Genomic DNA, 56,246 nt, shown 5'->3' with positions numbered 1-56,246 from the left:
CTTGCCCACCACGGCCACGGCGAATTCCAGGCCGATGGCCAGGACGAACAGGCTGAGGGCGGTCAGCATCGCCAGGGGCAGCGCGGTGCCGGAATGGATCAGCAGCGGGAAGGCCAGGAAGGGCGCCAGCCAGCGGCCCAGGCGCAGGGTCAGCAGCGGCGGCAGGGCTACCGCCTGGGCCAGGCCACAGCGCCAGCGCCGCCAGCGGCTGGGTGGCGCCCAGGCCTCGGTGGCCGTCGTTGCGCCCGCTTCGGCGGCGTCGGCCTCCAGGGCCTCGGCGATGGCGCCCAGGGTGCGGCCGGCATAGACCGCCTTGACCGTGGCACTGGCATAGCGCGGATCCTGGCGCAGGCGCGAGACCAGCCGGGCGGCGAACAGCGAGTGCCCGCCCAGGTCGTCGAAGAAATCCATCTCGGCGTGCAGCGGCTGACCGGGGAAGAGTTCGGCGGTGGCCGCCAGCAGCGCACCCAGGGCGCCGCTGGCCGGAGCGACCGGCGCCACCGCAGCGATGGCCAGGGGGCGGGCCCGCAGTTGCTTGCGATCGATCTTGCCGGAATTCAGCCGTGGCATCTCGCCGAGCCACTCGAAGCGGCTGGGCACCATGTACAGCGGCAGGCAGCCGGCCAGTTCGGTGCGCAGCAGGTCGCTGCGTGGCAGCGGGCCGCCATCGCCGACCAGGAAGGCCACCAGTTGCTCCACGCCGCCCTCTTCGCGCAGCACCACGGCCACGGTCCCGACCCCGGGTTGGCGGGCCAGGGTGGCTTCGATCTCGCCCAGTTCGACGCGATAGCCGCGGATCTTCACCTGGTCATCGACCCGGCCCAGGCAGTGCACCTGCCCGTGTTCGTCGACCCGCGCCAGGTCACCGGTGCGATAGAGCTTGAGATCGTGACTGCCGGTGCTCCAGGGATTGGGCAGGAATTTCTCGGCGGTCAGCTCCGGGCGGCCCAGGTAGCCATCGGCCACGCCGGGACCGGTGATGCAGAGTTCGCCCACCTGGTCGCGCGGCAGCAGCGCCAGTGGCTGGCTGGCATCGGCAGGCACCACCAGCAGGCTGTAGTTGGGCAGCGGCCGGCCAATGGTCACCGGCTCGCCCGGTTGCAGCTGCGCCAGACTCGCCGAGACGGTGGCCTCGCTGGGGCCATAGGTGTTGAACAGCCGCCGTTGCGGCCGGCTCCAGCGCGCCACCAGGGGCTCGGGGCACATCTCGCCGCCCAGGTTGATCAGGCGCAGGCTGGGGACGTCTTCCGGCAGCAGCGCCAGCAGGGTCGGCACCACGTGCAGCACGCTGATGCGATTGGCGCTCAGGGCGCGGGCCAGGGCCTCGGGATCGGCGGTGATCTCGCGCGGGGCCAGCCAGAGGGTGGCGCCCACCAGGTAGCTGATCCAGATCTCTTCGAAGGACATGTCGAAGGCCACCGAGAAACCCTGGTAGACCCGGTCGCCGGCCTCGATGCCGAGCAGCGAATTCTCGCTGCGCAGGAAGTGGCAGATGCTGTCCTGGCGGATGCCGATGCCCTTGGGCTTGCCGGTGGAGCCGGAGGTGTAGATCAGATAGGCCAGATTGTCCGGAGAGACCAGGCCGCGCCGGCGCAGGGTTTCGCCGCTGCCCAGGGCGACGCTCAGCGCGTCGGGGGTCCAGCAGTGCAACCCGGGGCGCGCCAGCAGATCGGCGAAGGGCGCCCCGGTGATCACGCCTACCGCCTGGGCGTCTTCCAGGCACAGGGCCACGCGGTCGGCCGGGGTTTCGGCATCGCAGGGCAGCCAGGCGGCGCCGGTCTTGGCGATGGCCAGCTGCATCACCAGCAGCTCGATGCCGCGCGGCAGCCAGAGGCCGACCACGCGGCCGGGCCCGGCGCCGGCGGCCAACAGCCGCGAGGCGGCGCGGTCGGCCCAGGCGTTCAGTTCGCCGTAGCTCAGGCTGCGCTCGCCTTCGAGCAGGGCGGGTCGCTCCGGCGCCCGCGCCGCGGTGGCCTCGAACAGATCGGCGAGGACTTCATCGCGGCACAGATCGGGGCGGATGGGGCCTTCGACCAGACTGAGGGAGAGTTCGGCAAGCGCTTCCATGGGGGACAGCCTCTGGGTGTTTAGCGCAGTTTGTATCTCCCGGGTTACGCGCTCCTTAAGGGGCGCTTAGGGTTTGCTTAAGGCTGGCGGACCCTCGCGCCGGGGGCGCCGGAATGGCTCCAGGCTGTGGCCTCCGCGAGACTCGCTACTGATCGGGGATGAACGGCGGGTCGCTGGCGAGGCCAAAAAAAACGCCTCCCGAAGGAGGCGTTTTCCGTCACCGCATGGCGATCAGCGCAGATCGAAACGATCCAGCTCCATCACCTTGGTCCAGACCTTGACGAAGTCCTTGACGAACTTCTCCTGGGCGTCGGCACTGCCGTAGACCTCGCTCAGGGCGCGCAGCTGGGCGTGGGAGCCGAACACCAGATCGACCCGGGTACCGGTCCACTTCACGGCCCCGGTCTTGCGATCGCGACCTTCGAAGGTGGCCTTGTCCGGACCGGTGGCCTTCCATTCGGTGGCCATGTCCAGCAGGTTGACGAAGAAGTCGTTGGTCAGGGTCTGCGGCCGCTGGGTGAAGACGCCGTGCTTGGCGCCGCCCACGTTGATGTCCAGCACGCGCAGGCCACCCAGCAGCACCGTCAGTTCCGGCGCGGTCAGATTCAGCAGATGCGCCTTGTCCACCAGCAGGAATTCCGGCTTGACCTTGAACTCCCCGCCCACGTAGTTGCGGAAGCCGTCGGCCCAGGGCTCCAGGTGCCCGAAGGATTGCACATCGGTCTGTTCCTGGGAGGCATCCACGCGACCCGGGGTGAAGGGCACGCTGATCGAGTGCCCCGCCGCCTGGGCGGCCTTTTCCACCCCGACGCTACCGGCCAGCACGATCAGGTCGGCGATGGACACCTGCTTGCCCTGCCCTTGGAAGTCACGCTGGATACCCTCCAGCACACCCAGCACCTTGGCCAGTTGCGCCGGCTGGTTGACGGCCCAGTCCTTTTGCGGCGCCAGGCGCAGCCGGCCGCCATTGGCCCCGCCGCGCTTGTCGGAACCGCGGAAGGTGGAAGCCGCCGCCCAGGCGGTGCCGACCAGTTCGGACACGCTCAGGCCGGACGCGGCCAGCTTGTCCTTGAGCGCCTTGACCTCGGCCTCGCCCAGGGGCGCACCTTCAGCCTTGGGCAGCGGGTCCTGCCAGAGCAGCTCCTCGGCCGGGGTTTCCGGGCCCAGGTAACGGGCCAGCGGCCCCATGTCCCTGTGGGTCAGCTTGAACCAGGCACGGGCGAAGGCATCGGCCAGCTGGTCCGGATTTTCCAGGAAGCGGCGGGAGATCTTCTCGTAGGCCGGATCGAAGCGCAGCGCCAGGTCCGAGGTCAGCATGGTCGGCTGGTGACGCTTGCTGGGATCGTGGGCATCGGGCACGGCATTGGCACCGGCGCCGTCCTTGGGCCGCCACTGGTGGGCACCGGCCGGGCTCTTGAACAGCTCCCACTCGAACTTGAACATGTTCTCGAAGTATTCGTTGCTCCAGCGGGTCGGCGTGGAGGTCCAGGTCACTTCGAGGCCGCTGGTGATGGTGTCGGCGCCCTTGCCGGTGCCATAGCTGTTCTGCCAGCCGAAGCCCTGCTGTTCCAGGTCGGCCGCTTCCGGCTCGGCACCGACGCTGGTGGCCGGGCCCGCACCGTGGGTCTTGCCGAAGGCGTGGCCGCCGGCGATCAAGGCGACGGTTTCCTCGTCGTTCATGGCCATGCGGCCAAAGGTTTCGCGAATGTCATGGGCCGAGGCCACCGGATCGGGATTGCCGTTGGGACCTTCGGGGTTCACGTAGATCAGGCCCATCTGCACGGCAGCCAGCGGGTTCTCCAGCATGCGGCTGGAACCCAGGTTGCGGCTCTGCTCGACCGGATGCTGCTCGGGCTGTGCGGTCAGCACGCCGTCACCGGGCTGCTCCATCTGCTTGTGCTCGCCGTAGCGGACATCGCCCCCCAGCCAGACGGTCTCCGAGCCCCAGAACACCGCGTCGTCCGGTTCCCAGACGTCCTGGCGACCGCCGGAAAAGCCGAAGGTCTTGAAGCCCATGGATTCCAGGGCGACGTTGCCGGTGAGCACGATGAGATCGGCCCAGGAGATCTTGCGGCCATACTTCTGCTTGACCGGCCAGATCAGCCGGCGCGCCTTGTCCAGGCTGACGTTGTCCGGCCAGCTGTTGAGCGGCGCGAAGCGCTGCTGACCCTGGCCGGCGCCGCCACGGCCGTCACCGACGCGATAGGTGCCGGCGCTGTGCCAGGCCATCCGCACGAACAACGGGCCATAGTGACCGAAGTCGGCCGGCCACCAGTCCTGGGAATCGGTCATCACGGCGCGCAGGTCGGCCTTTACCGCTTCCAGGTCGAGGCTCTTGAATTCGGTGGCGTAGTCGAACTCTTCGCCCATGGGATCGGAGAGCGAGGAATGCTGGTGCAGGAAGTTGAGATTGAGCTGGTTCGGCCACCAATCCTTGTTGGTGGTACCGCCGCCGGCGGCGTGATTGAACGGGCACTTGGATTCGGTCGACATCTTCTTGGCTACCTCAGGGTCTTGTTCATCCGGTTGTCAGCCGCGACAGCAGCACGGCCTGCAGAAGGCGTGGTTCCGGTCGCGTCGGCCTAGGGGCTCGACAGACACCGATGCCGGCGTCGAGCCGGCTCCGGAGAGAGCCCCACCATGGGCGAAGCGGACGTTTCGGTCATTGTTATCCCCTCATCAGATGGGCACACCGACGAAGCGGCGCAATCTCCATACTAGACGGCTTCGCCGCCCGGCGTGATAGAAGGTTTTGTGCCCCTCGATAGACTGGCTCTGCAAGATGACCCGGAGGTGACAGGGCATCCTCGAGCGACTCTTGGCGCGATAAGCAACGTTGGCGACCGCTTCGCCGAGGTTCGCGCGGCTTGGCTTCACGAAGCGCAACCGGGGAGCGTGCGCCTACAGAGGCCCGGGCGGAGCAGCCCGCCATATGCGGAAACAGAAGCGGCGACCGCCCTGCCCCGGGCGGTCACAGTGCCCGGTCTAGCCCGGGGCGAACAGCAGGTTGGGCGCGTGGCGCTCGTAGCCCTCTTCCGCCAGGCGCACGTCCAGCGCCAGGCTGGCGAGGTCGGCGGACAGGGGCTCGCTGCGGGCGTCGTGGTCGCGATAGAGGTGCTTGAGGTAGGTCTTGCAGTGGGCACAGGTCTCGGCGCGCAGCGGGGCCTTCTGGGCGTTGGCGTCGTCAGTGCTCAGGGAGTAGTAGCCCAGCCCCTTGCCCGTCTCGCAGTGGCTGCACTTGACCCGCACGAAGTGCCATTCGCAGGCGCACAGCGAACAGGTGAGGTACCTCAGGCCATTGGCCTTGCCCAGGTGATGGATGACGCCGGCCATGGGCGGCGCGCCGCAGCAGGGGCAGGCCGTCTGGCTGCCCTGTTCGCGCAGGGCGCTGAAGTCGCTGCGTTGCAGCCAGTGGGTCCAGGCCACCTGCAGGGCGGCGCCGAGGAAGGGCACCACGCCGGCCGGCACCAGCTCGTAGCTGCCCGCCAGCAGGGCGATGGCCCAGGCCTTGCGCTGGCCGGTGTCGGCCTGGCGCAGTTCGCCCAGGGCGGCCTGCACCGGTGCCTGAGAGAGCGTGAGGGTCTCCAGCAGGGCATCCAGCGCGGGCAGCCAGTCGCCTTCGCGGACCAGGGTGTCGTAGCCCAGGGGTGGCAGGCCGTGCTGCAGACTCCGGGCGCTGCGCGCCTCGTCCAGCGGCAGGGGCGCGAGGCGGTCGAAGACCCCTTGCTGGGCCTCGCACACCTCGGCCATCAGCAACAGGTAGTCGCCCAGGGCATTGCCGGTGGCCAGCAGGCGCAGGCGGTCGGCGCGATAGCCGAACAGCTCGCCACCGGGCAGCAGGATGAAATCGGGATTGACGGCCGCGGCTTCGATTTCGCCGGGCTCGAGGATCTGGCCCGCCATGGCAGGGCTCCTTAGCAGAACGGTGGAAGAGAGGATTCAGGATAGCGGGCGGGTTGGGGTGCGGGCTCTGCTGCCCTCACCCCAACCCTCTCCCGGAGGGAGAGGGGGCAAAAAATGCCGCGTACCTCATCCGGTAGGTTGGGTTGAGCGCAGCGAAGCCCAACAGCAAAGGGCTCACTTCTTCTCGCGGGTGACCTTCTCGTACCACAGCGAGTGGTGCTTCTTGGCCCAGGCCCGGCTCACCCAGCCGGTCATCATCGCGGTCACCGAACCCTTGATCCAGATCCCGGCATAGATGTGCACGATGATCGACAGCACCAGCACGAAGGCGGCGACGGCATGGGCCAGGGCGCCCAGGCGGATCACCGGGATGGGGAACAGGTGGGCGAAGTACTGCCGCCAGATGACCACGCCGCTGACCAAGAGGACCAGCATGCAGGCCAGCAGCACCCAGAACAGGATCTTCTGCCCGGGGTTGTACTTGTCGATCGGCGGCAGCTTTTCCTCGCGGTTGTTCAGGACGTCGTTGATCTGCTTGAGCCACTGGGCGTCCTCGCGACCGATCTTGTTGTGCCGCCAGAAGCGGATCACCAGAAAGGCGAAGAACACGAACATCGCCACACCCATGAAGGGGTGCAGGATGCGCGTCCAGGTGCCGCCGCCGAACAGGTTCGAAAGCCAGAACAGCGCGGGATGGAACAGCGCCAGTCCCGACAGCCCGGCCATGAAGAACAGGATCGCCACGATCCAGTGGTTGGTCCGCTCGTTGGCGTTGTAACGCTGGATTTCAGGTTTCATCTCGATCTCCCAGGACGCCCCCGGCCAAGCCGGGGGCGTACCCCTGCTAGGGCTGCTTGTCGTGCGGATCGAAGATCTGCACGGACGGACTCAGCTGCTTGACCTCGCCCCTGGGCGCATCGCCCTCGGGACGGGGCGGCGCCTCGACCACCTCGTCGTCGTCATCGGTCCGGTTGGGGCCGACACGCACGTAGTGGAAGAAGCCGGCCAGCACCGCCGCGCCCATGGCGAACAGCGCCAGGGGCTTGGTGAAGCCCTTCCACAGGCCCACCGTGGGGCTGATGGTCGGGTCCTTGGGCAGGTGGTTGTACAGCTGCGGCTGGTCGGCATGGTGCAGCACGTACATGACGTGGGTGCCCCCTACCCCAGCCGGGTCGTACAGACCGGCGTTCTCGTAGCCGCGGCTCTTGAGATCGACGATGCGCTCGGCGGCGTGCTCCTTCATGGCGCCCTTGGTGCCGAAGGTGATGGCGCCGGTCGGGCAGGTCTTCACGCAGGCCGGCTCCAGGCCGACCCCGACCCGGTCCGAACACAGCGAGCACTTGTAGGCCTTGTTGTCCTTCTTCGAGATCCGCGGGATATCGAAGGGACAACCGGCGATGCAGTAGCCGCAACCGATGCAGTGGTCCTGGTTGAAGTCGACGATGCCGTTGGCGTACTTGACGATGGCCCCCGGACTCGGACAGGCCTTGAGGCAACCCGGCTCGGCGCAGTGCATGCAGCCGTCCTTGCGGATCAGCCACTCCAGCTTGCCGGCCTCGTCCTCGTGCTCGGTGAAGCGCATCAGCGTCCAGGAGTCCGCGGTGAGGTCCGCCGGGTTGTCGTAGGTGCCATGGGTATGGCCCACCTCGTCGCGCAACTCGTTCCATTCCGAGCAGGCGACCTGGCAGGCCTTGCAGCCGATGCACTTGGACACGTCGATCAGCTTGGCCACTTCCGCCTGGGTGCGCACCGAGGTGTAGGCCGTGGTGGTCGCGGAGCGGGCATAGATATCCTGACTGGCCATCACGCTTTCTCCACGTTGACGAGGAACGACTTGAACTCGGGCGTCTGGGTATTCCCGTCACCCACGAAGGGGGTCAGGGTGTTGGCCAGATAACCCATCCGCGCCACACCGGAGAAGCCCCAGTGGATGGGGATGCCGACGTGGTGCACCGTCTCGCCGTTGACCTGCAGCGGACGGATCCGCTTGGTCACCACCGCCTTGCAGACGATGTGGCCACGCTTGGAGGTGACGCGCACCAGATCGCCGGCGGCGATGCCCTTCTGCTTGGCCAGCACCTCGCCGATCTCGACGAATTGCTCCGGCTGGATGATGGCGTTGAGGCGGCAGTGCTTGCTCCAGTAGTGGAAGTGCTCGGTCAGGCGGTAGGTGGTGGCCGCATAGGGGAAGTCCTTGCGATCGCCGAAGTCCGCCCAGTCATCCTTGAGCACCCGCGCCGCCGGGCTGTTCAAGGCCTTGCGGTTGTTGGGGTGCAACGGGTTGACGCCGATGGGGGTCTCGAACGGCTCGTAGTGTTCCGGGAAGGGCCCTTCGGCCATCTTGTCCAGGGCGAAGAAGCGCGCCACCCCTTCGGGGTTCATGATGAAGGGACTCATGCCATCGGCCGGCTTGGCGTCGATCTTGTAGTCGGGTACGTCGGTGCCGCCCCACTTCTGCGCCTTGTCGTTCCACCACACCAGCTTCTTGCTCGGGTCCCAGGGCTTGCCCTGGAGATCCGAGGAGGCACGGTTGTAGAGGATGCGTCTGTTGTTCGGCCACGACCAGGCCCAGCCCAGGGTCTGCCCCATATGGAAGGGATCGCTGTTGTCGCGCCGCGCCATCTGGTTGCCCTGCTCGGTCCAGGACCCGCAGAAGATCCAGCAACCCGAGGCCGTGCTGCCATCGTCCATCAACTGGCCGAAACCGGCGAGCTGCTGCCCGGCCTTGGCCGAGACCGCGCCCTTGGCATCCAGCACATCGGTGACGGCGTAGCCGTTGAACTCCTTGGCGAGTTCTTCCGGTGCCGGCTCCTCGGGCTTGGCGTAGGGCCAGGACAGCCCCAGGATGGGATCGGGGAAGGCCCCGCCCTCCCTGGCATAGGCCTCGCGCAGCTTGAGGAACAGCTCGGACATGATGGCGATGTCGCTGCGCCCTTCGCCGGGTGCCTCGGCACCCTTGTAGTGCCACTGCAGCCAGCGGCTGGAGTTGACCAGGGAGCCGTCTTCCTCGGCGAAGCAGGTGGTGGGCAGGCGGAACACCTCGGTCTGGATCTCGGCGGTGTTCACATCGTTGTGATCGCCGTGGTTGCGCCAGAACTCGGAGGTCTCGGTGGCCAGGGGATCCATGATCACCAGCCACTTGAGCTTGGACAGCCCGCGCATCACCTTGGCCTTGTTGGGGAAGGCGGCGATGGGGTTGAAGCCCTGGCAGACATAGCCGTTGACCTGGCCCTTGCCCATCATGTCGAAGTAGCGCAGGACGTCGTAGCCGGCACCGGTGACATCGACCTTGGGCAACCAGTGGTAGCACCAGTCGTTGTCCTTGGTGGCCTTGTCGCCGTACCAGGCCTTCATCAGGCTGACGTGAAACTTGCCGTAGTTCTGCCAGTAGCTCAGCTGCCCCGGGCGCAGCGGCTTGCTGGCGCGCTTGGTGATGAAGGCGTTGTAGTCCTGCTCGCCGTCGCCGCCGATGGTCAGGTAGCCGGGCAGTTGGATCGACAGCAGACCCAGGTCGGTGAGGCCCTGGATGTTGGAGTGACCGCGCAGGGCGTTCATGCCGCCACCGGGCATGCCGATGTTGCCCAGCAGCAGTTGCACCATGGCGCCGCAGCGGATGATCTGCGCGCCGATGGAGTGCTGGGTCCAGCCCAGGGCATAGAGGATGGTCATGACGCGACCGGGCGCCGAGGTCTCGGCGATTTCCGCCCAGACTTTCTGGATCGCCTCGGGCGGCGTGCCGCAGGTCTGGCTGGCCACCTCCAGGGTGTAGCGGCTGTAGTGCTGCTTCATCAGCTGGAAGACGCAGCGCGGATCCTGCAGGGTCGGATCGATCTTGACGAAGCCGTCGTCGCCGATCTGATAGCCCCAGTTCACCTTGTCGGTGTAGGTGCGCTTCTCCGCATCGTAGCCGTTGTACAGGCCGTCCTCGAAGGTGAAGCCTTCCTTCACCAGGAAGCCGGCGTCGGTGTAGTTGCGGACGTACTCCTGCTGGATCTTGTCGTTCGTGATCAGGTAATTGATCAGCCCGCCCAGGAAGGCGATGTCGCTGCCGGTACGGATCGGCGCGTAGTAATCCGCCACCGAGGCGGAACGGGTGAAACGCGGATCGACCACGATCAGCCGGGCGTTGTTGTGCGCCTTGGCTTCGGTGACCCATTTGAAGCCGCACGGATGGGCTTCAGCGGCATTGCCGCCCATGATGAGGACGAGATTGGCGTTCTTGATGTCGCTCCAATGATTCGTCATCGCACCACGGCCAAACGTCGGGGCAAGACCTGCCACCGTCGGGCCGTGTCAGACGCGCGCCTGATTGTCGAAGGCCAGCAGGCCCAGACTCCGTGCGATCTTGTGCGTCAGATAACCGGTTTCATTGGAGGACGCCGAGGCGGCCAGAAAGCCCGTGGTCAGCCAGCGATTGACCGTCTGGCCCTTGTCGTTGGTGGCGATGAAGTTGGCATCGCGGTCTTCCTTCATCAGGGTGGCGATGCGCCCGAGCGCCTCGTCCCAGCTGATGCGGGTCCACTCGTTGCTGCCGGGCTTGCGGACTTCGGGGTACTTGAGGCGATTGGGGCTGTGGATGAAATCCAGCAGGCCAGCGCCCTTCGGGCAGAGGGTGCCGCGATTGACCGGGTGGTCGGCGTCGCCCTCGATGTGAATGATGTTCTGGGCCACGTTCTTGGCCCGGTCGCCCATGCTGTACATGATCAGGCCGCAGCCGACCGAACAGTAGGGACAGGTGTTACGGGTTTCCACGGTGTGCGCCAGTTTGAAATGGCGCACCTGGTCGGCAAAGGCGGCTGTGGGAGCCATGCCTAACGCCGCCAGGCTGGATCCCGCAAGGCCGACTCCAGCGACCTTGAAGAATTGCCGACGGTTCATATCCACGGTTCTTATCCTCGTTCAGGCTGGGTCCGGTGCGTAGCCGGACCCTGCACAGAGAGTAACTCAACCGTTTGGCTTATCGAGCGCTTCGCTGTTGTCGCCGATCAATGGAAGTCGGCCTTCCGTCTCCTGATCCGCCGCGGTCTGACGAACGGGGTGGCGAGTGGGCAGCGGATCGCGACTGCTTATCCAGCGGATGTGCAAGGTCAGGGCCTGGCGAAAGGCGTCCGGTAGAGCGGTCCGCTGATCCTGTCGATTCGGCAGCGCCGGAAAGTCATGCTAAGCTCGCTAACTTTCCTCGCGATGCCTCGGACCCCTTCACCATGTCCAAGCGCCTGCCGACGCCGCCATAGCACCACCCCTCCCCCGGTAACCGCCCCTGCGGCGGCTGCCCGTGTCTTGCTGCCCTGTCGTCTCTCCGCGATCGCGCCCCGCCGCGCCATCGCCCGTTCTGGATACGCCATGAAAAGTGTCTCTCCCCGCGCCGACATCCTGGCCGGTCTCACCACGTCCTTTGCCCTGGTGCCCGAGTGCATCGCCTTCGCCCTGGTCGCCCATCTCAACCCGCTGATGGGGCTCTATGGCGCCTTCTTCATCTGTACCCTCACCGCCCTCTTCGGTGGCCGCCCCGGCATGGTCTCCGGCGCCGCCGGCTCCATGGCGGTGGTCATCATCGCCCTGGTGGTGCAGCACGGCGTGCAGTACCTGCTGGCCACGGTGGTGCTCGGCGGCCTGCTGATGATCGGCTTCGGTCTTCTGCGCCTGGGCAAGCTGATCCGCATGGTGCCGCACCCGGTGATGCTGGGGTTCGTCAACGGCCTGGCCATCGTCATCGCCCTGGCCCAGCTGGAGCACTTCAAGCAGGGCGAGACCTGGCTCAGCGGTACCCCGCTGTATCTGATGATCGGCCTGACCGCAGCGACCATGGCCATCATCTGGCTCCTGCCGCGCCTGACCCGCGCCGTGCCGCCGGCCCTGGCCGCCATCCTCGGCGTCGGCTTGGCGGTGCACTTCCTCGACCTGCCGACCCGTACCCTGGGCGACATGGCCCATATCGCCGGCGGCCTGCCGCGGCTGACGCTGCCCGACATCCCCTGGAGTCTGGAAACCCTGCAGATCATCCTGCCCTATGCGGTGCTGATGGCCCTGGTCGGCCTGCTGGAGACCCTGCTGACGCTGAATCTCACCGACGAAATCACCGAGAGCCGCGGCCGCCCCAATCGCGAGTGCGTGGCGCTCGGCGCGGCCAACCTGGCCTCGGGGCTGTTCGGCGGCATGGGCGGTTGCGCCATGATCGGCCAGACCATGATCAACCTGAGTTCCGGTGGCCGTGGCCGGCTGTCGGGGGTGGTCGCCGGCGTGCTGATGCTGCTCTTCGTGCTGTTTCTCTCGCCGCTGATCGAGCGCATTCCCCTGGCGGCGCTGGTCGGCACCATGTTCGTGGTCGCCCAGCAGACCTTTGCCTGGGCCTCGCTGCGGGTGCTGCACCGGGTTCCGCGCAGCGACATGCTGATGATCGTCGCCGTCACCGTGATCACCGTCTTCGCCGATCTCGCCACCGCGGTGCTCTGCGGCATCGTCCTGGCCGCGCTCAACTTCGCCTGGCAGCACGCCCGCCGGCTCTATGCCGACAGCCACCTGGAGGCGGACGGCAGCAAGAGGTACCAGGTGCACGGCACCCTGTTCTTCGCCTCCACCGCCACCTTTCTCAACCAGTTCGATCCGGCCGGCGATCCCGCGAAGGTCGTGGTGGACTGCCGCCACCTGAGTTTCGTCGACTACTCCGCGGTGGCGGCGCTGCATACCCTGCACGAACGCTATGCCAAGGCCGGCAAGCGGGTGCGGGTGCTGCACCTGTCGCAACGCTGCAAGCAGCTGCTGCGTCGCGGCGGGGTGACGGACGACCTCGCCCTCGGCGATTGAACCCCGGACGGCGCCGCCGGGTCTTTCCCAGCAATGTCCTGCTCCCGGAGATCCGCGGCCATGTCCAAGATCCTTGCCTGCCTCGACGGCTCGGCCGTCAGCGCCGCCGTCTGCGACTTCGCCGCCTGGGCAGGCCTCGCCCTGGATGCCCCGCTCACCCTGCTGCATGTACTGGATCAGCGCCGCTTCCCGCGGCCGGGCCAGGCCACGCCGCCGCTGCTGGTCAACCGCGAACACCTGCTCACCGAGCTGGCCGCCCTGGACGCGCAGCGCGGCAATCTCGCCGAAGACCAGGGTCGGCTGCTGCTCGATGCCGCCCAGTTGCGGGTAGAGGAGCAGCAGGCCCGCTGCGCCGGCGCCGTGCTGCAGCACGGTGACCTGATAGGTTCGCTGGAGAGTCTGCAGGAGGATTTCGACCTCATCGTGCTGGGCCGCCAGGGCGAGGACAGCCCGCCCAAGCGGCTGATCGGTCGCCATCTGGAGAGCGCCATCCGCCTCCTGCATCGCCCGCTGCTGGTGGCCGGCCACCTGTTCGTCAAACCCGACGGCGTGCTGCTGGCCTATGACGACAGCAGCAGCGCCCGCAAGGCGGTGACCTGGGTGGCCAACTGCCGACTGTTCGACGGCCTGGCCTGCCACCTGGTGACGGTTGGCCGCGACCGCGAAGAACGCCGCGTCGCCCTCGCTCGCGCCGCCGACGAACTCAGAGCCCGGGGCCGCACGGTCACCACCGCCATCACCGACGGCGACGTGGAGCTGGGCCTGGAGCGTTATCGCAAGCAGCACGGTCTCGAGCTGGTGGTGATGGGCGCCTTCGGCCACTCCCGCCTGCGCCACTTCTTCATGGGCAGCAACACCCGCAACATGCTGGAAGCCGCCGGCAGCGCGCTGATCGTGGTGCGCTAGCTCAGGCTCGCGCGCACCCTAGAAATCCACCCGTCCGCGACTGGCCTTGAGGCCGCTGCGACGCGACTTGCCTTCCAGGCGGCGCTGCTTGGAGCCGTAGGTGGGCTTGGTGGGTCGCCGTGGCTTTTCCTGGACGTTGGCGGCGGCGATCAGCGCGGCCAGGCGCTCCAGGGCATCGGCGCGATTCTGCTCCTGGGTGCGGTATTGCTGCGCCTTGATCACCACCACGCCGTCGCGGCTGATGCGCTGGTCGCGCAAGGCCAGCAGGCGCGCCTTGAGCGCTTCCGGCAGCGACGAGGCCTGGATGTCGAATCTCAGGTGGACGGCGCTGGAGACCTTGTTGACGTTCTGGCCACCCGCGCCCTGGGCGCGCACCGCGGTGAGCTGGATTTCCTGCTCCGGCAGCGTCAGACGCTCGTCGATGACCAGGGTCACGCCGGCTGCGCGCCGCGGCTGAGCCAGGCGTCCAGCAGCGGCTCCAGTTCGTCCAGCGGCTGGTAGCCGTTGGTGATCAGCGCCAGCTGGCCGTCCCGCTCGGCCAGCAGCGTGGGGAAACCGGCGATGCCCAGATTGAGTGCCCAGTCGAAGTCGGCCTGGGTGGCCTGGTGCGCCGCCTCACCGTCGAACAGCGGGGCGAATTCGATGCGCGGCAGGCCACAGGCCTCGGCCAGTTCCACCAGCAGCGCCGGCTGGGTGACGTCGCGGGCTTCGACATAGAAGGCTCGCTGGATGCGCTTGGCCAGCGGCCAGACGGCCTCTTCGTCGAGTTGGCGCGCGGCGACCAGGGCGCGGCAGGCCGGCTCGGTGTCGTACACCAGGCCTTCCGGCGGGCCCTGGTCGAGGGCGAAGGGCTGGCCAGTGGTCTCCTGTACCGCCTGCCAGTAGGCCAGGGTGCGTACCCGGCTGGCGGTGTCCTGGGCCACCCGCTCGCGGCGCAGGCCGCCGACCACCAGCTGCAGGGGGATGTCCTGGGCAGCCGCCCGCTCGGCCAGGCGCTCGACCACCGGGGCGAAGCCCCAGCACCAGGAGCACATGGGGTCCATCACATAGAGCAGGCGACCGGTCATCCTAGACCTCCTCGAGGCTGGGCGTGGCGTTGAGCCGCGGATCGCGGCCGATGGGGTGGGGTTCGTTGCGCAGACGCGCCAGTTCGATCTGCTTCTGCCGCTCGCGAGCGCCAGCGCGGGTCTTTTCCGACAGCGAATCCCAGCAGTGCGGGCAGCTGATGCCGGGGCTGTAGTGCGGCGACTGCATGTCTTCCGGCGAGACCGGCGTGCGGCAGGCATGGCACTGGTCGTAGACCCCTTCGGCGAGGTCATGGGTCACGGTCACCCGGTTGTCGAAGACGAAGCACTCGCCCTCCCAGCGCGACTCGGCCGCGGGCACCTCTTCGAGGTACTTGAGGATGCCGCCCTTGAGGTGGAAGACCTCGGGAAAGCCCTCCTGAAGCATGAAGCTCGACGCCTTCTCGCAGCGGATGCCGCCGGTGCAGAACATGGCGACCTTCCGGTGCCGGGCCGGATCGAAGTGCTCGCGGATATAGGCCGGGAAATCGCGGAAGCTCTTGGTCTTGGGATCGATGGCGCCCTTGAAGCTGCCGATGCCCACCTCGTAGTCGTTGCGGGTGTCGATCACCAGCACCTCGGGATCGTCGACCAGGGCATTCCAGTTCCGGGGTTCGACATAGGTCCCCACGCGCTGGTTGGGATCGACGCCGGGCACGCCTAGGGTGACGATCTCCTTCTTCAGCTTGACCTTGGTGCGATAGAAGGGCTGCTCGGCGCAGTAGGATTCCTTGTGGTCGATGTCGACCAGGCGCGGATCGGCGCGCAGCCAGGCGAGCACGGCATCGATGCCCGCGCGGCTGCCGGAGACGGTGCCATTGATGCCTTCCTCGGCCAGCAGCAGGGTGCCCTTGACGTCGTTCGCCAGGAGGGTCTGCAGCAGGGGTTCACGCAATTGGACGTAGTCGTCCAGGGTGACGAACTTGTACAAGGCCGCCACGACAATCTTGTCGGTCATCTTCGGGTTCCCAGGGGTCGCCCTCGCAAAGGGCGGACCGGTTAGAACCTGTTCATGACCTGCTGCGCGTCGGCCAAACTGCGTTGAAAAGGTCTTTGGAATGCTCATTTACCACTCGTAAACTCCGCTTCCTCAGCCCTTTTCGCCTTGTTTGTCTCTAGCTCGCGAGGTCATGAAACAGGTTCTTTGACGAAAACGCCGGCAAGGATGCCGGCGCCGATCAAATTTTAACCAATACAGGCTGTCGCTGAACAGGGCTGGCGGGACTCAACCCGCCAGGTCGTGCTTGCTGCCGCCGCGGCAGGTGGGCGAATCCGGTGCCTGCCCCTGGGCCGCCCACTCTTCCGGGGTGTAGGTGTGCAGCGCCAGGGCATGGAACTGGCCCATGAGTTCGCCCAGGGTGCCGTAGACCTTCTGGTGGCGCTTCACCGCGTTGAGACCGGCGAAGTGCGGGCTGACCACCACCGCCTTGTAGTGGGTCTCCTGGCCGCGACTGTGCATGTGGCTTTCGTCCAGCACCTCCAGGTGCTCGGGTTGCAACAGGCCCAGGCTGGACTGGATACGTTCGCGCATGCTCATGGGGATACCTCGACTGTAAGAACCCGCATTCTAACGGGCTGGCGGCCCGCCCGGAATCGCTCCGGTCGGCCCTCAGACGACAAAGCCCGGAACAGGTCCGGGCTTCGTGGCAACGGCGGGAATCAGCGCTTGGCGGGCGGCGGCGCGTTCTCGGCACCGGCCGGCGGCTTCACGCCCAGCTCCTTGTCCATCTCGGCGAGGATGCCGTTGACCTTGGGTACCGCCTGCTCCAGCTTGGCCTGGGTCAGCTGGGCGGACTGCGCCGACAGGCGCGGCAGGGTGGCGATCATCTTCTTGCCCAGATCGGACTGGTAGAACTTGATCAGGCCTTCCAGCTCGTCTTCGGTGAAGTTGTCGGTGTACAGCTTGACCATCTCGGGCTTGATCTTTTCCCAGCCGATGGTGCTGTCCAGCGCCTGGTTGGCGCGGGCGGTGTAGCTTTCCAGCACGGCCTTCTTGGCCGGCGCCTTGGCCTGCTCGAAGTGCTGGGCGAAGAGTTGCTGGACCTGGGCATAGACCGGCGTGGTCAGCTTGTCGGCGTTGGCCAGCTTGAGAAAGCGCTCCGCGTCGGCCGCGTGGCTCTTGGCATCGGCCAGGGCGAAGCTGCTGGCGCTGGCGAGCACAACGACGGCGCCAAGCGTACGGAGGGTCTTCTTCATGGGCATCCTTCAGGAGGCTGAAAATGGACCGCGAGTGTGCCACAGAGCGGCTGAACCTGGCCTGAACTTGGTGAGGATCCGCAGCCATTTGAGAATACTTCCCATTTGGGAACCCTGGCGCTAACCTGCTGCCCAAGTTAGCTGGACCCTACCTCATCAACGGAGACCGCCATGAGCCGCACCGAAACCGATAGCATCGGCCCCATCGAAGTAGCCGACGACGTCTACTGGGGTGCCCAGACCCAGAGGTCGCTGGAAAACTTCGCCATCGGCAACCAGCAGATGCCGCTGGCGGTGGTGCATGCCCTGGCGACGGTGAAGAAGGCGGCCGCGCGGGTCAATCTGCGCCTTGGCGAGTTGCCGGAAGACGTCGCCACCCTGATCGAGAAGGCCAGCAGCGAGATCCTCGACGGTTTCCATGACGACCAGTTTCCCCTGGTGGTCTGGCAGACCGGCAGCGGCACCCAGAGCAACATGAACGTCAACGAGGTCATCGCCGGGCGCAGCAACGAACTGGCCGGCAACGGCATGGGCGGCAAGAAGCCGGTCCATCCCAATGACCACGTCAATCGCGGGCAGAGCTCCAACGACTGCTTCCCCACCGCCATGCACATCGCCACCGCCCTGGCGGTGCAGAACGACCTGCTGCCGGCCATCGCCGAGCTGTCCGGCGGCCTGGCACTGCAATCGGCGCGCTACCAGAACCTGGTCAAGACCGGCCGCACCCACATGATGGACGCCACCCCGGTGACCTTCGGCCAGGAGCTGTCGGCCTTCGTCGCCCAGCTGGATCTGGCCGAGCGGGCCATCCGCAACGCCCTGCCGGCGGTCCTGGAACTGGCCCAGGGCGGCACCGCCGTGGGCACCGGTCTCAACGCGCCCAAGGGCTTCGACGAAGCCATCGCCAAGGAAATCGCCGAACTCACCGGTCTGCCCTTCGTCACCGCACCGAACAAGTTCGCCGCCCTCGCCGGCCATGAGCCGCTGGTGGCCCTGCACGGCGGCCTCAAGACCCTGGCCGTGGCCCTGATGAAGATCGCCAACGACCTGCGCCTGCTGGGCTCCGGTCCGCGCGCCGGCTTCGCCGAGGTGAAACTGCCGGCCAACGAACCGGGCAGCTCCATCATGCCGGGCAAGGTCAATCCCACCCAGTGCGAGGCCCTGTCGATGCTGGCCTGCCAGGTGATCGGCAACGACGTCACCGTGGGTTTCGCCGCGAGCCAGGGCCATCTGCAGCTCAACGTCTACAAGCCGGTGATCGCCCACAACGTGCTGGAATCCATTCGCCTGCTGGCCGATGGCTGCCGCAACTTCAACACCCATTGCGTCACCGGCATGGAGCCGGACGAGCACAAGATGGCCGAGCACCTGGAACAGGGGCTGATGCTGGTGACGGCGCTCAATCCGCACATCGGCTACGACAAGGCCGCCGAGATCGCCAAGAAGGCCTATGCCGAGAACAAGACCCTGCGCGCCGCCGCGCTGGAGCTCGGCTACCTGACCGATGCGCAGTTCGACGAATGGGTACGTCCGGAAACCATGCTGGAAGCCGGTGGCCGTGGCTGAGGCACGCGGCGCCACGCCGCTGGAAGGGGATGGCCGGCGCCTGCTGGTCATCCAGGGCAATCCCAAGCGCACCAGTTTCTGCCAGTCGCTGGCCGATGCCTATGTCCAGGGCGCCCAGGCCAGTGGCCAGGTGGTGCGCCAGCTCAAGCTGGCCGACGCCCAGTTCGATCCGGTGCTGCGCGAGGGCTATGACCTCTCGCAGACGCTGGAGCCGGATCTGCTGGAAGCCCAGCGGCAGATCCACTGGGCCGAGCACCTGGTGTTCATCTACCCGGTGTGGTGGAACGGCCTGCCGGCGGTGCTGGCGGGCTTTCTCGAGCGCGTGCTGCAACCGGGCTTCGCCTTCGCCCAGCGCGACCAGACCTGGGGCGGCGAGCCGCTGCTGACCGGCCGCAGCGCCGAGCTGCTGGTCACCTCCGACACCCCGCCCTCCCCCTGGCAGCGCCTGCGCAACCATGCGCCCCATCGCCAGGGCATCCAGGAAGGCCTCGAAGCCTGCGGCATCCAGGTGCTGCAGGTGCACGAGTATTCGCCGGTGCGGGCGGCGGACGAGGAACAGCGGCTGCGCTGGCTGCAGGAAGTGGAACGGTTGGGGCGGAACGAGTAGTTGGTTTTTTTGATCGCGGCCATGGCGGTCCGCCGACGCGGCCGCTCCTACACGAGACGGATATTTCCGTAGGAGCAGCCATGGCCGCGATCCACAAAACGCCGAAGTTCCGTAGGAGCGGTCGCATCGGCGAACCGCCACGATCGCGATTCCGCCACTGCATACCAAGGCGTAAGGCATAAACAAAGCGCCTTTTATTCTTTCTCCTACGGATCGACCGTCGGCACTATTGATGCTCCCTTTCCCCCGCGGAGCACCGCCATGACCCGCTATCTCATCCTTCCCGGTTGGCAAGGCTCCGGTCCCGAGCATTGGCAGACCCACTGGCAACGCCGCCTGCCGGATGCCCGTCGGGTCGAACAGGACGACTGGCAGCGTCCCGATCCGCAGCGCTGGGTCGCCGCCCTCGACGCGGCCATCGCCCAGGCCAATGCGCCGGTGGTGCTGATCGCCCATAGCCTGGGGTGCGTGACCGTCGCCCGTTGGGCGGCCAGCGCGCCGGTGGCCCGCCGGCAGCGGGTGCTGGCGGCCTTGCTGGTGGCGCCGGCCGATGTCGAACGTCCGGGTTGCCCCGTGGAGCTGGTGGGTTTCGCCCCCTTGCCACGCCAGCCGTTACCCTTCCCCTCGCGGGTGGTGACCTCGGACAACGACCATGCCATCAGCCTGCCGCGGGCCGAAGCCCTGGCGCAGGCCTGGGGCAGCGAACTGGATGTCCTGCCCGGTGCCGGCCATATCAACACCCGCTCCGGGCATCGGCAGTGGGAGGAAGGCCTGCTCCACCTGGCGAAGCTGGGGTCGAGCCAGGGCCTGCGCGTCGCCTGATCCCTGCCCTTCCAGATTCAGAAGCGCCCCATCACCTGGCTCTGCCCGGGCCTGAGCCAGCCGATGTTCTGCAGCACCGACGCCATGTCGCTGCCGGGCTGCGCCGTGCCCTGCACCTGCCCGCGCCAGTTGGCCAGGCTCAGGCGCAGTTCCAGGCGATGTTGGCCGGTGCGCTCGAAGACGCCCTGCAGCCAGGGCGCCGTCTGGCAATCCACCTGCAGCCGGGACTCGCCCAGGGCGAGACGCCGGGGCGCCAGGAGCTGCAGGCCATCGCCCTGCCATCCGCCACCCGCCGCCTGGCAACGTCGCCAGCTGCCTGCCAGGCGTACCTCGCCCACCAGCCGACCGGCGAGCAGCGCGCTGCCCGGCGCCTGCAGCCAGCGCAGGTCACCTCCGGCGAGATCGGCCTGCCACCGCCAGGGCCAGCCGCTGAGGACCATTGCCCAGGGCGCAGCCTCGGGCTCGCCGATCCTGACCTGCAACCGGCCCGGCCAGCGCAGCTGCCATTGCCAGGGTCCGGCACCGCCGCCCGACCAGTCGAGGCGCTGCATGCCGCCGCCTAGCAGGGAACCCTGCAACCCCACCGGGGTGACCTGGGGCGGTAGCAGCCGCGGCAGCCAGTCCGCCGCGGGCCAATAGAGCAGGCAGCCCAGGGCGAAGATCAGCAGGGCGAACAGGGTAACGACCAGGCGCGCGAGCCAGTGCATCATGGCGTCCGCCCCACCAGCACCGCCAGGACGTCCAGTTCGAAGGCCACGCCCCCTGACTGGCTGCGAATCCTGAGGGTCTGCGGCAACCAGCCGCGTGCCCGCGCCCAGGCCTGCAGCCGTTCCACCGCAGCGATATCCGCCGCTTCGCCACGCAGGTGCCAGACCGGCTCGGCCAGGGTCAGGGCGCTGAAGGTCACCCCGCCTACCGCAGCGCGCCAGTCCGTCTCCTGCAGCGGCTGGGCGACCGGCAGTGCCCGGGCCTCTGCGGCGAGGCGGACCCAGTCCACCGAGGCCGGTCGGCCCCCTGGAGTGGGGCGCAGCCAGAGGATGGCGGCCAGCAGCAGAATGACCAGGCCGCCGAGGGCCAGTCGCTGGCGTTCGGCAGGCAGCCGCTGCCAGCGCTGCAAGAGGGTGCTCATGGTCGTTTCTCCGTCGGGACTGCCAGGCGCAGGGTCAGACGTCCGGCCTGCCGTTGCCACTGCAGGGTAGCGAATTCCTCGCCGAGTCGGCTGCGCAAGGTCTTGTCCAGACTGGCGGGCCCTTCCAGCACCAGCTGGATGCCCTGCTCATCGAGCGACCACTCCACCAGACGCAGCCCTGGTGCGCTGGTCAGGGCGGCGCCAAGGGGCTCCCTGAGGCGCTGCCAGAGGCGCCACTGGCCCTCCAGCTGCCGCCGGGTGCGGCTGGCCAACTGGAGTTCGCGTTCGGCGCGGCCGGCCTGGAGGCCGTCGCTGGCCAGACCCAGCCGTTGGGCGACATAGGCCCGGTCGAGCTGGGCCAGTCGCCACTGCTGGACCTGTTGCAGGCCCAGGTGCAGGATCGCCAGCACCGCGGCCGCGGCCATGCCCAGCACCAGCGGACGCGGCAGGCCCAGCGCGGGCCGACTGCGACGCTGGCCCTGGCGCGGCCAGAGATCCTGGGGCGCAAAGCCGGCGACGGGCTGGGGCCAGAGCGGATCGCCGGAGGCCTCGGGCCCGGCTTCGAGCATCGCGGCCAGGGCGGGCGGCAGACTGGCTTCGAGGGCGTGCGGCCAGGTCAGCCAGACCTCGTGGCCCTCGACGCGGGTCTTGAATCTCAGGCCTTCGCCCAGGCGCAGGCCGATCCCGCTCTCGGCGGTGGGCTCGGGCAGCAGCTGGAAGTCGACCCAGCAGGCCGCCACCGTCCAGCCGCAGGCGGCGCAGTGCTCACGCCAGGCCTCCAGCAGCGCCCGATCCAGGGCCAGCAGGCGCAACCGACCCGGGCTGCGCCCCAGGCAGACCAGGTGCTGGTCACTGGCCTCCGCCAGCAGCTGGTCCTCCAGCAGCAGGCCCCATTCGTGCGGACGCAGCCCCTTGGGCGCGGCGACATCGAACAGGCTGCAGTCTTCGCCATGCAGCAGCAGGGTCACCGGCTGGGCGGACGCGGGCAGCGCTGCCGCGGCTTGCAGCTGGCCGTCCTGAAGGCGCGCGGCCACCAGCGGATTGTCCGGGCCCGGCGGACCGGGTCGCCGCGTACGCAGGAGCAGCCGCGTGGAGCTGTGGGCGGGGCTGAGGTCGCGGCGCAGCAGGGGCAGCAGGCGCCCGAGCGGGAGGGAGGCGAGCATGGGGTCAACCTGTCTGAGGCAGGGCGAAGGTACAGACATAGCCGGCACCCTGCAGGGTAAAGGTCAGCCGTACCCCGTTGGCGGGTTCGGCCGGGGGCGGATAGGCGAGCCAACGACCGCCGCCGTGGAATTCCAGTTGCAGGCGCTCGATGCCGGACTGATCGAACACCGGTTGCCAGACCGGGGCCTCCACCGCATCCAGCTCGGCACTGCGCCAGAGTCGCAGCCGTTCCTGGGCGGCATCCCATTCCAGGCGTTGGCGGCGCAGGCGACCGGCGCCCTGCCCCGCACTCAGCGGCAGGCTGTCCAGGGCGACCCAGTCCAGGCGGTTCTCGGCGGGGCGCCAGTCCAGCAGGGCGTTGTGCAGCGGCAACCGGTGCTCCTGCAGCGGGCGCAGGACCAGACCACCCAGGCGCCGCTCCAGCAGGCCGCAGAGGTCCAGCACCCGGGCGTTGGTCGATTCCCGCGCGGCCAGGCGACCGCGGGCGTCGAGCCAGAGATTGACCAGACTGCCGAGCAAGACGGCGAGCAGCGCCGTGAGGGCGATGGCCAGCAGCACCTCGATCAGGGTCATGCCCGCCTGGTTTCTCATGGCTGGACTCCGGCCTGGATCGGCCAGTCGCCCAGGCTTCGACTGAGCGCGGCATCGGCATAGAGCGTCAGCCGCCCGCCGAGGGGGCCGCTTGCGCCCTCCAGGCGCCAGTAGCAGCGTTCGCCACCCTGGTTCAACTCGCCCTGGCCGGTGGCCAGGCCCTCCACCTGCGCCCGGGCAGTGAGTTCACGTGCGCACAGCTGGGCCAGCTCGCGGGACTGGGCGACCCCGGCGATGTCCAGTCGCTGGCCGATCACCTGGCTGACGCCCACCGCCATGAAGGCGACGATGGCCAGGGCCACCAGCACCTCCAGCAGGGTGAAACCGGTCTGCTTCATGGCTGCTCCACCGAGGCGCGGCCGCGCCCGTCGACCACCAGCAGCCACTGCCGCTCGTCTTCGGCAAAGGCCAGGCGCTGGCCCTGGGTATCGCCATTCGGCCACCAGATCAGCCGCGGCTGGGCACTCACCGGCTCGGCCAGTTGCAGACCACTCGGCCAGCGCCCGTCCGGCAGATCGGCACTGGCCAGGGGTTGCCAGCGTGGCCCGCGGGTGTCGGCCACCAGTTGCAGATAGCGAAAGCCGGTGGCGTCGGCCTGCCAGCCGAGGATGCGGCCGCTGCGGCGGGCGGTGTCCCGCGCCAGCTGGAAGTCGCCCGCCAGACTTTCCAGGCGCCACTGCCCGGCCGGGCTGCCGCCGCCCAGGCGCGCCACGCCTACGGCGGTGAGCAGGCCGACGATCAAGAGCACGACCATCAGCTCCAGCAGGGTGAAACCGCCCTGGCGCCCCGGCATGGCAGCTCAGAGGGTCCAGTTGCCGATGTCGGCGTCGCTGCCCTCGCCGCCTTCGCGACCGTCGGCGCCGAGGCTGTAGAGATCCACTCGGCCATGTTCGCCGGGGATGCGATAGCGATAGGCGGCGCCCCAGGGGTCTTCCGGCAGGCGACGGATATAGCCGTCGGCGCGGTAGTTGCGCGGCTCGGGGGCCTGGGTCGGCTTGCTCACCAGGGCGGCCAGGCCCTGCTCGGCGGTGGGATAGCGCAGGTTGTCCAGGCGGTACATGTCCAGCGCCTGCTCCAGGCTGGCGAGATCGGCGCGAGCCTTCTGCTGCATGGCCTTGTCCTGGTTGTCCAGCACATTGGGCGCGACGATGGCCACCAGCAGGCCGATGATGAAGATCACCACCATGATCTCGATGAGGGTGAAGCCGGCCTGGCGGGCGGGTACGGCATAAGAGCGCATCGCGAAAGTCTCCTTGGGGTGCATCAGAGGTTGAGCGCCTGGTTGAGCTGCATGATGGGCAGCAGGATGGCGAGGACGATGGCCAGCACCACGCCGCCGAGGATGAGGATCAGCACCGGTTCGAACAGCGCCAGGGCCAGGTCCACCTGCTGGTTGAAATCCCGCTCCTGAGCATCCGCAACCCGCTCCAGCATGGCGTCGAGGGTGCCGCTGGCCTCGCCGCTGGCGACCATGTTCACCAGCAGCGGCGGAAACACCGCGGTGCGATCCAGCGCCCGGCCGAGGCCGGTACCGGCGGTGACCTGCTCGATGGCGGCGTCCAGGGCGTCACCCAGGACCTGGTTGCCCAGGGTGGCACGACTGACCTGCAGGCCTTCGAGCACCGGGATGCCGCTGCCGACCAGGATCGCCAGGCTGCGGGTCAGGCGGGCGCTGTCGAGGGTGCGCAGCAACTCGCCCAGGCGCGGCAGGCGCAACAGCTGGCGATGCCAGCGTCGCCGCCACAGGACCTGGCGCAGCAGGCGCTGCAGACCGACACCGGCCAGCACCAGCAGACCCAGCAACCAGGGCCCAAAGACCAGCAGGCCATCGCTGACGGCCACCAGGGCGCGGGTGATCCAGGGCAATTGCAGGCCACTGTGGATGAATTGCTCGGTGAGCTTGGGCACCACGAAGGTCATCAGGCCGGCCACCACGGCGATGGAGACCAGGGCCAGCGCCAGGGGATAGATGAGCGCGGTACGCGCCTTGTGGCGCTGGCGCTGCACCCGTTCGAGATAGTCGGCCAGGCGTTCCAGCACCGGGCCCAGGCGCCCGGCCCGCTCCCCGGCGGCCACCAGGGTCAGGTACAGCGGATCGAAGGTGCCGGGATGGCGACCCAGGCTGTCGGCCAGGGTGTAGCCCTCGCGCACCTGGCCCAGCAGATCCAGCAGCAAGGCCTTGAGCGCCGCCTGGCGACTCTGGCGCTCGAGCATCTGCAGGGCCTCGGCCAGGGGAATGGCGGCGCCCACCAGGGTCGCCAGCTGGCGGGTGAAATCGGTGCGGCTGTTGGCGTCCAGCCGTCCGCCGCGACCGCGCGCGCCGCGCACCGGACCGCTCGCCTGCACCTCGCGGGGAAAGAGGCCGCGCTCGCGCAGCAGCTGGCGGGCGTGGCGCTCGCTTTCGGCCTGGATGACATCGCGCTGGCGACGCCCGTCGCCGTCCAGCGCCAGGTAGCGGTAGGCCGGCATCAGCGCAGCGCTCCGCCGAGTGCGTTACTGGTGCGCCGCACGCAGCACCTCCGCCAGGCTGGTCTCGCCCGCCGCCAGGCGCGCCAGGGCGCCCTCGGCCAGGGTCGCGCGGCGGCCTTCCAGCAGTCGCGCCATCTCGCCTTCACCGGCGCCTCGATAGATGAGCTCGGCCAGTTCGGCGTCCAGGGCGACGAATTCATAGAGCCCCAGGCGACCGCGATAGCCACTGCCGTTGCACGCCGCGCAGCCCTGGGGCTCGCGCAGCCGTTCGAGGCCGGCCAGCCCCGGCAGGAGCGCCTGCTCGGCCGGGCGCAGCGGACGCCAGGCAGCGCAGCCACAGAGCCGCCGTACCAGCCGCTGGGCCAGCACCCCCTTGAGGCTGGAGGCCAGCAGGAAGGGCTCCACGCCCATGTCGCGCAGCCGGGTAATGGCGCCCAGGGCGCTGTTGGTATGCAGGGTGGAGAGCACCAGGTGACCGGTGAGACTGGCCTGCACGGCGATGCCGGCAGTCTCCACGTCGCGGATCTCGCCGATCATGATGACGTCCGGGTCCTGGCGCAGGATGGCCCTCAGGCCGCTGGCGAAGGTCAGGCCGGCACGGGGGTTGACCGGGGTCTGGCCGATGCCGGGCAAGGCATATTCCACCGGGTCTTCCACGGTGAGGATGCTGCGGCTGCCCTCGTTGAGCAGGCCCAGGCTGGCATAGAGGGTGGTGGTCTTGCCCGAGCCGGTCGGCCCGGTCACCAGCAGGATGCCGTTGGGCTGGGCCAGGGCACCACGCAGGCCAGTGTCTATGGCCGGCGGCAGGCCGAGGCGCGCCAGCTCCAGCAGGCTGGCCTGCTTGTCGAGGATGCGCATCACCACCCGCTCGCCGTGGACGCCGGGCAGGGTCGAGACGCGGATGTCGACGTCCCGGCCGCTGGCCCTCAGGGTGATGCGGCCGTCCTGGGGCTGGCGCTTCTCGGCGATGTCCAGCCGCGCCATGACCTTGATCCGCGATACCAGCATGGCCGACAGGGCCCGCGGCGGGCGCAGCAATTCGCGCAGCACCCCATCCACCCGCACCCGCACCACCAGTGCCTGCTCGAAGGTCTCCACGTGCAGGTCGGAGGCGTCCAGGCGCAGGGCCTCGGCGAACAGGGCGTTGATCAGGCGGATCACCGGTGCCTCGCCAGCGCTGTCGAGCAGGTCCTCGACCCGCGGCAACTCCTCCATCAACCCGGCCAGGTCGACGGTCTCGCCCAGGCCTTCCACCAGGGCTTCGCTGGTGGCCTGGCCGGCTTCGTAGAGCGGCCCCAGGCGCTGCTCGAAGACCTCGCGGGGCAGCCAGTCGCAGCCCAGGGGGGGACCATGGCGACGCTGTACTTCCTGCAGCAGGGCCAGATCGGCATCCGTACGGCACAGCAGCCGATAGCCGTCGGGCGCGGCGGCCAGGGCGATACCGGCCTGGCGCGCCAGGCGATAAGGCAGCGTCGGTGTCATCAGAGGCCGTCCAGGCGCGCCCGCGCCGAGGGATAGAGACTCTGCAGGGTGGGCGCGCCGCGACTGCCCGGCGGGGTGGCCGGCAAGGCAGCGGCCGGGGCGGCGGCGCGCATGCCGCGATACTTGTCCTCGCTGATCTGCTGCACCAGCGCCGGATCGCGCAGGATGCGCGGGCGGATGAACACCACCAGATTCTGCTTGGTGCTGGAGCGGGTGCGCGACTTGAACAGATTGCCCAGCACCGGCACGTCGCCCAGCAGCGGCACCCGCTGGTCGCTGTCGTTGCCTTCGTTGCTGATCAGGCCGCCGAGGACGATGAGGCCGTTGTCCTCGACCATCACCGTGGTCTTGATCTCACGCTTGTTGGTGACCACGTCGCTGGCGCGCACGTTGTCGGCCAGCGACGAGACCTCCTGGACGATCTCCATGCGCACGGTGTCGCCTTCGTTGATCTGCGGCTTGAGGCGCAGCTTGACCCCCACCTCGCGGCGCTCGATGGTCTGGTAGGGATTGGCGTTGTTGCTGGTGACCGAACCGGTGACGAAGGGCACCTCCTGGCCGACCATGATCGAGGCCTCGGCGTTGTCCAGGGTCAGCAGCGTCGGCGTCGACAGCAGGTTGAAACCGCTCTCGCTGCGCATGGCCTGCAGCAGGGTGACGAAATTCAAACCGCTGCCACCGATGCGCCCGACCCCGGCGGAGATGCCCTGCATGCCCGACAGCAGACTGCCCAGGGCGGTGGTGTCCTGGTTGGCCGCGGCGGCGGCGATGCCGTTGATGGGCGTGCCGTTGGTGAAGTTGACGCTGCCCGCCGGCAGGTTGCCGTTGCGGTCGAGAAACAGCCACTGGACACCCAGCTGGTTGGCCTTGGTGTCGGTGATCTCGGCGATGATGGCTTCCACCACGACCTGGGCGCGGCGGATATCCAGCTGGCTGATGATGCGCTTGTAGCCGGCGAGCTCCCGTGGCGGACCGATCAGCACGATGGAGTTGGTCCCCATGTCCGCTTCCAGACGAATACCGGGCGCCCCCGGCACCAGCGTCCCGCCGCTCTTGGGCAGCGGGCTTTCCCCTTCTGCTCCACCATCTATAGGGGTGGTATTACCAGCGACGGGTGCCGCGGGAATCTCCACCCGTGCCTCCTGGGTAACCTCGCCGCTCAGGCCGCGCAGCACCTTGACCACCTCGCCGGCCTTGGCGTGGTGCAGATAGACCACCTCGGTGTCGCTGGCCGCATCGCGAGAGACGTCCAGTTCGGCCACCAGCCGGCGCACCTGGCGGCGCACGGCCTCGTCGCCGCGCACCATGAGAGCATTGCTGCGGGCGTCCGCCAGCACCTGGACACCACCACCGGCCTGGCCGCGACTGGCCAGCAGCCGCTCCACCAGCGGCGCGGTGTCGCGCGCCTGGGCATGGCGCAGGGTGATCATCTCCACCGGCTCGTCGCGGCCGCGGTCCAGCCGCGTCAGTAGCTGACCGATGCGACTGAGGTTGCTGCGCCAGTCGGTCACCACCAGCAGGTTGCTGGCCGGATAGGGCGTGGCCACCCCGACCCGGGCGTCCATCAGCGGACGGACGATGCCCAGCAGCTGTTCGAGATTGCCACCGCGCACGGCGAACACCCGGGTCGCCACGGTATCGCCGGCCCCGGCCTTGGCCGGGGCGCCGTCATCCAGCTCCACCGGCAGCGGCTCGGTACGGGCGGCCTGGTCCGGCAGGATCTTCACGCTGCCGTCGTCCAGCTCCACCGCGGCGTAGCCGTTGGCGCGCAACTGGGCCAGGGCCAGGGCATAGACATCGTCGGCGGCCAGGGGCTGGGCGCTGCGCACCGTCAGGGTGCCGCGCACCCGGGGGTCGATGACGAAGTTGGTGCCGGTGATGCGCCCGACGCTTTCGATGAACAGATCGATCTCGGTGTTCTCGAAGTTGACCTCGAAGCGTTGTTCGGCCTGGGCGCCGAGCAGGCAGAAGGCGAGGAGCAGGCCGCAATAGCTGCGTTTCTTCACAGGGACAGTCTCACGGGTAGGGCCAGGGCACGCCCCTGACGTTCCAGTTCCAGGGTCAGGGCGCCGGTGGCGCGCCAGTGCGGCAGGCGTTGCAGGAGCGCCCGGGTATCGGCCACGGGGACGGCGTCCACCCGGCGCAGGACGTCGCCGGGCTCCAGGCCCAGGCCACTGAAGAAGGCCGGCTCGGCGCCGGGTTGCAGGCGGTAGCCGGTCAGCTCGCCATGCTCGCGCACCGGGGTGGCGCGAATGCGCCTGAGCAGAGTGGCCAGGTCACCCTCCTCCGCGCTCGGCAGGGGCGCGGCCTTGATCGGCGCCGGCTTGGCCGTACCGCTGGCGGCGAGCCCGACGAGTTCGCGCGGCGCCGGCCAGGGCAACCGCTCTTCGCGATCGCCGCGGGTAAAGACCAGGCCCTGGGCGTCGATGGCGGTCAGCACCAGACCGGGCGCCAGGCTGTCGCCCAGCACCAGGGACAGCTGGCGATCGCCGTGGCGCAGCACCACCACCGAGCCGTCGATGGGCACCGCCTTGATCGCCCCGACCCACTGGATCGGCAGGCTGCTGGGTGCGGCCTGGCTGGCGGCGCGCCAATGGCCGGCAAGCAGATCGGCCGCCGGTGCCGCCTCGACCTGGGCGCTGGGCGCGGGCGTCGGCAGCCACAGCAGGCGCAGGTCGCAGACCACCCGGGCCGCCAGCCAGGCGGCGATGCCCAGCCACAGCAGGGTCAGCAGCCGCAGCGCCAGGGGATGGATGAGCAGGCGCGCCATCAGGCCAGCGACTCCAGACGGCGGCGCAAGGCAGCCAGCGGATGCCAGCCCGGATGACCCTCGACGAACTCCAGGCGTGGCGGCGCCAGGGGTACCAGGCCCCAGTCGGCGGGCCGGGCGCGCAGATAGGCTTCGAGGCGCTGCCACAGCGCCTCGCCGGTGCCGAGTTCACGCCCCAGGGCAAAGGTGCGACAGGTAAAGGAGGCGCCCAGGGGTGCCTGCAGCGGTCCGATGCGCTGGCCGCGCGGCGCGCCGTAGCGGCAGGTCCACTGAACGCCCAGCAGCCGCGGCAGATCCTGGCTGTTGTCCAGCAGCAGGGGTTCGCCGAAGCGGTTGTCGGCGGCCTCTTCCAGAAGCGTGCGCAGGCCGTCCGCCGAGGTGGGCAGATCCAGCACCGTGGCCTCGTGGCCGCCACAGAGGGCGATCAGGTGCTCGCGGGTGATCCAGTCGCCCCGCCGCAGGGGCAGGTCATATCTGAGCCCTGGCAGCAGCACCGGCTGCGCATCGCCACCGCCCAGGGCCGCGGCGATCAGGGCATCCCAGCTGCCGCCGAGCAGGTCGCGGCGCCAGAGGTCCACCGGCGCCCGTGCCAGGCGCTGGTCGAGCCAGCCGGCATGGGGCGCCCGGGCCCGCGCCAGTTGCCGCTGATAATGTTCCAGCAGGGCTCGATCCGAGACGCGCTCGGCCTGCACCGGATGGAAGACGGCGTCCAGGCGCCAGCCGTCGCGACCGCCCCGGCAGCGGATCTCGAAGATACCGACGCCGCGGCAGCCCGGCAGGCACACCGGCAGCGGACGCCCGCTGCCGCGCATCACCGGGATCAGTTCCGGCCAGAGATCCTGGCCGCGGGCGCAGAGCAGCAGGTCCGCTTCCTCCAGCCGCTCGGCCAGCCACAGGCCCGGCCCGCTGCCGACATCGGCCAGCACCACCAGCAGATCGGCCTTGCCCCGGGCCTCGGCCAGCACCGGGCGCAGTCGGGCATACCAGTCGGCCAGCGGCGCCTGCTGGTCGCTGGCATAGGGATCGGTCACGCCGACCAGGGCGATGCGCACCCCGTCGCGCTCGATCAGGGCGAAGGGGGCGACGCCCAGGGCGGTGCGCTGGTCTTCGGTAAGGGTGGCGCCCAGCACCGGGCGACCATAGCGGCGATAGAGGGCGGCGCTGCGCTCGGGCCAGAGCAGGCGCTCGTCGCTGCTGACACGGACCTCGCTGCCCAGCAACTGGCTGCCCTCGACCCCGGCCTCGCCGCGGGTCAGCTGGGTCAGGCCGCTGCCGTTCCAGCTTTGGCCGTTTTCCAGGGTCAGGCTACGGATCGCGCCCTGGCGGGTGCGCAACTGGGTCAGCTGGCAGGCCAGGGCGGCATAGCCACCATAGCGCTGGCCGTCGCCACGCCCGGCATCCAGCAGCGGTGCCAGCGCGGGAGCGAGACGAGCCGCGTCGGCGCCGGTACGCCAGGGCGCGGCGCCGATCCGCCCGGCCGGCCCGAGCCGCACCCGCGGCACCACCGGCCAGCCGGGTTCGCGGGCATCCAGGGTGTCGGCGACATAGAGCAGCTGCAGATCGGTGTCCGCCGGACTGGCGGAAAAACCCCGGGCACAGCCACCCAGCAGGGGTGCCGTGGCGCCCGCCGCGAGCCAACCCAAGACCTGGCGTCGTGCCCAGTTGCCCATCCGATGTCTGCCTTGCGCGCTTAAATGAGGGCGGCATCCTAGGCGGCGAAAAGCTACAAATTCATGACAAAACAGCAGGTTACAAACTGTTACAGCGCGACTGCCGGGAAATGACCGGCTGTAACCTTTCAGTCACCAGACCATCACAGAGGCTTCCTAAAGTCGCCGGCTCCCGTGATCAACCAAGGAAGCTTTGCGCATGAGCACTTTCACGAGCGACGACCGTAACCGCAACGAAAGCGGCAACGAACCGCTGGATGCCGTCGTCGACCGTTATCTGTCGCGCCGCAGTGTCATGAAGGGCGGTCTGGGTGCCGCCATCGCCATGATCGCCGGCGGTGGCCTGACCGCCTGCTTCGACGGCGGTGGCGGCTCGCACGACGATCCGGCCCCCAGCCAGCCGGCCCCGGCGCCGCAGCTCAAGCTTGGCTTCGAATCCATCCGCGGCGCCCGACTCGACGCCATCGTCCTGGCCTCTGGCTACAGCGCCCGCACCCTGGCGCCCTGGGGCACCCCGCTGAACAACCTGGCCAACGCCTGGCGCAGCGACGGCAGCAACACCTCCACCGACCAGGCCAATGCCGCCGGCATGCACCACGACGGCATGCACTTCTTCCCGCTGAACAACTCCAGCAGCGACGGCCTGCTGGCCATCAACTACGAATACATCGACCAGAAGGTGCTGCACCCCAACGGCCCGACCACCACCAACGGCAAGCGTCCGGCCGAGGAAGTGCGCAAGGAGATCAATGCCCATGGCGCGGCGGTGATCCGCATCCGCAAGGTCAACGGCATCTGGCAGGTGGTCACCAACGACGCGCTGAATCGCCGCTTCACCAGCGCCACGCCCATGGAAATCGCCGGTCCGCTGCGCGGCAACGCCAATCTGGTCACCCCCTACTCCCCCGACGGCACCCGCACCCGCGGCACCAACAACAACTGCGGCAACGGCTTCACCCCCTGGGGCACCTACCTCACCTGCGAGGAGAACTGGCCGGGCATCTTCGTCAACAAGGGCACCCTGCCGGTCGACCAGAAGCGCATCGGCATCACCAACAAGAGCAACTACGGCTGGGAGACGCCGGCGGGTGACGCCAGCGAGGTGGACAACGAATTCCGCCGCTTCGACCTGACCCCCACCGGCGCCAGCGCGACCCAGGACTTCCGCAACGAAGCCAGCGGCTACGGCTACATCGTCGAGATCGACCCCTACAACAGCGCCGCGCCGGCCACCAAGCGCACCGCCATGGGTCGCTTCCGCCACGAGGGCTCGGCCTACGGTATTCCGGTCGCCGGCCAGCCGCTGGCGTTCTACATGGGCGACGACTCGCGCAACGAATACATCTACAAGTTCGTTTCCGCCGCCGCCTGGGATCCGGCCGACGCCAACTCGGCCAATCGCCTGGCCATCGGCGCCAAGTACCTGGACAACGGCACCCTCTACGTCGCCCGCTTCGATGACGGCGGCAACGGCAAGTGGCTGCCGCTGACGGTCAATGCGCCGACCAAGGATGGCCGTACCCTGGGCGCCCTCTACGGCGACCTGGCCGGCATCATCCTCAACACCCGCGGCGCCGCCGACGCCGTGGGCGCGACCCCGATGGACCGCCCGGAGTGGACCACGGTCAACCCCTTCACCGGCGAGGTCTACGTCACCCTCACCAACAACTCGGCACGCACCTCGGCCAATGCCGCCAACCCGCGGGTGCCCAACGTCAACGGCCACATCGTGCGCTGGAAGGACAACAGTAACCAGACCGACTTTACCTGGGACATCTTCGTCTTCGGCTCGGACGCCGGTGCGGCCCCAGATATCAATCGCTCAGGCCTGACCGAACTCAACCAGTTCGCCAGCCCCGACGGCCTGGCCTTCGACAGCCGCGGCATCCTCTGGATCGAGACCGACAACAGCGACAACGCCGTGGCCGAGTACACCAACGACCAGTTGCTGGCGGTCATTCCGGCCCAGGTTGTGGATGGCAGCGGCAAGCAGGTCGCCATTTCCGCCACCAACCAGACCGCGCTGCGCCGCTTCCTGGTCGGACCCAATGGCTGCGAGATCACCGGCATCACCTGGACCCCGGACCTGACGACCATGTTCATCAACGTCCAGCACCCGGACAACTGGCCGTTCAGCGAAGTCGCCACCGACGCCACCCCGGCCGGCACCAAGGTGCGTCCCCGCGCCTCCACAGTGGTGATCCAGAAGCTCGACGGCGGCCCCATCGGCGTCTGATCGCGTCGGCGAGAGCCAGGCTCCCCCGGTTGGCGACGACCGCGGGAGCCTTTTGCCTTCCGGCGGCTTTGAGATCCTTCCCGTCGAGCAGGGAGCCGCGCAGCGTTTTCTACGCTACGGCTCTGGCGTTGATGGAGCGGATCACCTGCTCCGACAGCCCCCTCTCCCCCTGGGAGAGGGTTGGGGTGAGGGCATGCCCCGCGCATCGGAGCCACCTGTGGAAAAGGCTGCGCCGTTTTCCACGCTACGGCTCTGGCTTTGATGGAGCGGCTCGCCTGCTCCGACAGCCCCCTCTCCCCCTGGGATAGGGTTGGGGTGAGGGCATGCCCCGCGCATCGGAGCTACCTGTGGAAAAGGCTGCACCGTTTTCCACGCTACGGCTCCGTCGTTGATGGATCGGATCGCCTGCTCCGACAACCCCCTCTCCCCCTGGGAGAGGGCTGGGGTGAGGGCATGCCCCGCGCTACAGAGTCGCCTGTGGAAAAGGCTGCGCCGTTTTCCACGCTACGGTTCAAGCGTTGATGGAGCGAATCGCCTGCTCCGACAACCCCCTCTCCCCCTGGGAGAGGGTTGGGGTGAGGGCAGGCCACGCGCAACGGAGTCACCTGTGGAAAAGGCTGTGCCGTTTTCCACGCTACGGCTCTGGCATTGATAAAGCGGCTCGCCTGCTCCGACAGCCCCCTCTCCCTCTGGGAGAGGGCTGGGGTGAGGGCATGCCCCGCGCTACGGAGTCACCTGTGGAAAAGGCTGCGCCGTTTTCCACGCTACGGCCCGGACCGCAAGGCTACTGCAACACCTCCGCGCCACCCGGCCCCGGTACCCACAGCGTGGTGTCCCGTGTCGCCAGCCAGCGCACCCGTTGCGCCGGCACCGCGGCAGCCCAGCGACTCACGCCCTGGGCCGCCAGCTGCCGCACCTGGCGAAAGACCTGGCCGTCGCGACTCACCTCGACCCCGAGCAGGAAGTCGCCGCTGTTGAGGATCAGCCGCTGGGTCAGCAGGCTGAAGGTCTCCTCCCCCACCCCCGGCAGCGCTTCGCGCAGGCTCTCGACCGTGGCATAGCCCTGGGCGGGCCGCGCGGTGATCAGCAGTTGCAGCGTCTCGCGCGGCACCTCATCGAGAAACAGCGCCTCCAGCAGCGCCAGCTGACCCAGCCCCAGGGCATTGGCATTGAGGCGCCAGCCGGAGGTTTCCGGCAGGGCACAGAGTTCACGCAGGTGCAGATGCCGACCAGGGCGCGCCGGCTCCAGCCGATCCAGTTCGCCGATCTCGGCCAGCGGCAGATTGGGCACCAGCAGCGGCGGCGCCAGCCGCAGGGCCTCGGCACTCTCCAGACCGAATTCACGGGTCTCGCCGTCGGCATCTACCCAGTCGGCGAGGCGCTCGGCAAAGGCCGCAGCCGTCAGTCCGGGCTCGCCCAGGCCGCCCGGACGCTGCGCCAGCAGCTGCTTCAGCTGCCGCAACGCCAGGTCCCGCTCCGGGCCGGCCAGGGCGTTGACGTTGAAGCAGCCGTGCAGATCGCGCAGCTGGGCACGGACCTGGGCCCCCTCCACCTCATAGGCCAGCACCTCCCCCCTCAGGCTCTGCCAGAACTCGGGACGCTGGCGGGCCCCGGCCTGTATCAGGCCCTGGGTGACCACCTGCTCGGCGCCCGCCGCCAGCGCCCGCGCCAGGGTCTCGTGCTCCAGCAACCGCGCCCGCTGCAGTTCGGCCCGCCCTTCGGCCAGCAGCACCGGCAACAAGGCCGCCACCAGGGCCAGCGCCCAGAGCGCCATGAGCAGGGCCACGCCCCTTTGTCGCCGCACCCGCATTCCTCCAGGCAAAAGCGGCATTGGAACCGACCCAGGTTGCAGAATCGTGGCAGTGACGCGGATACCCAACACCAGGCCCAAACAAAAAACCCGCCACCGGGCGGGTTTCCTCACCAGCAGGGCCGCCTCACAGCTTGGCGATGGACACCTCGGTGGATTTGACGAAGGCGATCACCTCGCTGCCCACCTGGAGTTCCAGCTCCTTGACCGAGCGGGTGGTGATGACGGAGGTGACGATGCCGGCGGCGGTCTGGACGTCGATCTCGGAGAGCACCGAGCCCTCGATGATTTCCTTGATGGTGCCCTTGAACTGGTTGCGAACATTGATGGCCTTGATGGTCATGGCAGAACTCCTCGGATGAACGATCAGTAGGCCCAGCGCAGTTGCGTGGGCAGGGGTTGCACGATTTCGGGTAGATCGGGATTGAGCGGCTGCTGCAGCACCCGGGCCAGTACCTCGGCTTCCAGGCGGGCCAGCTGGGCATCGCCGGCGGCCCGGGGGCGCGCCAGGTTGACGTCGAGATCCAGGCCGACATGGCCGTCTTCGATGAGCACCACGCGGTCGGCCAGGGCCACCGCCTCGCCCACGTCGTGGGTCACCAGCAGCACGGTGAAGCCGTGGCGCTGCCAGAGGCCTTCGATGAGTTGCTGCATCTCGATGCGGGTCAGGGCATCCAGGGCGCCCAGCGGCTCGTCGAGCAGCAGCAGGCGCGGCTGGTGGATCAGGGCGCGGGCCAGGGCTACGCGCTGCTTCTGGCCGCCGGACAGCGCCGAGGGCCATTCCTGGGCGCGATCGGCCAGGCCGACCGCTGCCAGGGCTTCCAGCGCCTTGGGCTTCCAGTCGCCCCTGAGACCCAGGCCGACGTTGTCGATGATGCGTTTCCAGGGCAGCAGGCGCGCGTCCTGGAACATCAGCCGGGTGTCTTCGCGGTGCGCCGCCAGGGGTTCGTCCTGCCCCAGCAGGGTGCCGCCACTGGCGCGGTCGAGTCCGGCCACCAGGCGCAGCAGGGTGCTCTTGCCGCAGCCACTGCGGCCCACCACGGCGACGAACTGGCCGGCCGGGATCTCCAGATCGATCCCATGGAGCACGGTGCGCTCGCCAAAGGTCTTGACCACCTGTTGCAGCTTCAGGGCGATGCCCCGCGCCAGCGGTGGAACGGCTTGCAGACTGGTCATGCGTGGGCTCCCTTCTGATAGGCCGGGTGCCAGCGCAGCCAGGCGCGTTCCAGGCCGCGGGCGGCGAGATCCGCCAGCTTGCCGAGGACGGCATAGAGCAGGATGGCCAGCACCACGATGTCGGTTTGCAGGAATTCCCGGGCGTTCATCGCCAGGTAGCCGATACCGGAGCTGGCGGAAATGGTCTCGGCGACGATCAGCGTCAGCCACATCAGGCCGAGGGCGAAACGCACCCCCACCAGGATGGCCGGCAAGGCGCCCGGCAGTACCACGTGCCAGAACAGCCGCGCCCCGGAGAGGCCGTAGCTGCGGGCCATCTCCACCAGCGCCGGATCGACGTTGCGGATGCCGTGGTAGGTGTTGAGGTAGATGGGGAAGAACACCCCCAGGGCCACCAGGAACAACTTGGCCGACTCGTCGATGCCGAACCAGAGGATCACCAGCGGGATCAGCGCCAGGTGCGGCACGTTGCGCACCATCTGCAGGGTGCTGTCGAGCAGGCGCTCGCCCCATTTCGACAGCCCGGTGATGAAGCCCAGCGCCAGGCCGATGCTGCCACCGATGGCGAAGCCGATACCGGCACGCCAGCCGCTGATGGCCAGGTGTTGCCAGAGCTCACCGCTCTTGACCAGGCTCCAGCCCGCTTCCAGCACCGCCGCCGGTGACGGCAGGATGCGGCTGGACAGCAGGCCGCTGCTCACCGACAGCTGCCAGGCGACGATCAGGGCCACCGGCACCACCCAGGGCGCCAGGCGCTGGAGTTGACGTTCGGTCGTACTGCTCATGCCCGCCCCCTCAGCTCTGCGCCGCTTTCTGCGGCAGGATGTCGTTGGCCACCATCTCGCCGAAGGGACTCACGTAGTTGGCGCCCTCCACCTGGGTCGGCCGCTTGACCGGCAGGTGCGGGAACAGCAGTTCGGCCACCCGGTAGGATTCTTCCAGGTGCGGATAGCCGGAGAAGATGAAGGTATCGATGCCCAGGGCGGCGTATTCCTTGACCCGCGCGGCCACGGTGGGACCGTCGCCGACCAGCGCGGTCCCGGCGCCGCCCCGCACCAGGCCGACACCGGCCCAGAGGTTGGGGGCGATCTCCAGGTTGTCGCGGCGGCCCCCGTGCAGCGCGGCCATGCGCTGCTGGCCGACCGAATCGAAGCGGGCGAAGGCGGCCTGGGCCTTTTCGATGGTGGCATCGTCCAGGTTGGCGATGAGCCGGTCGGCGGCCTTCCAGGCCTCTTCGTTGGTCTCGCGGACAATCACGTGCAGGCGGATGCCGAAGCGCACCGTGCGACCCTGGGCGGCAGCCTTGGCCCTGACCGCCTCGATCTTCTCGCGCACCGCGTCCAGGGGCTCGCCCCAGGTCAGGTACAGCTCCACCTGCTCGGCGGCCAGGTCCTGGGCGGCATCGGAGGAGCCGCCAAAGTACAGCGGCGGGCGCGGTTGCTGCAGCGGCGGATAGAGCAGCTTGGCGCCCTTCACCTGGATGTGCTTGCCGTCGTAGTCCACCGTCTCGCCTTCCAGCACGCGACGCCAGATGCGGGTGAATTCCACCGAGGCTTCGTATCTTTCGCTGTGGGACAGGTGCAGGCCGTCACCGGCCAGCTCGTCGGGATCGCCGCCGGTGACCAGGTTGAACAGCGCCCGGCCGCCGGACAGGCGATCCAGGGTGGCCGCCTGCCGCGCCGCCACGGTGGGCGAGATGATCCCCGGGCGCAGGGCCACCAGGAACTTGAGTTTCTGGGTGACCGGGATCAGCGAGGCGGCCACCAGCCAGGAATCCTCGCAACTGCGACCGGTGGGGATCAGCACCCCGCCGAAACCCAGGCGATCGGCGGCCTGGGCGACCTGGGTCAGGTAGCCGTGGTCGACGGCGCGGGCGCCTTCGGCGGTACCCAGGTAGTGGCCATCGCCGTGGGTCGGCAGGAACCAGAAGATATCGAGACTCATGGGGGCTTTCTCCAGCAGGCGAAATCAGGGTTTGGCGGCAGCGGTCTGCAGACTGGCGGGCGGGGTCCACACCACGTCGCGGATGACCAGCGGCTTGGGAATCAACTTGAGGGCGGTGAAGGCGTCGGCGATCTTCTGCTGCTGCGCCGCCACCTCGGGACTGATGAAGCGGGCGCCATAGCCCTGGCGCTTGACCACCCGTTCGGCGGTGTCCAGCGGCAGGTTCAGCAGCGGCGCCACCTGGGCGGCGACCTGGTCGGGGTGGGCCTTGGCCCACTCGCCCACCGAGCGCACCTCGTCGACGATGGCGCCGACCTGTTCGGGATGGGCCTTGGCGAAGCTGCGGGTGGCCAGATAGAACTGGTGGTTGTCGGCGAGGCCGGTGGCATCGGTCAGGGTGCGCGCCTGCAACTGGGTCTCGGCGGCGGCCTGATAGGGATCCCAGATCACCCAGGCATCCACCGCGCCGCGCTCGAAGGCGGCGCGGGCATCGGCGGGCGGCAGGTAGACCGGCTGGATGTCCTTGTAGGGGATACCGGCCTTGGCCAGCGCCTGCACCAGCAGGTAGTGAACGTTGGAACCCTTGTTCAGGGCGATCTTCTTGCCCCTGAGATCGGCCAGCGACTGGATGGCCGAGTCCTTGGGCACCAGGATGGCTTCGCTGGTGGGCGCCGGCGGCTCGTGGGCCACATAGACCAGATCGGCGCCGGCGGCCTGGGCGAACACCGGCGGGGTCTCCCCGGTCACGCCGAAATCGATGCTGCCGACGTTGAGGCCTTCCAGCAGCTGCGGGCCGCCGGGGAATTCGGTCCACTGCACCTTGACGCCGTCCTTGGCCAGGCGCTGCTCCAGGGTGCCGCGGGCCTTGAGGGTGATCAGGGTGCCGTACTTCTGATAGCCGATGCGCACCGTCTCTTCCGCCTGGGCCAGGCCGGCGGCCAGGGTCAGCAGGGAAACGGCGAGCAGCGAACGGGTGAAGGAGAACTGCATGACTAACGCTCCTGGTCAGATGCCCCAGCGCGCCTGACCGATGCGATCGGCCAGCAGCTCGGGGGTCAGGGGTTGGGGACGCCGCACCAGGGCCGCGTGGAATTGTTCGAGGGATTCGTGCAGGCGCTGCTCCAGCGCCGGGGTCAGGTCGACGCCGGTCTCGGTGTAGCTGACCTGGCTGTCGTCGGCGAAGACGCCATTGAGGATTTCCTGGGCCTTGAGCGCCGAGAGCACCGGCTTCAGCGCGTAGTCGATGGCCAGCAGGTGACCGCTGGAACCAGCGGTGGCCAGGGGCAGCACCACCTTATGGGTCAGGGCGCGTTCGGGCAGCAGGTCCAGCAGGGTCTTGAGGGCGCCGGCCAGGGAGGCCTTGTACACCGGGGTGGCGATCACCAGGCCATCGGCGGCTTGCAACTGGGCGATCAGTTCCACCACCGGCGGACTGTCGAAACGGGCGCCGATGAGGTCGGCGGCGGGAAAGTCCTGGATACGCCAGCGCGACAATTCCACACCGCGCACCTGCAGCCAGTTCGCTGCCAGATCCAGCACGCCGGTGGAGCGCGACCGCGCTCCCGGACTACCCGCCAAAGTCACCACCTGCATCGCCGCCTCCAGGATAAAAAGGAGCGGTGTCGCGCCGCTCGAAAAGGAATGAGCGGACCTTAGCAAGGGGTGCTTATTCCCTAAAAATATCCTTTAGGCACTTGGTTATAACCAGAAAACAAAAACCCCGGCCGAAGCCGGGGTTTTCTTGTCACCGCAGGTGTCAGCGATTGGGCTGCGGGGTCAGGCGCAGATAGGGCTTCACCGTGGTGTAGCCCTTGGGGAAACGGCGCTTGAGTTCTTCTTCGTCCTTGAGCGACGGCACGATGACCACGTCATCGCCATCCTTCCAGTTGCCCGGGGTCGCCACCTTGTGATTGTCGGTGAGCTGCAGGGAATCGATCACCCGCAGGATCTCGTCGAAATTGCGTCCGGTGCTGGCCGGATAGGTGATCGACAGCCGCACCTTCTTTTGCGGATCGATGATGAACAGCGAGCGCACCGTGAGGGTGTCGTTGGCGTTGGGGTGGATCATGTCGTAGAGGGTCGAGACACTGCGATCGGCGTCGGCCAGGATCGGAAAGCCCACGGCGGTCGCCTGGGTTTCCTCGATGTCCTTGATCCAGCCCTGGTGCGATTCCAGGCCGTCCACCGAGAGGGCGATCACCTTGACGTCGCGCTTGGCGAATTCGTCCTTGAGCTTGGCGGTGAGGCCCAGTTCGGTGGTGCAGACCGGAGTGAAGTCGGCCGGATGGGAGAAGAGCACGCCCCAGCTGTCGCCCAGCCACTCGTGGAAGCGGATGCGACCCAGGCTGGAATCCTGTTCGAAATCGGGGGCGATGTCGCCCAGACGGATGGTCATTGGCAGTTCTCCTGATGCAGGTAGGGATAGCGGCACTATGCCGCCCACCAGAGCGGGCGGGAAAGATCGGATCACGCTGTGGTTATAACGCGAAAGACGACCCGTCCAGGGCCATCGTCCGGCGGCTACGCCCTGTGCTGCGTGATGTCCCTCACAATTTCGTCGCGCTTTTTCCACCCAGGCGCAGCGGCCGCTAGGGTGCTACACCTAAGGAAGATCGACGGACCGCCATTTGGCCGAGCGGGGCAACCCGCAGCGCTCGCCATGGTCTGTTGGCAAGACGAGGAGGAGATTCTCATGTTAGGCAAACGTAATGACGACCCCGGTGCCAGCACCCATTTCCGTAGCGAGCGCGTCAGCGTGGTCAACGGTCAGTTTTTCTTCACCACCCGCGAGGGCACCCTGGAAGGCCCCTTCTTCAGCCGCGAAGAAGCCCTCAACCAGATCGATCGCTACGTCGAGCGGCTGCAGACCTCTCAGGGCCTGATGCGCCAATCCGTCAGCAACATCTGACCGCCTGCGCTCGATCCTTTAGACTGCGCGCCCTGAATCCCAGGCCGCGCCGCTCATGACCGATTTCCAGCACGCCCAGCTCGACTGGGATGCCTCCGGGCAACCCCTCTCCCGCACCTATGGCGACGTCTATTTTTCCCGCGCCAGCGGTCTGGAAGAGACGCGCTATGTCTTCCTGCAGCAGAATCGCCTGGCCGAACGCTTCGCCGCGCTGGCGCCGGGCGAAGTCTTCACCATCGGCGAGACGGGTTTCGGCACCGGCCTCAACTTCCTCTGCGCCTGGCAACTTTTCGACGCCCTGGCACCACAGGAAGCGCGCCTGCATTTCGTCAGCGTCGAGCGCTTTCCGCTGACCGCCGCCGATCTCGCCCAGGCGCTGAGTCTCTGGCCGGAACTCGCCCCCTACAGCGCGGCGCTGCAGCGGCAGTACCAGGCGATCCATCCAGGCTTCCAGCGGCTGATCCTGGGCGACGGGCGCATCACCCTGACCCTGCTGGTCGGCGATGTGCTGGAGCGCCTGCCCGAACTGGATGCCCGGTGCGATGCCTGGTTCCTGGACGGCTTCGCCCCGGCCAAGAACCCCGAGATGTGGACGCCCGCGCTGTTCGCCGAACTGGCGCGGCTGTCCCATGCCGGCACCACCCTGGCGACCTTTACCTGCGCCGGCTTCGTCCGCCGTGGTCTCAACGAGGCCGGCTTCGCCATGGCCAAGGTGCCCGGCTTCGGCCACAAGCGCGAAATGTTGGCCGGCGTGCTGGAACGCCCCGTCGCCCCTGATCCCGTGCCCTGGTATGCCCGCCCACCGCGCCCCCAGGGCCCGCGCACGGCCCTGGTCATAGGCGCCGGCCTGGCCGGTTGCGCCACCGCCGCCAGCCTGGCCCGCCGCGGCTGGCAGGTCCGGGTCGTCGAGCGCCACGGGGCGCCCGCCCAGGAGGCCTCCGGCAATCCCCAGGGCGTGCTCTATCTCAAGCTGTCGGCCCATGACACCCCGCTCAGTCGGCTGATCCTCGATGGCTTCGGCCTGACCCTGCGCCAATTGCAGGCCCTGCCGACGGGCGCGACCTGGTCACCCTGCGGGGTGCTGCAACTGGCGCTGACGGACAAGGACGCCCAGCGGCAGGCGCAACTGGCCGCGCACTTCCCCGCCGATCTGCTGCAGCCCCTGGACAGCGACGCCGCCAGCGACAGGGCCGGAATCGGTCTCACGGCGGGGGGCCTGTTCTTTCCGGAAGGAGGCTGGGTGCATCCGCCGGCGCTGTGCGCGCACTGGCTGGCCCATCCGAATATCGGGCTGGTCACCCATACCGAGGTGACCGCCCTCCAGCAGACCGAGCACGGCTGGCAGGCCAGCACCCAGGGCGAGCCGCTGACGGCGGCGGTGGTCGTGGTGGCCAGCGCCGCCCAGGCCCGAACGCTGCTGCCCGGCCTGCCGCTGAAGGCGATCCGCGGACAGCTGTCCGCGCTGCCGGAAACCCCGGATAGCCAGGCGCTGGCCACCGTGGTCTGCGGCGAAGGCTATCTCGCCCCGGCGCGGGAAGGTCGGCACTGCCTGGGCGCCAGCTTCGTGTTCGACCGGAGCGACACCGAACCCAGCCAGGTGGAACACCAGAGCAACCTGCACCTGCTCGCCGAATTGTCACCCGCGTTAGCGGCAGGCTATGCAGCCGAGAAACTGGAAGGTCGCGTGGCTTTCCGCTGTACCTCGCCGGATTACCTGCCCCTGGTCGGCCCGGTGGTGGACGAAGACCTCTTCGCCCAGCGCTACCAGGCACTGGCCTACGACGCCCGCCAGGTACCCGAGCAGCCTGCGCCCTGGCGCGAGGGACTCTATGTCAATCTGGCGCACGGCTCCCGTGGCCTGGTCACCACCCCGCTGGCCGCCGAACTGCTGGCGGCGTGGCTGGAAGACGAGCCCCTGCCGGTGGCGCGGCAGGTGGCCGAGGCCTGCCACCCCAGTCGTTTCCCCCTGCGCCGGTTGATTCGCGGCGGCTAGATGATCGCCAGCGGACTCTTGGCTTGCGGCGGCGGAAAGGCGCCGTCGAGCAGGGCGAAGTCCTCTTCGCTCAGGCGCAGATCCAGGGCCCGCGCATTCTCTTCCAGATGTCCGGCATCGCCGGCCTTGGGAATGGCGATCACACCCGGCTGACGCAGCACCCAGGCCAGGGCGATCTGCGCCGGGGTGGCCTGATGCCGTTCGGCCAGGGTAGCCAGGGCCGGGTGGCGCAGCAGATCCCCGCCCTGCCCCAGCGGACAATAGGCCATCAGGGGCATCTGCTGACGCTGGCACCAGGGCAGCAGGTCATGCTCGATACCGCGCTGTTCCAGGTTGTAGAGGACCTGATTGGCGCTGCAGCGATCATCGTTCAATTCGAGCATGTCGCTGGTGTCGAGGTTGGAAACGCCCCAGTGGCGGATCTTGCCTTCGTCGCGCAGCTTCTCTAGCGCCATGACCGTCTCGATCAGTGGCACCTGGCCGCGCCAGTGCAGCAGATAGAGGTCGATGACATCGGTACCCAGGCGCTTCAGGCTGCGCTCGCAGGCGAGGGGTACGCCGGCTTCGGTGGCGTTCTTCGGATAGAACTTGCTCACCAGGAAGACCTCGTCCCGCCGCCCGGCAATGGCCTCGCCCACCAGTTCCTCGGCGCGGCCTTCGCCATACATCTCGGCGGTGTCGATCAGGGTGAGTCCAAGGTCCAGTCCCTGGCGCAGGGCACTGACCTCCTGGCGATGCAGATCCGCGTTCTCGCCCATGCGCCAGGTACCCTGGCCCAGCGCCGGAACGGTAGTGCCATCGGGCAAACGAACGGTTTGAGCGGTATTCATGGGCGCTTCCTTCTCTTGGATGTGGTCGTTAGAACGCCAGCGCGACGCCGATTCTCCCGGTCATCCGCCAAACGGCAGCCAACGCCTTCCCACAGGCCCTGCGACCTGACGTCGCACTGGTAAAGTACGCCTACAAGGATTCCAAGAAAAATCACCAGGACCTGCCATGAAGTCGTCGATCCTGGGCCTTTGCGCCCTGCTCTCCGCCGCCCTGCCCATGACATCCAGCTACGCTGACGTCATTACTCTGAGGTTTTCCCATGTGGTAGCGCCGGAGACCCCCAAGGGCAAGGGTGCTCAGCTGTTCCAGCAGCTGGTGGCGCAGCGTCTCGCCGGGCAGGTCCAGGTGGAGGTGCTGCCCAGCGGCACGGCCTTTACCGATGCCAACGAACTCCAGGCGCTGCAGGACGGCAAGGTCGACATCCTGGCGCCGGCGATCAGCAAACTCACCGAACTCAGTCCCAAGCTCAAGCTGTTCGACCTGCCCTTCCTGTTCGAGAGTCGTGCGGCCCTCGATCACTTCCAGGCCCGGCCCAGCGGTCGCCAGCTGCTGCAGAGCCTGGAGCCAGCCGGGGTCATCGGCCTGGCCTACTGGCCCAACGGCCTCAAGCAGCTGTCGGCGCGCAAGCCCCTGCGCGAACCCGGCGATGCCAAGGGACTGGTGTTCCGCATCCAGAACTCCGACGTCCTGCAGAGCCAGTTCGAGGCCCTGGGCGCCACGGCGGTCAGGCTGCCCTTCAACCAGACCTTGCAGGCGCTCACCACGGGCACCGTCAATGCCACCGAGAACACCTGGTCCAATTACTGGAGCCAGCGTCTCGACCAGCAGCAGCGCTATTTCACCGAGAGCAACCATGGCGCCCTCGACTACATGCTGATCGTCAAGGCGGATCGCTGGCGCACCCTGCCCTTCGCCGTACGCAGTACCCTGGAAGAGATCATCGACCAGGTGACCTTCGAGGTGAAAAAGCAATCCGAGGCGGAAAACCAGCGTGATCGGGCGCGCATCGCCGCCGCGGGTGGCAGCGAGATCATCACCCTCACTCCCGAACAACGGGCGCGCTGGCGGGACGCCATGCGCCCTGTGTGGCAGCGTTACGAAGGCGAGCTCGGCGCCTCGCTGCTCAAGGCGGCGGAAACCTCGAACTAGCGGGACTGTTGCGGCGGCGCGGCCCAGCGGCGCAGGGGCAGACTGCCCGCCTCGCGACACTGCAGATCGCGAAAGGGCCCCGCGATCCGGACCCAACCCGGCCCCGGCGGCGTCTGGGTACAGAAGTCCTGACCATCGGTGTTGCTGCGCCAGCGCCAGTAGGCCGCCGGCTCGGCGACGGCCTGGCTACCCAGCAATCCCAGCAGGCCGATCGCCAGGTACCTGCCAGCGGTCCGCCGGAACCTCTCGCGCGATAAGCATGTCGGTTTGCAGGTAGGCCCTCTGAATTCGCACAGGATTTCCGCCATGCCGCTATCCGTCTTGCGTAGCAAACCCACCCTCCTCGCCCTCGCTCTGGTTGGCGCCGGTCTGGCTCTGACCGGCTGCGCCCGCGATCCGGAAAAACGTTCTCTGGGTGCCGAGGCGATCAGCAATGCCAAGAGCATGGCGCGCACCGATGCCGACATGCAGAAGGTGCTGAACAAATACGCCAGCTTCGATCCCAAGGCCGTGGAAAAACTCACCGCTCAGCAGGCCCGCCAACAGCCTACCATCGCCGATGCGGTCAAGGGTGTCCTGCAGGACGAGGGTCGTCCCACCCAGCCTGAGGCCCTGGTACCCGGCGTGACCAGCGTCGACCGTGCTGTGGATGGCGCCGCCGGGGTGCTGCCCGCCCGCATCTACACCCCCGAGGGCCAGGGTCCCTTCCCGGTCATCCTCTACTTCCACGGCGGCGGCTGGGTGTTCGCCGATCGCAACGTTTACGACGGTGGCGCCCGCGGTCTGGCCAAGCAGGCCAATGCCATCGTGGTCTCGGTGGACTATCGCCAGGCGCCCGAATACAAGTTTCCCGCTGCCCATGATGACGCCCTGGCGGCCTATCGCTGGGTGACCACCCACGCCGGCTCGCTCAACGGCGATTCCCAGCGGCTGGCCCTGGCCGGTGAAAGCGCCGGGGGCAACCTGGCGGTGGCGACCGCCGTGGCCGCCCGCAAGGCCGGTCTCACCGCACCCAAGCACGTGCTGTCGGTCTATCCGGTGGCCCAGACCAACACCCATACCCCGTCCTACGAGCAGTATGCGGACGCCAAGCCGCTCAATCGGCCGATGATGCTGTGGTTCGTCGAACAGGTGACCCGTACGCCCGCCGATCTCAAGGATCCGCGCCTGGACCTGACTCGCGCCGACCTCGCCGGCCTGCCGCCGGTGACCATCGTCAATGCCGAGATCGATCCCCTGCGTGACGACGGTGGCTTCCTGGAGACCGCCCTGCGCCAGGCCGGCGTCCAAGTGGAGCGCAAGGTCTATCCGGGCGTCACCCACGAGTTCTTCGGCACCGCTGCGGTGGTGCAGAAGGCCAAGGACGCCCAGGCCTATGCCGGCAGCCGTCTCAAGGCGGACCTGGGCAAATAACAGTCTTCCGTCCGTCGTGAACACCGCCGGCCCCATGCCGGCGGTGTGCATTCAGTCGGGAAACAGCAAGGGCCCGGCCTCGCGCATGAAGATCTCGCAGGTCTTGGGGCCCACCCCCTTCAGGGTCTGCAGGCGGCGCTCGAAATCCGCACGATCGGCGCTGGTGTCACGTAGCTTGAGAAAACTGCCGCCATAGTCTTCCTGCAGATGACGACAGACATCCAGCAGGCGCGTGGCGGTGCTCTCGTCATAACGCCGGTAGTGGCCTTCGCCGAGATAGTTGACCAGTTGCTGCCAGCTCAGATTGAGCAGCTTGCGCGGCGTGTCGCGGCCATATTTGCGATAGAGCACCGTCCAGGCCTGGGCAGCGATGGTCTGGGAGATGCGCTTGCCGAACAGGTAGCTGGCCAGGAACCAGCCGAACAGCGCCGGCTCGTCGCCCAGCGCCAGGGTCAGACCGAGATCGGCCGCAGAAGTCGTCTTGCTCAAGCGTCATTCCTCTCTTAGGCATCTTGCCTAGGGAGGATCTGGCGCGGACGAGGTTCGAAACCAGCGACAGCCGGCAGACTACTGGCGGATCACCTGGCCGCGTTGCGGCGCCAGCCGCGCCAGCAGGGCATTCTGCGCCCGCTCCGGGATGCCCTCGCGCCGCATGGCCAGTTGCAGGTCTTCCACCAGGGCATTGAAGTCGGCGGGTTGCAGATTCAGACCGCGATGACTTTCCGCCATGCTCGCCCCTTCATAACGACAGGGACCGCCCGCATCGGCACAGAATTTCTGGATGAGCAGCTTGCGCAGCCGCGCGATGTCGACATTGGCGAAGTAGTGCCGGATCCGCCCGTCGCGCGCCACGTTGAGCAGCATCCCCTCGACGATTCGGGTGATGCCGGGCTGGCCACCCAGCTCCTGATAGAGCCGATCGCCCGCCGGCGGCTGGGGCGTGCAACCCAGCATCAGCAGCAGCGCCGCCAGCACCAGAGGCTTCGCCTGCATCAGTAGCTCCCCTGCAGCGACAGGTAGAGGCCCTGCTGATCGTCCAGGGTGGCGATCTCGCCCAGCCAGGCATAGGCCAGCACCAGCGACAGATGCTTGTTGGGGAAATAGCCGACGAAGGTATCCACCCAGTCACTCTCCCGGGTAAAGGACAGATTCTGCGGCTTCTCGCGATATTCCATGCCCACCGCCCACTGGGGATTGAAGAACACCGCCGCCGAGCCCTCCTTGAGCCACTGACGGCTGTCGTTGCGATCGCCACCGAAGCCCAGCAGCCCCATCTCGTTGGCGCGGCTGTACCTGAGACCGACGTTGAGCAGCAGGTTGTAGCCGAAGGCGCCGCCCAGAAACAGCCGGCTGGCACCCAGGTAGCCCTCGACATCGCTGTCGCGCCGCGCCCCCACGGCTGCAGGAATGCCAAAGTCGCGCTGATGCTTGTACTGCACGCCCAGGGCGATCTGCGGCAGTCGGTCGTAGATCAGGTCACCTGCCAGGCGCACCTTGGCGCCGACGATGTCCTGGCTGAGGCTGTCTTCCTCGAGCTTCATCAACCGCCGCAGGGTCGGCATGTCCAGGCGCTGGCGGGCATAGGAGACTTCCACCCGATTGTCGTAGGCCGCCGCGACGCCGGTGGCATCGAGCCGATAGTCACCGGTCCACACCCGGGTGGCAAAGGCGGTGGCGCCGGGCTGGCCGCTTTCGCCATAGCCGCCGATCACCGCCCAGGGCGTGATACCACCGCCCGCCGCGCCTTCCAGACTGCTGGCACCGCCGGTGGCCAGCAGCTTGCCGCCGTCGGCCTGCACCCCGGTCGCCAGCAGCAACCCCGCCAGCAGCCAGCCACGCTTCATGACAGCGCCTCCAGCACCGGCTGGCTCTGCCGTTCCATCCAGGCCTCGAATTCCACGGCCGGTAACGGGCGGCTGATGTAGTACCCCTGGATCACATCGCAGCCCCAGCTGCGTAACAGCGCCAGGGCTCGGGCTTCCTCGACCCCTTCGGCGACCACCTCCAGACCCAGGTTGTGGCCCATCTCGATGGTCGAGCGGACGATGACGGCGTCATCGTTACCCGGTGCCAGCTCCTTCACGAAGGACTGGTCGATCTTCAATTCGTCCACCGGCAGCCGCTTCAGGTGTGCCAGGGAAGCCTGGCCGGTGCCGTAGTCGTCCACCGACAACCGGATGCCCAGCACGGAGAGCCGGGTCAGCAGCGCGATGGCCGCTTCCGGATCGGCCATGATGGCGCTCTCGGTGATCTCGAAGGTCAGCTGCCGCGCCGAGACGCCGGCGTCATCCAGCCAGCCCATCACCCGCTCGGGCAGTCGGGCATCGGCCAGGTCGACCGCCGAGACGTTCAGCGACACCTTGACCTCGCGGCCCTGGGTCTGCCAGAGCGCCAGTTGCCGGATCGCCGCCTGGATCACCCAGCGGGTGAGTCCGGCCATGCTGCCACTGCGCTCGGCCAGGGGAATGAATTCACCCGGCGAGACCATGCCCAGTTCGGCGTGGCGCCAGCGCAGCAGCACCTCGGCCTGGTGCGGCCCGCTGCCCTGCAGCGCCACCTTGGGTTGGAACACCAGCATCAATTCACCCCGCTCGCCCGCCAGCGGCAGATCGTGGACCAGTTGCAGACGCCGCTGCTGGGCCGCATCCCGTCCTTCATCATAGACCCGCAGGCGATCCGGCAACTGCCCGGCATCGAGCATGGCGCTGCGCGCGCGCTCGATCAGCTGGGTCGGATCGTCGCCATGGCGCGGATATTCGACGACGCCGATGCGGCAACTGAGACGATACAGCTGGCCTTCCCACTCGATCGGCTCGGCCAGCGACAGACGCAGCTGCTCGGCGAGCCCCACCGCGCCTTCCAGGCCGACGCGGCAGAACTGCACGAGAAACTCGTCGCCCACCGGTCGCGAGACGCAGCCACGGCCGGCCAGCAGCACCTGCGCCCGCTCGGCCACCATCCTGAGCATCCGATCGCCCCCGGCGACCCCGGCGCTTTCATTGATCGCCTGGAAGCCATCCAGCCCCAGGTACAGCAGCGAGACCTGGGATTGGGTGGCGATGAAGACCCGCAGGCGTTCCTCGGCCAGGATGCGATTGGGCAATCCGGTCAGGGCGTCGTGCAAGGCATTGTGATTGAGCCGCTGCTCGCGCTCGGCGATGCCCTGGCGCATCTCTTCGAGCACCTGTGCCAAGCGGCCGAATTCGTCCCGGCGCTGGACTTCCACCTTGACCCCGTAGTCCCCCTGGCCGATCCGCCAGGACATCACCGACAGCTGCCGCAACGGCTGGGCCAGGTTGCGTGCCAGCCACAGTGCGCCCAGCAGGGCCGCCAGCAGGGCACCGCCGGCGATCAGCGCCAGTTGCCTGAGCAGGGGTTCGAACTCGGTCATGGCCAGATCGAGCGAACGCAGCAGATAGACCTGTACCGGATGGTCGGCGGGGCCGAGGGTCAGCCGCTTGACCTGATAGCGGCGATCACCCAGGGTTAGCTGCCAGCTATCGCTGCCCTTGGGCGCATTCGCCAACTCAGGCAGCAGCAGCCGTCCCTGCTCCTCCGGCAGGGTACTGGCCATCAGCGCGGCTTCGCCGAGAAACACCACGTCCAGGTTGATCAGCGAGCGAAATTCCTCGGCCATGGCCTGATCCATGGCGAAACTCATCACCACCTGGGCAATGGGCACAGGAGCCCGGACCGGCACCGTGACCCGCAACTGCGGCAGGCCGTTACCCGCCAGCACACAGCTGCCGTCATTGCCCGACGCCACCGCGACGGGCAGCCGCTCGCCTTCGCTGTGCGCCGCCACGGTGCTGGCGATCAGCCGGCCGTCCAGGTCCAGCAGATAGGTATCGCCCGCGCCCACCCGGGCGCCATGGTTGGCCAGCGCCGACCTCAGGGTCGGCACATCGCCACTGGCGACGGCATCGCGAAAGCCGAAATCGGCGGCGAGCACCCGCACGGCATCGTTCAGCCGGCGGCAGCGCCCGTCCAGCACCTGGCGAAAGACCCGCGCCCCGGTGTCGAGCTGGTCATAGGACTGGCGCACCGCACTGGCCTCGGTGGCGGCCTTGACCGTCAGATAGACCAGGGTGATGACCACCAGCATCAGCAGGAAGAGACTGCCGGCGATGCGGGTCTGGAAACTATGGATGAGCTTCATCGTGCGTGGCCTTGTGGAAGGCATCCTCGAAAGCCGAGCTCGCCGGCTCCACGGACTGCGGCTTCGGCTGAACCGCCAGCTGGAGTTTCAGGGTCACCGGCTTGCCCGCCACGTCCAGCGCAGGCTGGGCGACCTCCTGCTTGTCGCTGAGGTCGGGGTGCCACAGTGCCAGCTGATAATGACCGTCCGGCGCCTCCAGGCGGGCCTGGCCCTGACTGTCGGTCACCGCGGAGCGCCCGGCGGTGGTCACGTAGACGTATCCCACCATCCAATCGTGGATATTGCAGCCCACCACCACCACGCCCGGTTGGTCGAACACCACCGGCGTGCTGGGAAGCCCGTGGTAGAGCGGCAGCTCGAAGCGCTTCGGGCTGGAAAAGGAATAGACCTGATGGCGGATGTCGTCGGTATTGGGAAAGCTCACCGCCGTCCCGGTGGCCACCGCCAGGACATGGGGGACGAAGCGCCGATTCTGCTGGTCGATGGCCGCGGGCCGCCGCTCGGGCACCAGTCCCGGCGCCGACAGCATAACCACCGCATCGGCCAGGGGTGCTCCCTGGCTGTCCACGACCTGCACGGCGACCGGCGCCGCCTGCGCGCTGCCGAGGCCCAAGACCAGCAATCCCGTTACTAGATGTCGCTTGTTCACCCGCTGTTCTCCACCGCGCGCCCTTGGAAACTCTCGCCGGCTTCGCGGCGTGACTTCAGCTTTAGCGGCAGTCTCGGGGGAATCTTTATCGTCGCGACGGTCAGTCGTTGCCCCGGTCGTCGCACTTCAAGCGGTGCCCGGCGGTCAAGAAGGACAGGTCTCGGCCTGCGTTGAAAAAGCAGCGCCCTCGCCCCATGTTGGCCCTACATCCAAGCCCAAGGTACGCCAATGAGCGATCAGGACAACCAAGCGGACATTCTCAGCGAAGAAGCCGGCCAGACCGGTCTGGTGCTACCCGGCCAGAATCTTCCCGACAAGCTGTACGTCATCCCCATTCACAACCGGCCCTTCTTCCCGGCGCAGGTACTGCCCGTCATCGTCAACGAAGAGCCTTGGGCGGAAACCCTGGAGCTGGTGGCCAAGACCGACCACCATTGCCTGGCGCTGTTCTACATGGAGCAGCAACCCGGCGATGCCGACGGCTTCGATCCCGACCAGTTGCCGCAGCACGGCACCCTGGTGCGCATCCACCATGCCACCCGCCAGGACGGCAAGCTGCAGTTCGTGGCCCAGGGCCTGTCGCGGGTGCGCATCCGCGGCTGGCTGCGCCGGCAGCGTCCGCCCTATCTGGTGGAAGTCGAGCACCTGCGCCCCAGTCCTGATCCCAGCGACGAGGTGAAGGCCTACGGCATGGCGCTGATCAACGCGATCAAGGAGCTCTTGCCCCTCAACCCGCTGTACAGCGAAGAGCTGAAGAACTATCTCAATCGCTTCAGCCCCAACGACCCCTCGCCACTCACCGACTTCGCCGCCGCCCTCACCACCGCGCCGGGCGACGAACTGCAGCAGGTGCTCGATACCGTGCCCATGCTGCAGCGCATGGAAAAGGTCCTGCCGCTGCTGCGCAAGGAAGTCGAGGTCGCGCGTCTGCAGAAGGAGCTGTCCGCCGAGGTCAATCGCAAGATCAACGAGCGCCAGCGCGAATTTTTCCTCAAGGAGCAACTCAAGCTGATCCAGCAGGAGTTGGGCATCACCAAGGACGATCGCAGCAGCGACATCGAAGGTTTTCGCCAGCGCCTGGACGGCAAGATCCTGCCCGAAGCCGCGCAGAAGCGCATCGACGACGAGCTGAACAAGCTGTCCATCCTCGAGACCGGCTCGCCGGAATACGGCGTCACCCGCAACTACCTGGACTGGGCCACCGATCTGCCGTGGGGTATCCACGGCCAGGACAAGCTCGATCTCAAGCACGCGCGCAAGGTGCTCGACCGGCACCACGCCGGGCTCGACGACATCAAGAATCGCATCCTCGAATTCCTCGCGGTGGGCGCCTTCAAGGGTGAGGTGACCGGCTCCATCGTGCTGCTGGTGGGTCCGCCCGGGGTGGGCAAGACCAGCATCGGCAAGTCCATCGCCGAATCCCTCGGCCGCCCCTTCTATCGCTTCAGTGTCGGCGGCATGAGGGACGAAGCCGAGATCAAGGGCCACCGCCGTACCTACATCGGCGCCATGCCCGGCAAGCTCGTCCAGGCCCTGCGCGACGTCAAGGTGATGAATCCGGTCATCATGCTCGACGAGATCGACAAGATGGGCCAGAGCTACCAGGGCGATCCCGCCTCGGCACTGCTGGAGACCCTGGATCCGGAGCAGAACGTCGATTTCCTCGACCACTATCTGGATCTGCGCCTCGACCTGTCCAAGGTGCTGTTCGTCTGTACCGCCAACACCCTGGACTCCATTCCGGGTCCGTTGCTGGACCGCATGGAGGTCATCCGCCTCTCCGGCTATATCGCCGAGGAAAAGCAGGCCATCGCCAAGCGCCACCTCTGGCCCAAGCAGCTGGACAAGGCCGGGGTGCCCAAGGATCGCCTGACGCTCACCGACAGTGCCCTCAAGGCCCTGGTGGAAGGCTATGCCCGCGAGGCCGGCGTACGCCAGCTGGAGAAGCAGCTGGGCAAGCTGGTGCGCAAGGCGGTGGTCAGGCTCATCGAGGACCCCAAGCTCAAGATCAAGATCGGCGCCTCGGATCTCGAGGACTATCTGGGCATGCCGCCCTTCCGCAAGGAGCAGGTGCTGTCCGGGGTCGGCATCATCACCGGGCTGGCCTGGACCAGCATGGGCGGCGCCACCCTGCCGATCGAGGCGACGCGCATCCATACCCTGAATCGCGGCTTCAAGCTCACCGGCAAGCTGGGTGACGTCATGAAGGAATCCGCCGAGATCGCCTACAGCTACGTCACCGCGCATCTCAAGGACTTCAAGGGCGATCCGAACTTCTTCGACCAGGCCCTCGTCCACCTGCACGTACCCGAAGGCGCCACGCCCAAGGATGGTCCCAGTGCCGGCATCACCATGGCCTCCGCCCTGCTGTCGCTGGCGCGCAACCAGGCGCCCAAGAAGAACGTGGCCATGACCGGCGAGCTGACCCTGACCGGCCAGGTGCTGCCCATTGGTGGGGTACGGGAAAAGGTCATCGCGGCGCGGCGGCAGAAGATCAGTGAACTGATCCTGCCGGAGCCCAATCGCGGTGATTTCGAAGAGCTGCCCGCCTATCTCAAGGAGGGGCTGACCGTCCACTTCGCCAAGCGCTTCGCCGACGTGGCCAAGGTGCTCTTCTAGTCTGACCGTCCGACCTCTTGGGGTATGCTCTGCGTTTTGCCGTCATACCCCGGAGGTTTCCATGTCCAACCGTCTTCTGTTCTGCGGCTGTCTGCTCCTGGCCGGCTGTAGCAGCACCCAGCCGAGCGGCAACCTCATCCTGGGTGACGACAGCGACTGCACCCCGCTGGCCATGCACATCGGCCAGGAACTGACCCTGACCCTGCCCAGCGATCCCACCAGCGGCTATCGCTGGACCATCCTCCAGCGCAGCGACAACCTCAGGCAACTCGGCCCGGAAGTCTTTCGCGAACAGCGCCAGGACCAGGGCGGCATCGGCAGCGCCGGTCAGTCCCTCTGGCGCTTCCGCGCCCAGAGCGCCGGCAGCGCCCATCTCGAACTCCAGGCTCGCCAGCCCTGGGATGCCGATGCCGAGCCCCAGGCCCGCTTCGACTGCCGTATCGAAATCCGCTGAGCCCACGTCCAGCGGTGCCTGCCGGGGGTACAATGCCCCCTTTCGATTTTCCAGGTACCGCCCATGAGCGAAGCCGACCGCCTGTTCGCGTCACCGCAGCCTCCTGCCGACTTCACCTTCAACGAAGACGTGGTGCGCGTCTTTCCCGACATGATCAAGAGATCCGTGCCGGGCTATCCCACCATCGTCGAGAATCTCGGTGTCATCGCCGCACGGTTCGCCCAGCCCCATAGCCGCCTCTATGACCTCGGCTGCTCCCTGGGCGCCGTGACCCAGGCGCTGCGCCGTCATGTCCGCACCGAGGGTACCCGGGTGGTGGCCATCGACAACTCCACCGCCATGGTTACCCGCTGCCGCGAATACCTCAGCGCCCAGGACTCCATGCATGAGGAGTTGCTCCCGGTAGAGGTGGTGGAAGCCGATATCCTCGAAGTCCCGCTCGAGGCGGCTTCGGTGATCGCCCTCAACTTCACCCTGCAATTCATCGCCCCGGAACAGCGCCTGGGCCTGCTCAGCCGACTGCGCGCCAGCCTGCTGCCCGGCGGCGCCCTGCTGCTGTCGGAAAAGATCCGTTTTCCGGAGACCGAGACCCAGGCCCTGCTCAACGGCCTGCACCTGGACTTCAAGAGAGCCAATGGCTACAGCGAGCTGGAAATCGCCCAGAAACGCACCGCGCTGGAAAACGTCATGCTCACCGACACCCTGGACGAACACCGTGCGCGCCTCCAGGCCGCCGGCTTCACCACCGTCGTGCCCTGGTTCCAATGCCTCAACTTCACCTCCCTGATCGCCCTGCCATGACCCAGCCTTCCTACCTCGCAGCCCTGCAGCGGGCGCTGGCGGATACCCCGCTGGCCACCTGGTCCCAGTCCCTCGAAGCCGTCCTGGCCGCCAAGTACGCCCGCGGCCACGGCGATCTGCAGCGCTGGCAAGCGGGTGTCGATGCGCTCCCCGAAATCGCTGTAGCGGCTGTCGAACTGCGTGAGGCCGTGCGCCTCGTCGGCGTGCCTTCAGCCGAGCAGCACCAGGCCCTGCGCGAGGCACTGCTGCAACTGCGTCCGTGGCGCAAGGGGCCCTTCCAGCTGTTCGATCTCCACCTGGATACCGAATGGCGCTCCGACTGGAAATGGGACAGGGTCTCCCCTCACCTGGATCTGCAGGGCAAGCGCGTCCTGGATGTCGGCTGCGGCAATGGCTACTACCAGTGGCGCATGCTTGGCGCCGGAGCCAGCCTGGTCCTGGGTGTCGATCCCAACTGGCTGTTCCATTGCCAATTCCAGGCCCTGCGCCGCTATCTGCCCGACCTGCCCACCTGGCACCTGCCACTGACACTGGAAGAACTGCCCGTACTGGACGGCGGTTTCGATACCGTCTTTTCCATGGGCGTGCTCTACCATCGTCGTTCGCCCATCGACCACCTGCTGGATCTGAAGAACTGCCTCGACAGCGGCGGTGAGCTGGTCCTGGAAACCCTGGTCGTCGAAGGCGATGCCACCACCGTTCTGGTACCCGAAGACCGCTATGCCCAGATGCGCAACGTCTGGTTCCTGCCCTCCGCGACCGCCCTGCAACTCTGGCTGCAACGCGCCGGCTATCGTGACGTCCGCCTGGTGGACCTCACCCCCACGACGGTAGACGAACAGCGCTCCACCGAATGGATGGGCTTCCAGTCGCTACCGGACTTCCTGAATCCGG

52 protein-coding genes (1 of these 52 running past the window's edge) are annotated in these 56,246 nt (G+C 67.8%); 14 read left to right on the top strand and 38 right to left on the bottom strand.

Annotated elements, in window-relative coordinates:
* The 6 genes from POR01S_RS20830 to fdnG all read right to left on the bottom strand — a co-directional run.
* On the bottom strand, positions 1-2,067 hold the 5' portion of the coding sequence (locus tag POR01S_RS20830; RefSeq protein WP_042138127.1) for a Pls/PosA family non-ribosomal peptide synthetase. The gene continues 1,929 nt to the left of window position 1, outside the view; 2,067 of the gene's 3,996 nt are visible here — the first part of the coding sequence; its start codon is at positions 2,065-2,067; its stop codon lies off the left edge, out of view.
* A 231-nt stretch (positions 2,068-2,298) separates the two neighbouring features.
* A complete protein-coding gene (gene katG / locus POR01S_RS20825; RefSeq protein WP_027598381.1) occupies positions 2,299-4,560 on the bottom strand; it encodes a catalase/peroxidase HPI in 2,262 nt (753 codons plus the stop codon).
* Positions 4,561-5,052: 492 nt separating this feature from the next.
* Positions 5,053-5,970: a formate dehydrogenase accessory protein FdhE gene (gene fdhE / locus POR01S_RS20820; RefSeq protein ID WP_042138126.1), complete on the bottom strand. Its 918-nt coding sequence runs from the start codon at positions 5,968-5,970 to the stop codon at positions 5,053-5,055.
* A 174-nt stretch (positions 5,971-6,144) separates the two neighbouring features.
* Positions 6,145-6,768: a formate dehydrogenase subunit gamma gene (locus POR01S_RS20815; protein WP_007162369.1), complete on the bottom strand. Its 624-nt coding sequence runs from the start codon at positions 6,766-6,768 to the stop codon at positions 6,145-6,147.
* Positions 6,769-6,814: 46 nt separating this feature from the next.
* Entirely contained in the window at positions 6,815-7,774 is a 960-nt protein-coding gene (gene fdxH / locus POR01S_RS20810; protein WP_042138123.1) for a formate dehydrogenase subunit beta, read from the bottom strand.
* Positions 7,774-10,854 carry a formate dehydrogenase-N subunit alpha gene (gene fdnG / locus POR01S_RS20805; RefSeq protein ID WP_139346960.1) on the bottom strand — a complete coding sequence of 1,027 codons (3,081 nt, stop codon included), beginning with the start codon at positions 10,852-10,854 and terminating at the stop codon, positions 7,774-7,776. The genes fdxH and fdnG overlap by 1 nt, the downstream gene beginning before the upstream one ends.
* Positions 10,855-11,313: 459 nt before the next feature.
* Here fdnG and POR01S_RS20795 point away from each other — a divergent pair, with 459 nt between their 5' ends.
* Positions 11,314-12,774, top strand: a complete 1,461-nt coding sequence (locus tag POR01S_RS20795; protein ID WP_042138121.1) for a SulP family inorganic anion transporter — start codon at positions 11,314-11,316, stop codon at positions 12,772-12,774.
* A gap of 60 nt (positions 12,775-12,834) precedes the next feature.
* Positions 12,835-13,680, top strand: coding sequence for a universal stress protein (locus tag POR01S_RS20790; RefSeq protein ID WP_027598385.1), 846 nt, complete (start codon positions 12,835-12,837; stop codon positions 13,678-13,680).
* A gap of 18 nt (positions 13,681-13,698) precedes the next feature.
* Here the strand turns inward: POR01S_RS20790 and arfB are convergent, their stop codons facing one another.
* The 5 genes from arfB to POR01S_RS20765 all read right to left on the bottom strand — a co-directional run bounded on the left by arfB (position 13,699) and on the right by POR01S_RS20765 (position 16,940).
* Complete coding sequence (gene arfB, locus POR01S_RS20785) at positions 13,699-14,109, bottom strand: alternative ribosome rescue aminoacyl-tRNA hydrolase ArfB (protein ID WP_037007065.1); 411 nt, start codon at positions 14,107-14,109, stop codon at positions 13,699-13,701.
* A gap of 2 nt (positions 14,110-14,111) precedes the next feature.
* Positions 14,112-14,747, bottom strand: coding sequence for a DsbA family protein (locus tag POR01S_RS20780; protein WP_042138117.1), 636 nt, complete (start codon positions 14,745-14,747; stop codon positions 14,112-14,114).
* Position 14,748: 1 nt separating this feature from the next.
* Complete coding sequence (trhO, locus tag POR01S_RS20775; protein WP_042138115.1) at positions 14,749-15,702, bottom strand: oxygen-dependent tRNA uridine(34) hydroxylase TrhO; 954 nt, start codon at positions 15,700-15,702, stop codon at positions 14,749-14,751.
* A 267-nt stretch (positions 15,703-15,969) separates the two neighbouring features.
* Positions 15,970-16,281: a BolA family protein gene (locus POR01S_RS20770; RefSeq protein WP_007162358.1), complete on the bottom strand. Its 312-nt coding sequence runs from the start codon at positions 16,279-16,281 to the stop codon at positions 15,970-15,972.
* 122 nt (positions 16,282-16,403) lie between these two features.
* Entirely contained in the window at positions 16,404-16,940 is a 537-nt protein-coding gene (locus POR01S_RS20765; RefSeq protein WP_037006907.1) for a DUF2059 domain-containing protein, read from the bottom strand.
* A gap of 171 nt (positions 16,941-17,111) precedes the next feature.
* Between POR01S_RS20765 and POR01S_RS20760 the strand changes: the two genes are divergently transcribed.
* The 3 genes from POR01S_RS20760 (at position 17,112) to POR01S_RS20750 (ending at position 19,935) form a co-directional block, all read left to right on the top strand.
* The gene (locus POR01S_RS20760; protein ID WP_007162356.1) at positions 17,112-18,506 is read left to right on the top strand and encodes a class II fumarate hydratase; all 1,395 of its coding nucleotides are present in this window, start codon (positions 17,112-17,114) and stop codon (positions 18,504-18,506) included.
* Positions 18,493-19,113, top strand: a complete 621-nt coding sequence (locus POR01S_RS20755) for an NAD(P)H-dependent oxidoreductase (RefSeq protein ID WP_042138113.1) — start codon at positions 18,493-18,495, stop codon at positions 19,111-19,113. The genes POR01S_RS20760 and POR01S_RS20755 overlap by 14 nt, the downstream gene beginning before the upstream one ends.
* A gap of 261 nt (positions 19,114-19,374) precedes the next feature.
* A complete protein-coding gene (locus POR01S_RS20750; protein WP_027598393.1) occupies positions 19,375-19,935 on the top strand; it encodes an RBBP9/YdeN family alpha/beta hydrolase in 561 nt (186 codons plus the stop codon).
* A gap of 17 nt (positions 19,936-19,952) precedes the next feature.
* On the opposite strand, the gene POR01S_RS20745 is transcribed toward POR01S_RS20750, so the two are convergent.
* Genes POR01S_RS20745 through POR01S_RS20690 form a run of 12 tightly spaced genes read right to left on the bottom strand, consistent with a single transcriptional unit; the run spans position 19,953 to position 31,210 of the window.
* Entirely contained in the window at positions 19,953-20,645 is a 693-nt protein-coding gene (locus POR01S_RS20745) for a hypothetical protein (RefSeq protein WP_042138110.1), read from the bottom strand.
* On the bottom strand, positions 20,642-21,064 hold the full coding sequence (locus tag POR01S_RS20740; protein WP_042138109.1) for a hypothetical protein: 423 nt from the start codon (positions 21,062-21,064) through the stop codon (positions 20,642-20,644). Before POR01S_RS20740 ends, POR01S_RS20745 begins: the two co-directional genes overlap by 4 nt.
* Positions 21,061-22,227 (bottom strand): type II secretion system protein GspL, encoded by a 1,167-nt coding sequence (locus POR01S_RS20735; protein ID WP_042138107.1) that lies wholly within the window; start codon positions 22,225-22,227, stop codon positions 21,061-21,063. The genes POR01S_RS20740 and POR01S_RS20735 overlap by 4 nt, the downstream gene beginning before the upstream one ends.
* 4 nt (positions 22,228-22,231) lie before the next feature.
* Positions 22,232-22,819, bottom strand: coding sequence for a type II secretion system protein GspJ (locus tag POR01S_RS20730; RefSeq protein WP_042138105.1), 588 nt, complete (start codon positions 22,817-22,819; stop codon positions 22,232-22,234).
* Complete coding sequence (locus POR01S_RS20725; RefSeq protein ID WP_007162349.1) at positions 22,816-23,157, bottom strand: prepilin-type N-terminal cleavage/methylation domain-containing protein; 342 nt, start codon at positions 23,155-23,157, stop codon at positions 22,816-22,818. Before POR01S_RS20725 ends, POR01S_RS20730 begins: the two co-directional genes overlap by 4 nt.
* Positions 23,154-23,612, bottom strand: a complete 459-nt coding sequence (locus tag POR01S_RS20720; protein WP_042138103.1) for a GspH/FimT family pseudopilin — start codon at positions 23,610-23,612, stop codon at positions 23,154-23,156. Before POR01S_RS20720 ends, POR01S_RS20725 begins: the two co-directional genes overlap by 4 nt.
* 6 nt (positions 23,613-23,618) lie before the next feature.
* On the bottom strand, positions 23,619-24,059 hold the full coding sequence (gene gspG, locus POR01S_RS20715) for a type II secretion system major pseudopilin GspG (RefSeq protein WP_027601436.1): 441 nt from the start codon (positions 24,057-24,059) through the stop codon (positions 23,619-23,621).
* Between the two features lie 23 nt (positions 24,060-24,082).
* Positions 24,083-25,288 (bottom strand): type II secretion system inner membrane protein GspF, encoded by a 1,206-nt coding sequence (gene gspF / locus POR01S_RS20710; protein ID WP_027598400.1) that lies wholly within the window; start codon positions 25,286-25,288, stop codon positions 24,083-24,085.
* A gap of 24 nt (positions 25,289-25,312) precedes the next feature.
* Positions 25,313-26,770, bottom strand: coding sequence for a GspE/PulE family protein (locus tag POR01S_RS20705; protein WP_042138101.1), 1,458 nt, complete (start codon positions 26,768-26,770; stop codon positions 25,313-25,315).
* On the bottom strand, positions 26,770-28,776 hold the full coding sequence (gene gspD / locus POR01S_RS20700; protein ID WP_042138100.1) for a type II secretion system secretin GspD: 2,007 nt from the start codon (positions 28,774-28,776) through the stop codon (positions 26,770-26,772). Before gspD ends, POR01S_RS20705 begins: the two co-directional genes overlap by 1 nt.
* A complete protein-coding gene (locus POR01S_RS23895) occupies positions 28,773-29,540 on the bottom strand; it encodes a hypothetical protein (protein ID WP_052382688.1) in 768 nt (255 codons plus the stop codon). The genes gspD and POR01S_RS23895 overlap by 4 nt, the downstream gene beginning before the upstream one ends.
* Positions 29,540-31,210, bottom strand: coding sequence for a bifunctional UDP-sugar hydrolase/5'-nucleotidase (locus POR01S_RS20690; protein WP_042138099.1), 1,671 nt, complete (start codon positions 31,208-31,210; stop codon positions 29,540-29,542). The genes POR01S_RS23895 and POR01S_RS20690 overlap by 1 nt, the downstream gene beginning before the upstream one ends.
* Before the next feature lie 199 nt (positions 31,211-31,409).
* Between POR01S_RS20690 and POR01S_RS20685 the strand changes: the two genes are divergently transcribed.
* Positions 31,410-33,446, top strand: a complete 2,037-nt coding sequence (locus tag POR01S_RS20685) for a PhoX family protein (protein WP_007162340.1) — start codon at positions 31,410-31,412, stop codon at positions 33,444-33,446.
* Positions 33,447-34,230: 784 nt separating this feature from the next.
* Here POR01S_RS20685 and gspK read toward each other — a convergent pair.
* From gspK to POR01S_RS20645, 8 genes are all read right to left on the bottom strand, one after another.
* Positions 34,231-35,232: a type II secretion system minor pseudopilin GspK gene (gene gspK / locus POR01S_RS20680; RefSeq protein ID WP_027598404.1), complete on the bottom strand. Its 1,002-nt coding sequence runs from the start codon at positions 35,230-35,232 to the stop codon at positions 34,231-34,233.
* 151 nt (positions 35,233-35,383) lie between these two features.
* Positions 35,384-35,599: a TOBE domain-containing protein gene (locus tag POR01S_RS20675; RefSeq protein ID WP_007163030.1), complete on the bottom strand. Its 216-nt coding sequence runs from the start codon at positions 35,597-35,599 to the stop codon at positions 35,384-35,386.
* A 23-nt stretch (positions 35,600-35,622) separates the two neighbouring features.
* Positions 35,623-36,432 carry an aliphatic sulfonates ABC transporter ATP-binding protein gene (gene ssuB / locus POR01S_RS20670; RefSeq protein ID WP_042138097.1) on the bottom strand — a complete coding sequence of 270 codons (810 nt, stop codon included), beginning with the start codon at positions 36,430-36,432 and terminating at the stop codon, positions 35,623-35,625.
* Positions 36,429-37,217 carry an aliphatic sulfonate ABC transporter permease SsuC gene (gene ssuC / locus POR01S_RS20665; protein ID WP_017639828.1) on the bottom strand — a complete coding sequence of 263 codons (789 nt, stop codon included), beginning with the start codon at positions 37,215-37,217 and terminating at the stop codon, positions 36,429-36,431. The genes ssuB and ssuC overlap by 4 nt, the downstream gene beginning before the upstream one ends.
* Before the next feature lie 10 nt (positions 37,218-37,227).
* On the bottom strand, positions 37,228-38,376 hold the full coding sequence (gene ssuD / locus POR01S_RS20660) for an FMNH2-dependent alkanesulfonate monooxygenase (protein WP_027598406.1): 1,149 nt from the start codon (positions 38,374-38,376) through the stop codon (positions 37,228-37,230).
* Positions 38,377-38,400: 24 nt separating this feature from the next.
* Positions 38,401-39,366: a sulfonate ABC transporter substrate-binding protein gene (locus tag POR01S_RS20655; RefSeq protein ID WP_007163026.1), complete on the bottom strand. Its 966-nt coding sequence runs from the start codon at positions 39,364-39,366 to the stop codon at positions 38,401-38,403.
* 15 nt (positions 39,367-39,381) lie between these two features.
* A complete protein-coding gene (ssuE, locus tag POR01S_RS20650) occupies positions 39,382-39,969 on the bottom strand; it encodes an NADPH-dependent FMN reductase (RefSeq protein WP_042138095.1) in 588 nt (195 codons plus the stop codon).
* Between the two features lie 163 nt (positions 39,970-40,132).
* On the bottom strand, positions 40,133-40,771 hold the full coding sequence (locus POR01S_RS20645) for a peroxiredoxin (protein ID WP_042138093.1): 639 nt from the start codon (positions 40,769-40,771) through the stop codon (positions 40,133-40,135).
* Positions 40,772-41,068: 297 nt separating this feature from the next.
* Here POR01S_RS20645 and POR01S_RS20640 point away from each other — a divergent pair, with 297 nt between their 5' ends.
* Together POR01S_RS20640 and mnmC are read left to right on the top strand one after the other, a co-directional pair.
* On the top strand, positions 41,069-41,284 hold the full coding sequence (locus POR01S_RS20640; protein ID WP_042138091.1) for a DUF6316 family protein: 216 nt from the start codon (positions 41,069-41,071) through the stop codon (positions 41,282-41,284).
* Positions 41,285-41,339: 55 nt separating this feature from the next.
* On the top strand, positions 41,340-43,277 hold the full coding sequence (mnmC, locus tag POR01S_RS20635; RefSeq protein WP_042138088.1) for a bifunctional tRNA (5-methylaminomethyl-2-thiouridine)(34)-methyltransferase MnmC2/FAD-dependent 5-carboxymethylaminomethyl-2-thiouridine(34) oxidoreductase MnmC1: 1,938 nt from the start codon (positions 41,340-41,342) through the stop codon (positions 43,275-43,277).
* Here mnmC and POR01S_RS20630 read toward each other — a convergent pair.
* The gene (locus POR01S_RS20630) at positions 43,274-44,107 is read right to left on the bottom strand and encodes an aldo/keto reductase (protein ID WP_007163021.1); all 834 of its coding nucleotides are present in this window, start codon (positions 44,105-44,107) and stop codon (positions 43,274-43,276) included. The genes mnmC and POR01S_RS20630 overlap by 4 nt on opposite strands.
* A gap of 166 nt (positions 44,108-44,273) precedes the next feature.
* Here POR01S_RS20630 and POR01S_RS20625 point away from each other — a divergent pair, with 166 nt between their 5' ends.
* On the top strand, positions 44,274-45,257 hold the full coding sequence (locus tag POR01S_RS20625) for a DctP family TRAP transporter solute-binding subunit (protein ID WP_027598412.1): 984 nt from the start codon (positions 44,274-44,276) through the stop codon (positions 45,255-45,257).
* On the opposite strand, the gene POR01S_RS20620 is transcribed toward POR01S_RS20625, so the two are convergent.
* Entirely contained in the window at positions 45,254-45,454 is a 201-nt protein-coding gene (locus POR01S_RS20620) for a hypothetical protein (RefSeq protein ID WP_007163019.1), read from the bottom strand. The two genes, POR01S_RS20625 and POR01S_RS20620, sit on opposite strands and share 4 nt — an antisense overlap.
* A gap of 109 nt (positions 45,455-45,563) precedes the next feature.
* Here POR01S_RS20620 and POR01S_RS20615 point away from each other — a divergent pair, with 109 nt between their 5' ends.
* Positions 45,564-46,670 carry an alpha/beta hydrolase gene (locus POR01S_RS20615; RefSeq protein WP_007163018.1) on the top strand — a complete coding sequence of 369 codons (1,107 nt, stop codon included), beginning with the start codon at positions 45,564-45,566 and terminating at the stop codon, positions 46,668-46,670.
* Positions 46,671-46,721: 51 nt separating this feature from the next.
* On the opposite strand, the gene POR01S_RS20610 is transcribed toward POR01S_RS20615, so the two are convergent.
* The 5 genes from POR01S_RS20610 to POR01S_RS20590 all read right to left on the bottom strand — a co-directional run bounded on the left by POR01S_RS20610 (position 46,722) and on the right by POR01S_RS20590 (position 51,478).
* Positions 46,722-47,159, bottom strand: coding sequence for an HhH-GDP family DNA glycosylase (locus POR01S_RS20610; RefSeq protein WP_042138086.1), 438 nt, complete (start codon positions 47,157-47,159; stop codon positions 46,722-46,724).
* A gap of 78 nt (positions 47,160-47,237) precedes the next feature.
* Complete coding sequence (locus POR01S_RS20605; protein WP_042138085.1) at positions 47,238-47,663, bottom strand: group I truncated hemoglobin; 426 nt, start codon at positions 47,661-47,663, stop codon at positions 47,238-47,240.
* Positions 47,663-48,514 carry a DUF3034 family protein gene (locus POR01S_RS20600; RefSeq protein ID WP_042138083.1) on the bottom strand — a complete coding sequence of 284 codons (852 nt, stop codon included), beginning with the start codon at positions 48,512-48,514 and terminating at the stop codon, positions 47,663-47,665. The genes POR01S_RS20605 and POR01S_RS20600 overlap by 1 nt, the downstream gene beginning before the upstream one ends.
* Positions 48,511-50,829 carry a putative bifunctional diguanylate cyclase/phosphodiesterase gene (locus POR01S_RS20595; protein ID WP_042138081.1) on the bottom strand — a complete coding sequence of 773 codons (2,319 nt, stop codon included), beginning with the start codon at positions 50,827-50,829 and terminating at the stop codon, positions 48,511-48,513. The genes POR01S_RS20600 and POR01S_RS20595 overlap by 4 nt, the downstream gene beginning before the upstream one ends.
* A complete protein-coding gene (locus POR01S_RS20590) occupies positions 50,813-51,478 on the bottom strand; it encodes a methylamine utilization protein (RefSeq protein WP_042138079.1) in 666 nt (221 codons plus the stop codon). The genes POR01S_RS20595 and POR01S_RS20590 overlap by 17 nt, the downstream gene beginning before the upstream one ends.
* 228 nt (positions 51,479-51,706) lie before the next feature.
* Between POR01S_RS20590 and lon the strand changes: the two genes are divergently transcribed.
* The 4 genes from lon to cmoB all read left to right on the top strand — a co-directional run.
* Positions 51,707-54,097, top strand: coding sequence for an endopeptidase La (gene lon / locus POR01S_RS20585; protein ID WP_027601420.1), 2,391 nt, complete (start codon positions 51,707-51,709; stop codon positions 54,095-54,097).
* Positions 54,098-54,158: 61 nt separating this feature from the next.
* Positions 54,159-54,551: a protease inhibitor I42 family protein gene (locus POR01S_RS20580; protein ID WP_007163011.1), complete on the top strand. Its 393-nt coding sequence runs from the start codon at positions 54,159-54,161 to the stop codon at positions 54,549-54,551.
* 63 nt (positions 54,552-54,614) lie between these two features.
* The gene (gene cmoA / locus POR01S_RS20575) at positions 54,615-55,352 is read left to right on the top strand and encodes a carboxy-S-adenosyl-L-methionine synthase CmoA (protein WP_042138078.1); all 738 of its coding nucleotides are present in this window, start codon (positions 54,615-54,617) and stop codon (positions 55,350-55,352) included.
* Positions 55,349-56,246 (top strand): tRNA 5-methoxyuridine(34)/uridine 5-oxyacetic acid(34) synthase CmoB (gene cmoB / locus POR01S_RS20570; RefSeq protein WP_042138076.1); only part of this gene is annotated, 898 nt, incomplete at its 3' end. The genes cmoA and cmoB, both read left to right, overlap by 4 nt.

Origin of the sequence: Pseudomonas oryzihabitans NBRC 102199 (assembly GCF_000730625.1) — a bacterium.
Taxonomy (GTDB): Bacteria; Pseudomonadota; Gammaproteobacteria; order Pseudomonadales; family Pseudomonadaceae; genus Chryseomonas; species Chryseomonas oryzihabitans.
The sequence above is the reverse complement of the archived record's forward strand: the minus strand, read 5'-3'. Positions and strand labels throughout refer to the sequence as shown.

Coding starts and splice junctions, on each gene's coding strand:
- POR01S_RS20685 (WP_007162340.1), top strand. CDS start 31,410: ATGAGCACTTTCACGAGCGACGACCGTAACCGCAACGAAAGCGGCAAC.
- POR01S_RS20760 (WP_007162356.1), top strand. CDS start 17,112: ATGAGCCGCACCGAAACCGATAGCATCGGCCCCATCGAAGTAGCCGAC.
- ssuC (WP_017639828.1), bottom strand. CDS start 37,217: ATGAGCAGTACGACCGAACGTCAACTCCAGCGCCTGGCGCCCTGGGTG.
- mnmC (WP_042138088.1), top strand. CDS start 41,340: ATGACCGATTTCCAGCACGCCCAGCTCGACTGGGATGCCTCCGGGCAA.
- POR01S_RS20655 (WP_007163026.1), bottom strand. CDS start 39,366: ATGCAGTTCTCCTTCACCCGTTCGCTGCTCGCCGTTTCCCTGCTGACC.
- lon (WP_027601420.1), top strand. CDS start 51,707: ATGAGCGATCAGGACAACCAAGCGGACATTCTCAGCGAAGAAGCCGGC.
- POR01S_RS20690 (WP_042138099.1), bottom strand. CDS start 31,210: ATGGGCAACTGGGCACGACGCCAGGTCTTGGGTTGGCTCGCGGCGGGC.
- POR01S_RS20615 (WP_007163018.1), top strand. CDS start 45,564: ATGCCGCTATCCGTCTTGCGTAGCAAACCCACCCTCCTCGCCCTCGCT.
- POR01S_RS20740 (WP_042138109.1), bottom strand. CDS start 21,064: ATGAGCACCCTCTTGCAGCGCTGGCAGCGGCTGCCTGCCGAACGCCAG.
- POR01S_RS20630 (WP_007163021.1), bottom strand. CDS start 44,107: ATGAATACCGCTCAAACCGTTCGTTTGCCCGATGGCACTACCGTTCCG.
- POR01S_RS20720 (WP_042138103.1), bottom strand. CDS start 23,612: ATGCCGGGGCGCCAGGGCGGTTTCACCCTGCTGGAGCTGATGGTCGTG.
- POR01S_RS20770 (WP_007162358.1), bottom strand. CDS start 16,281: ATGAGCATGCGCGAACGTATCCAGTCCAGCCTGGGCCTGTTGCAACCC.
- POR01S_RS20595 (WP_042138081.1), bottom strand. CDS start 50,829: ATGAAGCTCATCCATAGTTTCCAGACCCGCATCGCCGGCAGTCTCTTC.
- gspF (WP_027598400.1), bottom strand. CDS start 25,288: ATGCCGGCCTACCGCTACCTGGCGCTGGACGGCGACGGGCGTCGCCAG.
- POR01S_RS20645 (WP_042138093.1), bottom strand. CDS start 40,771: ATGACCATCCGTCTGGGCGACATCGCCCCCGATTTCGAACAGGATTCC.
- POR01S_RS20625 (WP_027598412.1), top strand. CDS start 44,274: ATGAAGTCGTCGATCCTGGGCCTTTGCGCCCTGCTCTCCGCCGCCCTG.
- POR01S_RS20815 (WP_007162369.1), bottom strand. CDS start 6,768: ATGAAACCTGAAATCCAGCGTTACAACGCCAACGAGCGGACCAACCAC.
- POR01S_RS20640 (WP_042138091.1), top strand. CDS start 41,069: ATGTTAGGCAAACGTAATGACGACCCCGGTGCCAGCACCCATTTCCGT.
- POR01S_RS20725 (WP_007162349.1), bottom strand. CDS start 23,157: ATGAAGCAGACCGGTTTCACCCTGCTGGAGGTGCTGGTGGCCCTGGCC.
- POR01S_RS20795 (WP_042138121.1), top strand. CDS start 11,314: ATGAAAAGTGTCTCTCCCCGCGCCGACATCCTGGCCGGTCTCACCACG.
- POR01S_RS20605 (WP_042138085.1), bottom strand. CDS start 47,663: ATGCAGGCGAAGCCTCTGGTGCTGGCGGCGCTGCTGCTGATGCTGGGT.
- POR01S_RS20580 (WP_007163011.1), top strand. CDS start 54,159: ATGTCCAACCGTCTTCTGTTCTGCGGCTGTCTGCTCCTGGCCGGCTGT.
- POR01S_RS20600 (WP_042138083.1), bottom strand. CDS start 48,514: ATGAAGCGTGGCTGGCTGCTGGCGGGGTTGCTGCTGGCGACCGGGGTG.
- katG (WP_027598381.1), bottom strand. CDS start 4,560: ATGTCGACCGAATCCAAGTGCCCGTTCAATCACGCCGCCGGCGGCGGT.
- POR01S_RS20765 (WP_037006907.1), bottom strand. CDS start 16,940: ATGAAGAAGACCCTCCGTACGCTTGGCGCCGTCGTTGTGCTCGCCAGC.
- ssuD (WP_027598406.1), bottom strand. CDS start 38,376: ATGAGTCTCGATATCTTCTGGTTCCTGCCGACCCACGGCGATGGCCAC.
- fdhE (WP_042138126.1), bottom strand. CDS start 5,970: ATGGCGGGCCAGATCCTCGAGCCCGGCGAAATCGAAGCCGCGGCCGTC.
- cmoA (WP_042138078.1), top strand. CDS start 54,615: ATGAGCGAAGCCGACCGCCTGTTCGCGTCACCGCAGCCTCCTGCCGAC.
- ssuB (WP_042138097.1), bottom strand. CDS start 36,432: ATGACCAGTCTGCAAGCCGTTCCACCGCTGGCGCGGGGCATCGCCCTG.
- POR01S_RS20780 (WP_042138117.1), bottom strand. CDS start 14,747: ATGACCGGTCGCCTGCTCTATGTGATGGACCCCATGTGCTCCTGGTGC.
- POR01S_RS20675 (WP_007163030.1), bottom strand. CDS start 35,599: ATGACCATCAAGGCCATCAATGTTCGCAACCAGTTCAAGGGCACCATC.
- POR01S_RS23895 (WP_052382688.1), bottom strand. CDS start 29,540: ATGGCGCGCCTGCTCATCCATCCCCTGGCGCTGCGGCTGCTGACCCTG.
- gspG (WP_027601436.1), bottom strand. CDS start 24,059: ATGCGCTCTTATGCCGTACCCGCCCGCCAGGCCGGCTTCACCCTCATC.
- POR01S_RS20790 (WP_027598385.1), top strand. CDS start 12,835: ATGTCCAAGATCCTTGCCTGCCTCGACGGCTCGGCCGTCAGCGCCGCC.
- ssuE (WP_042138095.1), bottom strand. CDS start 39,969: ATGCAGGTGGTGACTTTGGCGGGTAGTCCGGGAGCGCGGTCGCGCTCC.
- POR01S_RS20735 (WP_042138107.1), bottom strand. CDS start 22,227: ATGCTCGCCTCCCTCCCGCTCGGGCGCCTGCTGCCCCTGCTGCGCCGC.
- POR01S_RS20745 (WP_042138110.1), bottom strand. CDS start 20,645: ATGATGCACTGGCTCGCGCGCCTGGTCGTTACCCTGTTCGCCCTGCTG.
- POR01S_RS20705 (WP_042138101.1), bottom strand. CDS start 26,770: ATGACACCGACGCTGCCTTATCGCCTGGCGCGCCAGGCCGGTATCGCC.
- fdxH (WP_042138123.1), bottom strand. CDS start 7,774: ATGGCCAGTCAGGATATCTATGCCCGCTCCGCGACCACCACGGCCTAC.
- trhO (WP_042138115.1), bottom strand. CDS start 15,702: ATGACCGACAAGATTGTCGTGGCGGCCTTGTACAAGTTCGTCACCCTG.
- POR01S_RS20730 (WP_042138105.1), bottom strand. CDS start 22,819: ATGAGAAACCAGGCGGGCATGACCCTGATCGAGGTGCTGCTGGCCATC.
- POR01S_RS20750 (WP_027598393.1), top strand. CDS start 19,375: ATGACCCGCTATCTCATCCTTCCCGGTTGGCAAGGCTCCGGTCCCGAG.